Source organism: Sphingomonas plantiphila (assembly GCF_046000505.1).
Lineage (GTDB): Bacteria > Pseudomonadota > Alphaproteobacteria > Sphingomonadales > Sphingomonadaceae > Sphingomonas > Sphingomonas plantiphila.
Window position 1 is genome coordinate 55,457 of sequence record NZ_JBELQC010000003.1, and the last position, 53,321, is coordinate 108,777.

Annotated in this window: 65 protein-coding genes and 1 tRNA gene (2 of these 66 running past the window's edge); 42 read left to right on the forward strand and 24 right to left on the reverse strand. The window is 66.3% G+C overall.

Features of this window, described 5'->3' with window-relative positions:
- The 25 genes from ABS767_RS15180 to ABS767_RS15300 form a co-directional block, all read left to right on the forward strand.
- Window positions 1-905 carry the 3' portion of an NADH-quinone oxidoreductase subunit C gene (locus tag ABS767_RS15180; RefSeq protein WP_408079861.1) on the forward strand. It extends 7 nt beyond the left edge of the window, so the window shows 905 of its 912 coding nt (coding positions 8-912); its start codon lies beyond the left edge, outside the window; its stop codon occupies window positions 903-905.
- A gap of 117 nt (window positions 906-1,022) precedes the next feature.
- Window positions 1,023-2,258 carry an NADH-quinone oxidoreductase subunit D gene (locus ABS767_RS15185; RefSeq protein ID WP_408079863.1) on the forward strand — a complete coding sequence of 412 codons (1,236 nt, stop codon included), beginning with the start codon at window positions 1,023-1,025 and terminating at the stop codon, window positions 2,256-2,258.
- Window positions 2,255-2,497, forward strand: coding sequence for a hypothetical protein (locus ABS767_RS15190; protein WP_408079865.1), 243 nt, complete (start codon window positions 2,255-2,257; stop codon window positions 2,495-2,497). Before ABS767_RS15185 ends, ABS767_RS15190 begins: the two co-directional genes overlap by 4 nt.
- Window positions 2,490-2,858 carry a nuclear transport factor 2 family protein gene (locus ABS767_RS15195; protein WP_408079867.1) on the forward strand — a complete coding sequence of 123 codons (369 nt, stop codon included), beginning with the start codon at window positions 2,490-2,492 and terminating at the stop codon, window positions 2,856-2,858. Before ABS767_RS15190 ends, ABS767_RS15195 begins: the two co-directional genes overlap by 8 nt.
- A complete protein-coding gene (locus ABS767_RS15200; RefSeq protein WP_408079869.1) occupies window positions 2,858-3,526 on the forward strand; it encodes a complex I 24 kDa subunit family protein in 669 nt (222 codons plus the stop codon). Before ABS767_RS15195 ends, ABS767_RS15200 begins: the two co-directional genes overlap by 1 nt.
- Entirely contained in the window at window positions 3,526-3,708 is a 183-nt protein-coding gene (locus ABS767_RS15205; RefSeq protein ID WP_408079871.1) for a hypothetical protein, read from the forward strand. Before ABS767_RS15200 ends, ABS767_RS15205 begins: the two co-directional genes overlap by 1 nt.
- Complete coding sequence (locus ABS767_RS15210; RefSeq protein ID WP_156442874.1) at window positions 3,705-3,875, forward strand: hypothetical protein; 171 nt, start codon at window positions 3,705-3,707, stop codon at window positions 3,873-3,875. Before ABS767_RS15205 ends, ABS767_RS15210 begins: the two co-directional genes overlap by 4 nt.
- Window position 3,876: 1 nt before the next feature.
- On the forward strand, window positions 3,877-5,181 hold the full coding sequence (nuoF, locus tag ABS767_RS15215; protein ID WP_408079873.1) for an NADH-quinone oxidoreductase subunit NuoF: 1,305 nt from the start codon (window positions 3,877-3,879) through the stop codon (window positions 5,179-5,181).
- On the forward strand, window positions 5,178-5,882 hold the full coding sequence (locus ABS767_RS15220; RefSeq protein ID WP_408079875.1) for a hypothetical protein: 705 nt from the start codon (window positions 5,178-5,180) through the stop codon (window positions 5,880-5,882). Before nuoF ends, ABS767_RS15220 begins: the two co-directional genes overlap by 4 nt.
- Window positions 5,879-6,454 (forward strand): hypothetical protein, encoded by a 576-nt coding sequence (locus ABS767_RS15225; protein WP_408079877.1) that lies wholly within the window; start codon window positions 5,879-5,881, stop codon window positions 6,452-6,454. Before ABS767_RS15220 ends, ABS767_RS15225 begins: the two co-directional genes overlap by 4 nt.
- Entirely contained in the window at window positions 6,390-7,178 is a 789-nt protein-coding gene (locus ABS767_RS15230) for a hypothetical protein (RefSeq protein ID WP_408079879.1), read from the forward strand. Before ABS767_RS15225 ends, ABS767_RS15230 begins: the two co-directional genes overlap by 65 nt.
- On the forward strand, window positions 7,178-9,184 hold the full coding sequence (nuoG, locus tag ABS767_RS15235) for an NADH-quinone oxidoreductase subunit NuoG (RefSeq protein ID WP_408079881.1): 2,007 nt from the start codon (window positions 7,178-7,180) through the stop codon (window positions 9,182-9,184). Before ABS767_RS15230 ends, nuoG begins: the two co-directional genes overlap by 1 nt.
- A gap of 14 nt (window positions 9,185-9,198) precedes the next feature.
- A complete protein-coding gene (locus ABS767_RS15240) occupies window positions 9,199-9,432 on the forward strand; it encodes a hypothetical protein (protein WP_408079883.1) in 234 nt (77 codons plus the stop codon).
- Entirely contained in the window at window positions 9,429-10,475 is a 1,047-nt protein-coding gene (gene nuoH, locus ABS767_RS15245) for an NADH-quinone oxidoreductase subunit NuoH (RefSeq protein WP_408079885.1), read from the forward strand. Before ABS767_RS15240 ends, nuoH begins: the two co-directional genes overlap by 4 nt.
- A 2-nt stretch (window positions 10,476-10,477) precedes the next feature.
- On the forward strand, window positions 10,478-10,651 hold the full coding sequence (locus ABS767_RS15250; protein ID WP_408079887.1) for a hypothetical protein: 174 nt from the start codon (window positions 10,478-10,480) through the stop codon (window positions 10,649-10,651).
- Window positions 10,648-11,133 (forward strand): NADH-quinone oxidoreductase subunit NuoI, encoded by a 486-nt coding sequence (gene nuoI, locus ABS767_RS15255; RefSeq protein WP_408079889.1) that lies wholly within the window; start codon window positions 10,648-10,650, stop codon window positions 11,131-11,133. The genes ABS767_RS15250 and nuoI overlap by 4 nt, the downstream gene beginning before the upstream one ends.
- 30 nt (window positions 11,134-11,163) lie before the next feature.
- On the forward strand, window positions 11,164-11,790 hold the full coding sequence (locus ABS767_RS15260; RefSeq protein WP_408079891.1) for an NADH-quinone oxidoreductase subunit J: 627 nt from the start codon (window positions 11,164-11,166) through the stop codon (window positions 11,788-11,790).
- Window positions 11,787-12,092 carry an NADH-quinone oxidoreductase subunit NuoK gene (nuoK, locus tag ABS767_RS15265; RefSeq protein WP_408079893.1) on the forward strand — a complete coding sequence of 102 codons (306 nt, stop codon included), beginning with the start codon at window positions 11,787-11,789 and terminating at the stop codon, window positions 12,090-12,092. The genes ABS767_RS15260 and nuoK overlap by 4 nt, the downstream gene beginning before the upstream one ends.
- Entirely contained in the window at window positions 12,092-14,203 is a 2,112-nt protein-coding gene (nuoL, locus tag ABS767_RS15270; protein ID WP_408079895.1) for an NADH-quinone oxidoreductase subunit L, read from the forward strand. Before nuoK ends, nuoL begins: the two co-directional genes overlap by 1 nt.
- Window positions 14,200-15,735, forward strand: a complete 1,536-nt coding sequence (locus tag ABS767_RS15275) for an NADH-quinone oxidoreductase subunit M (protein ID WP_408079897.1) — start codon at window positions 14,200-14,202, stop codon at window positions 15,733-15,735. The genes nuoL and ABS767_RS15275 overlap by 4 nt, the downstream gene beginning before the upstream one ends.
- Window positions 15,735-17,180: an NADH-quinone oxidoreductase subunit NuoN gene (gene nuoN, locus ABS767_RS15280; RefSeq protein WP_408079899.1), complete on the forward strand. Its 1,446-nt coding sequence runs from the start codon at window positions 15,735-15,737 to the stop codon at window positions 17,178-17,180. The genes ABS767_RS15275 and nuoN overlap by 1 nt, the downstream gene beginning before the upstream one ends.
- Window positions 17,181-17,277: 97 nt before the next feature.
- Entirely contained in the window at window positions 17,278-17,979 is a 702-nt protein-coding gene (locus ABS767_RS15285) for a biotin--[acetyl-CoA-carboxylase] ligase (protein ID WP_408079901.1), read from the forward strand.
- Window positions 17,980-17,990: 11 nt separating this feature from the next.
- On the forward strand, window positions 17,991-18,770 hold the full coding sequence (locus ABS767_RS15290) for a type III pantothenate kinase (RefSeq protein WP_408079903.1): 780 nt from the start codon (window positions 17,991-17,993) through the stop codon (window positions 18,768-18,770).
- A 52-nt stretch (window positions 18,771-18,822) separates the two neighbouring features.
- Window positions 18,823-20,463: a ribonuclease J gene (locus tag ABS767_RS15295; protein WP_408079905.1), complete on the forward strand. Its 1,641-nt coding sequence runs from the start codon at window positions 18,823-18,825 to the stop codon at window positions 20,461-20,463.
- 4 nt (window positions 20,464-20,467) lie between these two features.
- Window positions 20,468-20,728, forward strand: coding sequence for a DUF1467 family protein (locus tag ABS767_RS15300; RefSeq protein WP_408079907.1), 261 nt, complete (start codon window positions 20,468-20,470; stop codon window positions 20,726-20,728).
- Between the two features lie 42 nt (window positions 20,729-20,770).
- Here ABS767_RS15300 and ABS767_RS15305 read toward each other — a convergent pair whose 3' ends face one another.
- From ABS767_RS15305 to ABS767_RS15320, 4 genes are read right to left on the reverse strand one after another with little or no spacing between them, the layout of a single operon-like run.
- Window positions 20,771-21,328 (reverse strand): TIGR00645 family protein, encoded by a 558-nt coding sequence (locus tag ABS767_RS15305; RefSeq protein WP_408079909.1) that lies wholly within the window; start codon window positions 21,326-21,328, stop codon window positions 20,771-20,773.
- A gap of 34 nt (window positions 21,329-21,362) precedes the next feature.
- Window positions 21,363-21,827, reverse strand: a complete 465-nt coding sequence (locus tag ABS767_RS15310) for a GNAT family N-acetyltransferase (RefSeq protein ID WP_408079911.1) — start codon at window positions 21,825-21,827, stop codon at window positions 21,363-21,365.
- A 3-nt stretch (window positions 21,828-21,830) separates the two neighbouring features.
- Window positions 21,831-22,949, reverse strand: coding sequence for a M14 family metallopeptidase (locus ABS767_RS15315; RefSeq protein ID WP_408079913.1), 1,119 nt, complete (start codon window positions 22,947-22,949; stop codon window positions 21,831-21,833).
- The gene (locus ABS767_RS15320) at window positions 22,946-23,545 is read right to left on the reverse strand and encodes a DUF4136 domain-containing protein (protein ID WP_408079915.1); all 600 of its coding nucleotides are present in this window, start codon (window positions 23,543-23,545) and stop codon (window positions 22,946-22,948) included. The genes ABS767_RS15315 and ABS767_RS15320 overlap by 4 nt, the downstream gene beginning before the upstream one ends.
- A gap of 165 nt (window positions 23,546-23,710) precedes the next feature.
- On the opposite strand from ABS767_RS15320, the gene ykgO reads away from it, so the two are divergent.
- On the forward strand, window positions 23,711-23,836 hold the full coding sequence (gene ykgO / locus ABS767_RS15325; RefSeq protein ID WP_066663252.1) for a type B 50S ribosomal protein L36: 126 nt from the start codon (window positions 23,711-23,713) through the stop codon (window positions 23,834-23,836).
- 10 nt (window positions 23,837-23,846) lie between these two features.
- Window positions 23,847-24,464 carry an HAD family hydrolase gene (locus ABS767_RS15330; protein ID WP_408079917.1) on the forward strand — a complete coding sequence of 206 codons (618 nt, stop codon included), beginning with the start codon at window positions 23,847-23,849 and terminating at the stop codon, window positions 24,462-24,464.
- A gap of 134 nt (window positions 24,465-24,598) precedes the next feature.
- Here the strand turns inward: ABS767_RS15330 and pyk are convergent, their stop codons facing one another.
- A complete protein-coding gene (gene pyk / locus ABS767_RS15335) occupies window positions 24,599-26,056 on the reverse strand; it encodes a pyruvate kinase (RefSeq protein ID WP_408079919.1) in 1,458 nt (485 codons plus the stop codon).
- A 75-nt stretch (window positions 26,057-26,131) separates the two neighbouring features.
- Here pyk and ABS767_RS15340 point away from each other — a divergent pair, with 75 nt between their 5' ends.
- On the forward strand, window positions 26,132-26,506 hold the full coding sequence (locus tag ABS767_RS15340) for a DUF1244 domain-containing protein (RefSeq protein ID WP_408079921.1): 375 nt from the start codon (window positions 26,132-26,134) through the stop codon (window positions 26,504-26,506).
- Between the two features lie 62 nt (window positions 26,507-26,568).
- A complete protein-coding gene (locus ABS767_RS15345) occupies window positions 26,569-27,918 on the forward strand; it encodes a metal-dependent hydrolase family protein (protein WP_408079923.1) in 1,350 nt (449 codons plus the stop codon).
- On the opposite strand, the gene ABS767_RS15350 is transcribed toward ABS767_RS15345, so the two are convergent.
- From ABS767_RS15350 to ABS767_RS15385, 8 genes are read right to left on the reverse strand one after another with little or no spacing between them, the layout of a single operon-like run.
- Window positions 27,915-28,673: a HesA/MoeB/ThiF family protein gene (locus ABS767_RS15350; protein ID WP_408079925.1), complete on the reverse strand. Its 759-nt coding sequence runs from the start codon at window positions 28,671-28,673 to the stop codon at window positions 27,915-27,917. The genes ABS767_RS15345 and ABS767_RS15350 overlap by 4 nt on opposite strands.
- Window positions 28,670-29,095 (reverse strand): hypothetical protein, encoded by a 426-nt coding sequence (locus ABS767_RS15355; protein WP_408080735.1) that lies wholly within the window; start codon window positions 29,093-29,095, stop codon window positions 28,670-28,672. The genes ABS767_RS15350 and ABS767_RS15355 overlap by 4 nt, the downstream gene beginning before the upstream one ends.
- The gene (gene dut / locus ABS767_RS15360; RefSeq protein WP_408079927.1) at window positions 29,095-29,541 is read right to left on the reverse strand and encodes a dUTP diphosphatase; all 447 of its coding nucleotides are present in this window, start codon (window positions 29,539-29,541) and stop codon (window positions 29,095-29,097) included. The genes ABS767_RS15355 and dut overlap by 1 nt, the downstream gene beginning before the upstream one ends.
- Window positions 29,538-30,332, reverse strand: a complete 795-nt coding sequence (locus ABS767_RS15365; protein ID WP_408079929.1) for an alpha/beta hydrolase family protein — start codon at window positions 30,330-30,332, stop codon at window positions 29,538-29,540. Before ABS767_RS15365 ends, dut begins: the two co-directional genes overlap by 4 nt.
- On the reverse strand, window positions 30,322-31,497 hold the full coding sequence (gene coaBC / locus ABS767_RS15370; protein WP_408079931.1) for a bifunctional phosphopantothenoylcysteine decarboxylase/phosphopantothenate--cysteine ligase CoaBC: 1,176 nt from the start codon (window positions 31,495-31,497) through the stop codon (window positions 30,322-30,324). Before coaBC ends, ABS767_RS15365 begins: the two co-directional genes overlap by 11 nt.
- On the reverse strand, window positions 31,494-32,600 hold the full coding sequence (locus ABS767_RS15375) for a hypothetical protein (protein ID WP_408079933.1): 1,107 nt from the start codon (window positions 32,598-32,600) through the stop codon (window positions 31,494-31,496). The genes coaBC and ABS767_RS15375 overlap by 4 nt, the downstream gene beginning before the upstream one ends.
- A 31-nt stretch (window positions 32,601-32,631) precedes the next feature.
- Window positions 32,632-34,164: a 2-polyprenylphenol 6-hydroxylase gene (ubiB, locus tag ABS767_RS15380; protein WP_408079935.1), complete on the reverse strand. Its 1,533-nt coding sequence runs from the start codon at window positions 34,162-34,164 to the stop codon at window positions 32,632-32,634.
- Entirely contained in the window at window positions 34,161-34,892 is a 732-nt protein-coding gene (locus ABS767_RS15385) for a class I SAM-dependent methyltransferase (protein ID WP_408079937.1), read from the reverse strand. Before ABS767_RS15385 ends, ubiB begins: the two co-directional genes overlap by 4 nt.
- Window positions 34,893-34,947: 55 nt before the next feature.
- Between ABS767_RS15385 and mutM the strand changes: the two genes are divergently transcribed.
- The 3 genes from mutM (at window position 34,948) to dnaA (ending at window position 37,977) form a co-directional block, all read left to right on the forward strand.
- Window positions 34,948-35,760, forward strand: coding sequence for a bifunctional DNA-formamidopyrimidine glycosylase/DNA-(apurinic or apyrimidinic site) lyase (gene mutM, locus ABS767_RS15390; RefSeq protein WP_408079939.1), 813 nt, complete (start codon window positions 34,948-34,950; stop codon window positions 35,758-35,760).
- A 144-nt stretch (window positions 35,761-35,904) separates the two neighbouring features.
- Entirely contained in the window at window positions 35,905-36,168 is a 264-nt protein-coding gene (gene rpsT / locus ABS767_RS15395; RefSeq protein ID WP_408079941.1) for a 30S ribosomal protein S20, read from the forward strand.
- A 447-nt stretch (window positions 36,169-36,615) separates the two neighbouring features.
- The gene (dnaA, locus tag ABS767_RS15400) at window positions 36,616-37,977 is read left to right on the forward strand and encodes a chromosomal replication initiator protein DnaA (protein ID WP_408079943.1); all 1,362 of its coding nucleotides are present in this window, start codon (window positions 36,616-36,618) and stop codon (window positions 37,975-37,977) included.
- 24 nt (window positions 37,978-38,001) lie between these two features.
- Here the strand turns inward: dnaA and aroB are convergent, their stop codons facing one another.
- Together aroB and ABS767_RS15410 are read right to left on the reverse strand one after the other, a co-directional pair.
- On the reverse strand, window positions 38,002-39,102 hold the full coding sequence (gene aroB, locus ABS767_RS15405; RefSeq protein WP_408079945.1) for a 3-dehydroquinate synthase: 1,101 nt from the start codon (window positions 39,100-39,102) through the stop codon (window positions 38,002-38,004).
- Window positions 39,099-39,638 (reverse strand): shikimate kinase, encoded by a 540-nt coding sequence (locus ABS767_RS15410; RefSeq protein ID WP_408079947.1) that lies wholly within the window; start codon window positions 39,636-39,638, stop codon window positions 39,099-39,101. Before ABS767_RS15410 ends, aroB begins: the two co-directional genes overlap by 4 nt.
- A gap of 80 nt (window positions 39,639-39,718) precedes the next feature.
- Here ABS767_RS15410 and ABS767_RS15415 point away from each other — a divergent pair, with 80 nt between their 5' ends.
- From ABS767_RS15415 to ABS767_RS15430, 4 genes are all read left to right on the forward strand, one after another.
- Entirely contained in the window at window positions 39,719-39,856 is a 138-nt protein-coding gene (locus ABS767_RS15415; RefSeq protein ID WP_408079949.1) for a hypothetical protein, read from the forward strand.
- A 280-nt stretch (window positions 39,857-40,136) separates the two neighbouring features.
- Complete coding sequence (locus tag ABS767_RS15420; RefSeq protein WP_408079951.1) at window positions 40,137-41,645, forward strand: hypothetical protein; 1,509 nt, start codon at window positions 40,137-40,139, stop codon at window positions 41,643-41,645.
- Window positions 41,642-42,571, forward strand: coding sequence for a tyrosine recombinase (locus ABS767_RS15425; RefSeq protein ID WP_408079953.1), 930 nt, complete (start codon window positions 41,642-41,644; stop codon window positions 42,569-42,571). The genes ABS767_RS15420 and ABS767_RS15425 overlap by 4 nt, the downstream gene beginning before the upstream one ends.
- 9 nt (window positions 42,572-42,580) lie before the next feature.
- Entirely contained in the window at window positions 42,581-43,528 is a 948-nt protein-coding gene (locus ABS767_RS15430; RefSeq protein WP_408079955.1) for an acetyl-CoA carboxylase carboxyltransferase subunit alpha, read from the forward strand.
- Window positions 43,529-43,637: 109 nt separating this feature from the next.
- Here the strand turns inward: ABS767_RS15430 and ABS767_RS15435 are convergent, their stop codons facing one another.
- Window positions 43,638-43,805 (reverse strand): Flp family type IVb pilin, encoded by a 168-nt coding sequence (locus ABS767_RS15435; RefSeq protein WP_066665303.1) that lies wholly within the window; start codon window positions 43,803-43,805, stop codon window positions 43,638-43,640.
- Window positions 43,806-43,929: 124 nt separating this feature from the next.
- Window positions 43,930-44,112, reverse strand: a complete 183-nt coding sequence (locus ABS767_RS15440) for a Flp family type IVb pilin (protein WP_408079957.1) — start codon at window positions 44,110-44,112, stop codon at window positions 43,930-43,932.
- A gap of 54 nt (window positions 44,113-44,166) precedes the next feature.
- Between ABS767_RS15440 and ABS767_RS15445 the strand changes: the two genes are divergently transcribed.
- The gene (locus ABS767_RS15445) at window positions 44,167-44,595 is read left to right on the forward strand and encodes a (deoxy)nucleoside triphosphate pyrophosphohydrolase (protein WP_408079959.1); all 429 of its coding nucleotides are present in this window, start codon (window positions 44,167-44,169) and stop codon (window positions 44,593-44,595) included.
- On the opposite strand, the gene ABS767_RS15450 is transcribed toward ABS767_RS15445, so the two are convergent.
- The 3 genes from ABS767_RS15450 to ABS767_RS15460 form a co-directional block, all read right to left on the reverse strand.
- Window positions 44,592-45,584 carry a TerC family protein gene (locus ABS767_RS15450; RefSeq protein WP_408079961.1) on the reverse strand — a complete coding sequence of 331 codons (993 nt, stop codon included), beginning with the start codon at window positions 45,582-45,584 and terminating at the stop codon, window positions 44,592-44,594. The genes ABS767_RS15445 and ABS767_RS15450 overlap by 4 nt on opposite strands.
- A gap of 109 nt (window positions 45,585-45,693) precedes the next feature.
- Window positions 45,694-45,873: a DUF465 domain-containing protein gene (locus ABS767_RS15455; RefSeq protein ID WP_408079963.1), complete on the reverse strand. Its 180-nt coding sequence runs from the start codon at window positions 45,871-45,873 to the stop codon at window positions 45,694-45,696.
- 182 nt (window positions 45,874-46,055) lie between these two features.
- Entirely contained in the window at window positions 46,056-46,940 is an 885-nt protein-coding gene (locus tag ABS767_RS15460; protein WP_408079965.1) for a methyltransferase domain-containing protein, read from the reverse strand.
- A gap of 7 nt (window positions 46,941-46,947) precedes the next feature.
- Here ABS767_RS15460 and ABS767_RS15465 point away from each other — a divergent pair, with 7 nt between their 5' ends.
- From ABS767_RS15465 to ABS767_RS15485, 5 genes are all read left to right on the forward strand, one after another.
- Entirely contained in the window at window positions 46,948-47,679 is a 732-nt protein-coding gene (locus ABS767_RS15465) for a ComF family protein (RefSeq protein WP_408079969.1), read from the forward strand.
- Window positions 47,680-47,710: 31 nt separating this feature from the next.
- Entirely contained in the window at window positions 47,711-47,968 is a 258-nt protein-coding gene (gene grxC / locus ABS767_RS15470) for a glutaredoxin 3 (protein ID WP_408079971.1), read from the forward strand.
- Window positions 47,965-48,786, forward strand: a complete 822-nt coding sequence (locus ABS767_RS15475) for a carbon-nitrogen hydrolase family protein (RefSeq protein ID WP_408079973.1) — start codon at window positions 47,965-47,967, stop codon at window positions 48,784-48,786. The genes grxC and ABS767_RS15475 overlap by 4 nt, the downstream gene beginning before the upstream one ends.
- A complete protein-coding gene (locus ABS767_RS15480) occupies window positions 48,783-49,217 on the forward strand; it encodes a DUF1178 family protein (protein ID WP_408079975.1) in 435 nt (144 codons plus the stop codon). The genes ABS767_RS15475 and ABS767_RS15480 overlap by 4 nt, the downstream gene beginning before the upstream one ends.
- Window positions 49,218-49,264: 47 nt before the next feature.
- A tRNA-Arg gene (locus ABS767_RS15485) sits at window positions 49,265-49,341 on the forward strand.
- Between the two features lie 26 nt (window positions 49,342-49,367).
- Here ABS767_RS15485 and ABS767_RS15490 read toward each other — a convergent pair.
- The 4 genes from ABS767_RS15490 to ABS767_RS15505 form a co-directional block, all read right to left on the reverse strand.
- A complete protein-coding gene (locus tag ABS767_RS15490; RefSeq protein WP_408079977.1) occupies window positions 49,368-50,321 on the reverse strand; it encodes a sensor histidine kinase in 954 nt (317 codons plus the stop codon).
- Window positions 50,322-50,504: 183 nt separating this feature from the next.
- The gene (locus tag ABS767_RS15495) at window positions 50,505-50,774 is read right to left on the reverse strand and encodes an SWIB/MDM2 domain-containing protein (RefSeq protein WP_408079979.1); all 270 of its coding nucleotides are present in this window, start codon (window positions 50,772-50,774) and stop codon (window positions 50,505-50,507) included.
- Window positions 50,775-50,814: 40 nt separating this feature from the next.
- Complete coding sequence (locus ABS767_RS15500; protein ID WP_408079981.1) at window positions 50,815-51,021, reverse strand: hypervirulence associated TUDOR domain-containing protein; 207 nt, start codon at window positions 51,019-51,021, stop codon at window positions 50,815-50,817.
- A gap of 108 nt (window positions 51,022-51,129) precedes the next feature.
- Window positions 51,130-53,321: the 3' portion of a TonB-dependent receptor gene (locus tag ABS767_RS15505; RefSeq protein ID WP_408079983.1), read on the reverse strand. 481 nt of this gene lie beyond the right edge of the window; the window shows 2,192 of its 2,673 coding nt (coding positions 482-2,673); its start codon lies beyond the right edge, outside the window; the stop codon is at window positions 51,130-51,132.

Here is a 53,321-nt window from a genome sequence, read left to right on the forward strand (position 1 = left end):
CGCCGGCTCCGAAATACGCCGCCAATGACGGCGTGATCGCGGCGGCGCAGGCGGCGCTGGGCGACATGCTGATCGAGGCGACCGATCTGGTCGGCGAGGTGAACCTGACCGTCGATCGCGCGCGCCTGCCGCAGGCGATGATCGCGCTGCGCGACGGCGCAATGCTGCAATATCAGGCGCTGATGGAGATCGCCGGGGTCGACTATCCCGAGCGCGCCGAGCGGTTCGACGTCTGCTACATGCTGCTCAGCTACACCCGCAACCACCGCATCCGCGTGCGCGTGACGACGGACGAGGTGCAGCCGGTGCCGTCGGTGACGTCGATCTGGCCGGTCGCCGGCTGGCTCGAGCGCGAAGTGTACGACATGTATGGCGTGCTGTTCGAGGGGAATGAGGACCTGCGCCGCATTCTCACCGACTATGGCTTTCGCGGCCACCCGCAGCGCAAGGACTTCCCGCTCTCCGGCTTCGTCGAGCTGCGCTATTCGGAAGCGGAGAAGCGCGTGGTCTATGAGCCGGTGCAGCTGGCGCAGGACTTCCGCAATTTCGACTTCATGAGCCCGTGGGAGGGCGCCGAATATATCCTGCCGGGCGACGAAAAGGCGCCCGCTCAGCCTGCACCTGCTGCTCCGGCTCCAAAGGCCGAGGAAAAGCCCGCCGCCCCCGAGGCGAAGGGCGCCCCGACGCCCGCTAGCGCGGAAGCGGTGAAGGAAGCCGATGATTCGGTGAAGCCGGTCAAGGCGCGCGTCCGCAAGCCCAAGACGACCGACAGCGTCAAGGATACCGGTATCGGCAAGGCAACGCCGGAGGCGGGCGCCGAGCCGGCCGATCCCGACGTGCCACAGGCCGATGCCAAACAGCCCCGCAAGCCGCGCGCGCCGCGCAAGCCGAAGGGGGAGGAGTGATGCGCTCCCTTCTCCCGCTCGCCCTGAGCTTGTCGAAGGGCCGTTCTTTCTTTTCCGCCGTCCAAAGTGAAGGACGGGGCTTCGACAAGCTCAGCCTGAACGGGTTGGGAGGTATGAATGTCTGAGTATCTCGAAGAAATCGCCGGTCGCACCGACGCCGCCGATCCCAGCGTCGGCGACACCGAAATCGCCAACTACACGATCAACTTCGGCCCGCAGCACCCCGCGGCGCACGGCGTGCTGCGCCTCGTCACCGAACTCGACGGCGAGATTATCGAGCGGATCGACCCGCATGTAGGCCTGCTCCACCGCGGCACCGAAAAGCTGATCGAGTACAAGACCTATACCCAGGCGCTCCCGTACATGGATCGCCTCGACTATTGCTCGCCGCTGGCGATGGAGCACAGCTTCGTGCTCGCGGTCGAAAAGCTGCTCGACCTCGAGGTACCGGTGCGCGCGCAATATCTGCGCGTGTTCTTCGCCGAGCTGACCCGCATCTGCAACCACATGCTCAACCTCGGCGCGCACGTCATGGACGTCGGCGCGATGACGCCGAACCTGTGGATGTTCGAGCTGCGCGAGGATTGCCTCAACTTCTTCGAGCGCATGTCGGGCGCGCGCATGCACCACAATTACCTGCGCCCCGGCGGCGTCCATCAGGACGTGCCGCTCAAGCTGCTGACCGATATCGCCGACTGGCTCGACACGCGCCTGCCCACGCTGTTCGGCGACGCGATCAGCCTGGTCGCGGAAAACCGCATCTTCAAACAGCGCAACGTCGACATCGCCATCGTCAACCGCGACGACGCGGTGAAATGGGGCTTTTCCGGTCCGATGATCCGCGCGGCGGGCATTCCGTGGGACCTGCGCAAGTCGCAGCCCTATGACGTGTACGACCGCATGGATTTCGAGATCCCGGTCGGCACGCGCGGCGACTGCTATGACCGCTTCATGGTCCGCGTCGAGGAGGTGTATCAGTCCGCGCGCATCATGAAGCAGTGCCTCAACGAAATGCCGTCGGGCCCGATCGCGTCGCTCGATCGCAAGGTGGTGCCGCCCAAGCGCGCCGAGATGAAACAGTCGATGGAAGCGCTGATCCATCACTTCAAGCTGTACACCGAGGGCTTCCACGTCCCCGCCGGCGAGGTGTACGTCGCGACCGAAAGCCCCAAGGGCGAGTTCGGCATCTACATGGTCAGCGACGGCAGCAACAAGCCGTACCGCTGCAAGATCCGCCCGACCGCGTTCAGCCATTTGCAGGCGATGGACTTCATGTCGCGCGGCCACATGCTGGCGGACATCACCGCGATTCTGGGCGCGATGGATATCGTGTTCGGGGAGTGCGACCGGTGAGGTTGCTTCGCGATCTTGGGCTGTCGGTCGTGCTCACACTGGCGATGCCGATCATAATCCTCGCGATCTACGCGGGTTATTCGATGTTTGGAGATCCGTGGGGCGATCTCGTGATGGGCGCCATTGCGATCATCCTCGGTGCTGCCGTTCTTTATTATCTGGTGCTGGCGACGAAGCTCGGCATTTCGGTCGCTCGTTTGCGTGGTGCGGCGAAGAGTCCGGGGGCGAACCATGGCTGACGCCCTCACCCTTCAGGACGCCCCCGTGAGCACCCGCATCGCCACCGCGCACGCAATGATCGCGCATTACAACGCGCAGGATGCCGACGCCTATGTGGCGCTGATGACCGACGATGCCTGTGAAGCGGGCTATCGCGGCGCGGTGCTGCGTGAAGGCAAGGAAGGCATCCGCACGGGGCTTAAGGCGATGTTCGCCCAGTTTCCGCACAACCGCGCCGACATCCTGACCAGCTATGAGCTGGGGGAGACGGTGCTGCTCCACGAAAATGTCTCGCGCGCGCCCGATGGCGAGCAGTTCGAGGTCATGTCCATCTACACCTTCAGCGGCGACCGAGTGAGCCGCGTGGAGTTCATCCGCTAATGGCCGACGCAAACGCAATCGAAGACACGCCGGAACTCCGCGCACGTTGGGGCAATTTCGCCTGGACGCCGGAGAACGCCGCCAAGGCCGCGACCATCCGTGCGCGCTATCCCGAGGGGCGGCAGATGAGCTGCACCATCCCCTATCTCGACCTCGCCCAGCGTCAGGTCGGGGCGGAGACGGATACGCAGGGGTGGCTGCCGATCCCGGTGATCGAATTCGTCGCGCGGGAGCTCGACATGGCGGTGATCCGCGTGCTGGAGGTCGCGACCTTCTACACGATGTTCAACATGCACCCGGTCGGCAAATATCATGTGCAGGTATGCGGCACGACGCCGTGCTGGCTGCGCGGATCGGACGAGGTGTTCGCCGCGTGCAAGAACCGCGGCATGGCCAAGGGCAAGACCACGCCCGACGGCCTGTTCACGCTGACCGAGGTCGAGTGCATGGGCAATTGCGCGTCGGCGCCGATGGTCCAGATCAACGACGATAATTTCGAAGACCTCGACTATGATCGCACCGCCGCGATCCTCGACGCGCTGGCGCGGGGCGAGAGCCCCAAGGCTGGCACGCAGGAGCCGGGCCGCCACACCGTCGAGCCGCTGGGCGGGCCGACGACGCTGACCGCGATGGTGTCCGAGAACCACGACTATCGGGGGGAATGGTGATGCCTGAACCCGTCCGCAAAGGCCTGCCGGTCATCGGCATCGTCTTCCTCCTGCTCGCGATCCTGAAGTTCGTGCAGGGCGGGAATTGGGTCGTATGGCTGATCCTCGCGATCCTGTTTGGCGCGATGCGCCTGTTGCCGTCGAGCGAGTCCACCGCCTCTGATCCGGAGCACAAGGCATGAGCAAGAACACGATCTTCACGATCCTCGCCATCATCGGTGGCATCGTCGTCGCGATCTGGGCGCTGAAACTCGCCGCGAAGCTGTTCGTCCCGCTGCTCGTCATCGGCGCGGGCGTCGCGATCTACCTCGCGGTCAAGGACAACAAGCGTATCGGGGGACCGCGCTAACATGCTTAGCGACAAGGACCGGATTTTCACCAATCTCTACGGCTACCAGCCGTGGACCCTGGACGCTGCGATCAAGCGCGGCGCGTGGGACAATACCAAGGCGCTGCTCGACCTTGGCCCCGACTCGATCATCGAGAAGATCAAGGCGTCGGGCCTGCGCGGGCGCGGCGGGGCGGGTTTCCCGACCGGCATGAAGTGGAGCTTCATGCCCAAGAATCCGACGCCCGAGCGGCCGAGCTTCCTGGTCATCAATGCCGACGAATCCGAACCCGGTTCGTGCAAGGACCGCGAGATCATTCGCCACGATCCGCACCTGCTGCTCGAAGGCGCGCTGGTCGCGGGCTTCGCGATGCGTGCACGTGCGGCCTATATCTACATTCGCGGCGAATATATCCGCGAGGCGCAGACGCTGTTCGCGGCGATCGAGGAGGCCTATGCCAAGGGCCTGCTGGGCAAGAATGCCTGCGGCTCGGGCTATGATTTCGACGTCTTCTGCCATCGCGGCGCGGGCGCCTATATCTGCGGCGAAGAAACCGCGATGATCGAGAGCCTGGAGGGCAAGAAGGGCCAGCCGCGCCTCAAGCCGCCCTTCCCGGCGGGTGCGGGCCTCTATGGCTGCCCGACTACGGTCAACAACGTCGAATCGATCGCGGTCGCGCCCACGATTCTGCGCCGCTCGCCCGAATGGTTCGCCAGCTTCGGGCGCGAGAACAACAAGGGCACCAAGCTGTTCCAGATCAGCGGCCATGTCGAGAAGCCGTGCGTGGTCGAGGAAAGCATGTCGATCCCGTTCCGCGAGCTGATCGAAAAGCATTGCGGCGGCATCCGCGGCGGGTGGGACAATCTGCTCGCGGTGATCCCGGGCGGTTCGTCGGTTCCGCTCGTCCCGGCGGCGGAGATCATGGACGCCCCGATGGACTTCGACGGGCTCAAGGCGCTCGGCTCGGGCCTCGGCACTGCGGCGGTGATCGTGATGGACAAGTCCACCGACATCGTCGCAGCGATCAGCCGGATCAGCTATTTCTACAAGCATGAGAGTTGCGGCCAGTGTACCCCGTGCCGCGAAGGCACCGGCTGGATGTGGCGCGTAATGGAGCGGATGCGCACCGGTGACGCCGACATCAGCGAGATCGACACGCTGTTCAACGTCACCAAACAGATCGAAGGCCACACCATCTGCGCGCTCGGCGACGCGGCGGCCTGGCCGATCCAGGGCCTGATCAAGCATTTCCGCCCCGAGATGGAGCGCCGCATCCTCGAGAAGCAGGGCGGCGGACTGGAACCGATGCAGGAAGCGGCCGAGTGATCCTTTCGATCGCCTTGATATCTCTGGCCGGGATGGCGCAGGAGCCGGGCGGCTTTATGCCGTCGCCTCCTCCGCTCGACAGTACGACCCTGCCAGAACTTCCGCCGCGTGGGGCTGTCGGCAAGGTCGAGGCCGCGCAACCTTTGGCGGATGATCGTGCTCAGGAGTATTTGGTCGGCGTTTTCGAATGTCTGCGTCAGAAGCGAACGGCAGATGTCGTCGCAGCTTCGCAATTCCTCAACCTGAAGCGTTCCGATCAGGCGATAGCCGCGCTGTTGAAGCATCGGTGCGAGCCACAGGGTCGAAAAGGCGCGGTTCCAATCGGTCAGACCGGCGTGCCGCCGCTGAGAGGTGCGCTGTTCGTTGCATTGTATCGGGCGCAGTTTGCGACGCGTGATCCTGGTATCGGTGACGCTCCTCCCGTATCGGTGGATGGCACTGATGCTCCATTGGCACGTCAGCAGTGGTTTGCCGCCGCATATCGGTTTGCGAACTGCGTTGCGCGCTCGGCTTCGAACGAAGCGCGTCTTGTGGTGTTGTCGCCCGCAGGGAGTAAGGCGTCGCTCGACGCATTTCAGGCTATGAATAACCGGATGGCAAACTGTCTTGGAGCCGGTCAGCAGTTCACGGTGTCGCGTCCGGTGCTGACCGGGTTGCTGGCGGAAGCGCTGTATCGATCGGCAGGGGAGACCAACTCATGATGGCGCTCATATTGTCATCGATGGCGCTCGCGGCGTCTCCGGCTGATCCCGTCGCCTGCGTGCTTGCACGTGGTGGCGATGCGGCGCGCGCGCTGATGAAGGTCGTGCCGGGTTCGTCCGAGCTTTCGCCCGCGCTCGATCGCGTCCGCCCGGTGCTGACGGCATGCGGCGCGGCGACCGACGGGGCGGGGTTAGATGTGCTGGTCGCCGACATGGCGTCGCACCTGTTGCGTACCGACTATGCCAAATACCCGTTTCGCGCGCTGCCCGCAGCGTCGTTGACCCAGGTCAAGGCGGAAGGGCTGCGGCGCGAAACCGCCGGCTGGCCCGCCGCCGATGCGATCGGTCGCTGCGTCGTCGCACGCGATCTTCAGGGCGCGGTCAAGCTGGTCCGCAGCCGCAAGGGCACGCGCAGCGAGGGCAAGGCGCTCGACGCGTTGCTGCCGCTGGTTCCCGCCTGTGTCGATGCGGGCGCGTCGCTGACCGCCAGTCGCGCGGACCTGCGCGATGGGATCGCCCGCGCGCTCTATCGCGACGTGGTCAGCAAGATCCCCGATCTCTGGCCGGCGTGAGGAAGGCGATACGATGAGTTTTCTGCGCATTGTCGGTTTGTGTTCTCTGCTCGTTGCCGCCGCTACGGCGTTTCCCGCCGTTGCCCAGGACGCGCCGACCGGATCGCGTCTCGGTAGCCGTACCCAGCCCGGACAAAAGGGCAGTGCGGACGAGGCTATTCGCGCGCAGCATAAATTTGCGAGCTGCATCGTGTTCAAACGCGATCGCACCGTGCTTCGCTGGCTGATGGCCCTCGATCTGGAAGAAGAAGCGAAGGCAGCCGAGGAAGTGTTCCGCATGGTCGATTGCGACTATGTCGGCTTTGCAGATGCCTGGGCGGACAGTTTCGCCGTCGGATCGAGCCGGGCATTGCAGCGCGGATCGCTTGCCGAAGCATCGTTGCGCAAGGGCGGCTTTCTTGCGAAAAAGGCCGAAACCCCTGTGGCTCTGCCGATCGCGGAGGGCTATGACCGGCCGTGGTACGCGATGACCGGGCGGCCGGTATCGGTCGACACAATGGCGACGTGTCTCGTCGAAACACAGCCCGGGTTGGTGCTCGATCTTTTGCGTACCAAGCCGACGTCGAGCGAGGAGCAGGCGGCCGTTCAGGCGATCGCCCAGGTGCTCGGCTCCTGCCTGATCAACGGCGCCACGGTTCGCGCCAATCTCGTGGTTCTTCGTGCGAGTTTCGCCGAAGCCTATTTTCACCGGATCAATGGTCCGAGCGACAAGGTTGCGTCGTAATGCCCAAACTGACCGTAGACGGGATCGAAGTCGAAGTCCCCGCAGGCGCCACCGTGCTGCAGGCGTGCGAGGCTGCCGGCAAGGAAATCCCGCGCTTCTGCTATCATGAGCGGCTGAGCATCGCCGGCAATTGCCGGATGTGCCTGGTCGAGGTGAAGCCCGGGCCGCCCAAGCCGCAGGCGTCGTGCGCGCTGCCCGCAGGCGATGGGCAGGAAGTCCGCACCGACAGCGCGATGGTCAAGGCCGCGCGCGAAGGCGTGATGGAGTTTCTGCTGATCAACCACCCGCTCGATTGCCCGATCTGCGATCAGGGCGGCGAGTGCGACCTGCAGGACCAGTCTATCGCCTATGGCCGCGGCCATTCGCGCTATACCGAGAACAAGCGCGCGGTGACCGAGAAGTACATGGGTCCCATCGTCAAGACGGTGATGACCCGTTGCATCCAGTGCACCCGCTGCGTCCGCTTTGCCGAAGAGGTTGCGGGCGTCGAGGAAATCGGCGCGATCTATCGCGGCGAGAACATGCAGATCACCTCCTATCTCGAGCAGGCGGTGACGAGCGAGCTGAGCGGCAATGTCGTCGACCTGTGTCCGGTCGGCGCGCTCACGTCGAAGCCCTATGCGTTCGAGGCGCGCCCGTGGGAGCTGCGCAAGACGCTGGCGATCGACGTGATGGATGCGGTCGGCACCAATATCCGCATCGACAGCCGCGGGCGCGGCGTGCTGCGCGTCCTGCCGCGCATCAACGAAGACGTGAACGAGGAATGGGCGCACGACAAGACGCGCCACCATGTCGACGGGCTCAGCTATCGTCGCCTCGACAAGCCCTATGTCCGCAAGGACGGCAAGCTGGTCGAAGCGAGCTGGGACGAGGCGTTCGCCGCCATCGCCGTTGCGGCGAAGGGCGCGGGCGACAAGGTCGCCGCGATCCATGGCGACCTGCTCGATTGCGAGACGATCTTCGCCGCCAAGAAGCTGGTCCAGTCGTTCGGATCGGACCTGCTGGAGGGGCGCCAGACCGGCATGGCCTATGATGCCACGTCGATGAGCGCGGTGAACTTCAACACCACGATCGCGGGCGTCGAGAGCGCCGACGCGATCCTGCTCGTTGGCACCAATCTGCGCTGGGAAGCGCCGCTTGTGAACACCCGCGTGCGCAAGGCGATCAAGAAGGGCGCCAAGGTCTTCGCGATCGGGCCGGAAACCGACCTGACCTACAAGACGAGCTGGCTCGGCAATGACCTGTCGCTGCTCGGCAAGCTGCCCAAGGCGGCGGCGGATGCGTTCAAGGATGCGGCGCGCCCGATGGTGATCGTCGGCGGCGCGGCGCTCAAGAACGGGCATGGCGCGGCGCTCGCGCTGGCGAAGAAGCTGAACCTGGTGCGTGAAGGCTGGAACGGCTTCAACGTCCTGCACATGGCGGCCAGCCGCATGGGCGGCCTGATGCTCGGCTTCGCGTCGCAGGGCGGCATCGCCGACATCGTCGCGGCGCAGCCCAAGCTGACCTTCTTCCTCGGCGCGGACGAGGTGGATTTCTCGGCCTTCGCCAATAGCTTCAACGTCTATATCGGCCATCATGGCGACAAGGGCGCGCATGCGGCGGACGTGATCCTGCCGGGCGCGAGCTATGCCGAAAAGCACGGCACCTATGTCAACCTCGAAGGCCGGGTCCAGCGCAGCGAGAAGGCGGTTTCGGCCCCCGGCGACGCGCGTGAGGACTGGACGATCCTGCGCGCGCTGTCCGAAGTGCTGGGCAAGACGCTGCCGTTCGACAGCTTCGGCGAACTGCGCGCGGCGATGGCCGCCGAAGTGCCGGCGCTGGGCAGCGAAGGGCTCGCCAGCTTCGACTGGAACCCGCCGGCGCTCGACGCCAAGGGGGAAGGGGAGGTCGCTTATCCGATCGCCGACTTCTATCTGACCAACGCCATCTGCCGCGCATCGCCGACGATGCAGCGCTGCTCGGCGGAGCTGGTGCACGGGCAGGATTTCGCGGAGGCGGCGGAATGAGCTTGTACCAGAACATGATGCGCGGCGCGGCGGTTATTCTGTTCGCACTCGCAATCCTCACGGTGATCGCGAGCTTGATCCTCGTCCTGTCCCGGCCGCACGCCTTCTCCGTGTTGCCCGGCCTCGGCGGTTTTCTGGCACAAGTTGCGACGGCGCTTACCAGTGCAACGCTGCCATTTTTCGGCGCCGCGCTGCTGTGGCGGATCGATCGCTATCTCGACCTTAGCAAGGGCGGAAAGTCCGCATGACCGCTTTCTTCCAATCCCTCGGCATATCCTTCGAATGGGCGTGGTTCGTCGCGACGATCGCCGGTATCCTGCTGATCGCGCTGCCGCTGATGCTGGCCGTCGCCATGATCATCTATGCCGATCGCAAGATCTGGGCGGCGATGGCGCTGCGCCGCGGTCCGAACGTCGTCGGCCCGCTCGGCCTGCTTCAGTCGTTCGCGGACGGTCTCAAGGTCTTCCTTCAGGAAACCATCATCCCGTCGAGCGCGAACAAGGGACTGTTCCTGCTCGCGCCGATCATCACCTTCACCGTCGCGCTGATCGTGTGGGCGGTGATCCCGTTCCAGGCGGGCGTGGTGCTGTCGAACATCAATGTCGGCCTGCTCTACATCCTCGCGGCGTCGTCGCTGGGCGTGTATGGCGTGATCCTCGCCGGCTGGGCGTCGAACTCCAAATATCCCTTCTACTCGGCGATCCGCGCGGCGGCGCAGATGGTCAGTTACGAAGTCTCGATCGGCTTCGTGCTGATCGCGGTGGTGCTGTGGGCGGGGACGTTCAACCTGTCGGGCATCGTCAATGCGCAGCAGGGGCATGTGCTCGGCATCTTCAACGGCTTCGGCTTCAACCCGCTGCTGTTCCCGATGGCGGTGGTGTTCCTGATCTCCGCCCTCGCCGAAACCGCGCGCGCGCCGTTCGACTTGACCGAGGCGGAGAGCGAGCTGGTCGCGGGCTACCAGACCGAATATTCGTCGATGGCGTTCGCGCTCTACTGGCTGGGCGAATATGCCAACGTGATCCTGATGTGCACGCTCAACGCGGTGCTGTTCTGGGGCGGCTACCTGCCCCCGATCGACTGGGCGCCGCTCTATGCGGTGCCGGGCATCATCTGGCTGTTCATCAAGATCCTCGTCTTCTTCTTCATCTTCTCGTGGATCAAGGCGACCGTCCCGCGCTACCGCTATGACCAGCTGATGCGCCTGGGCTGGAAGATCTTCCTGCCGCTGTCGCTGTTCTTCGTGTTCGCGGTGTCGGGCTGGCTGATGATCCAGCGGGTGGGCCTGTGATGATGGCGACGTGGTCCGCAGCTGACTTCATCCACCAGCGTGCCGCCAACAAGCGTGCCGCCGAGCAGCTTCCATATCAGTGGAAGTGGATGCGTTACTCGCTGTATTTCTACCTCGCTTCGCTGATCGTGTTTCCGGTCCTGACCTATCTCATTCTTGCGGTGTTGATCCCATGAGCGTCGCCCAACTCGTCCGTTCGTTCACCCTGTGGGAATTCGTGAAGGCGCATGCCCTCACGCTGAAGTATTTCTTCAAGCCCAAGGCGACGATCAACTATCCCTACGAGAAGAACCCGATCTCGCCCCGCTTCCGCGGCGAGCACGCGCTGCGTCGCTATCCCAATGGCGAAGAGCGCTGCATCGCGTGCAAGCTGTGCGAGGCGATCTGCCCGGCGCTGGCGATCACGATCGAGGCCGAGCCGCGCGACGACGGCAGCCGCCGCACCACGCGCTACGACATCGACATGACCAAGTGCATCTATTGCGGCCTGTGCGCCGAGGCTTGCCCGGTCGATGCGATCGTCGAGGGGCCGAACTTCGAATTCGCGACCGAAACGCGTGAGGAGCTGATCTACAGCAAGGAAAAGCTGCTCGCGAACGGCGACCGCTGGGAGCGCGCGATCGCCGCGAACCTTGCCGCCGATGCACCCTATCGTTAAGCGCGCGGCACCAAAGGGGCACATGATTCCGTGATTCAAGCAATCGCCTTCTATCTCTTCGCCGGGGTGGTGATCCTCTCCGCCGCGATGACGATTACCGCCCGCAACCCGGTGCATTCGGTGCTGTGGCTGATCCTGGCGTTCTTCAACGCCGCGGGGCTGATGGTGCTGGCCGGGGCCGAGTTCATCGCGCTGCTGCTGGTGATCGTCTATGTCGGCGCGGTCGCGGTGTTGTTCCTGTTCGTCGTGATGATGCTCGACATCGACTTCGCCGAGCTGCGCGCGGGCTTCGTCCGCTATGCCGTGTTCGGCCTCGCCATCGCCATCGCGCTCGCGGCGGAGATCGTCATCGGCACCTTCGCGTGGAGCGCGGGCAAGATCGACCTCGCCAAGCGCGTGGCGCCGATCGATGCCGACACCGCGCTGGGCCAGGTCCCCAATGTCGAGGCGATCGGGCTGCTGCTCTACAGCCGCTATCTCTATCTGTTCGAGGCGGCGGGCTTCATCCTGCTCGTCGCCATGGTCGGCGCGATCGTGCTGACGCACCGCAAGCGCGGCGGCGTCCAGAACCAGAATGTCTGGCGCCAGATCAACCGGCGTCAGAAGGACGCCATCCGCAACGTCAACCAGCCTGTCGGGCAGGGGGTGGAGCTGTGATCGGAATCACCCACTATCTCGTCGTCAGCGCGATCCTGTTCACCATGGGCGTGCTCGGCATCTTCATGAACCGCAAGAACATCATCGTCATCCTGATGGCGATCGAGCTGATCCTGCTGAGCGTGAACCTCAACCTCGTCGCCTTCTCGTCCTATCTCGGCGATCTGGTGGGGCAGGTGTTCGCGATGTTCGTGCTGACCGTCGCTGCGGGTGAGGCCGCGATCGGCCTTGCCATCCTCGTCATCTATTTCCGCGGCCGCGGCACGATCTCGGTCGACGACGTCAATCGGATGAAGGGCTGATGTCTTCGATCCATTTCATCGTATTCCTGCCGCTGCTGGCAGCGATCGTCGCGGGGTTCAGCAACCGTGCGTTCGGGACCGCATTCCCGAAGATCGTCACCACCGGCGGCCTGTTCGTCGCGGCGATCCTCAGCTGGATGACCTTCATTCCGTACCTCACCGGAACGGCTGAGCCCCAGGTGATCCAGGTCCTGACGTGGATGCGCTCGGGCGACCTCAACGTCGACTGGGCGCTGCGCGTCGACGCGCTGACCGCGGTGATGCTGGTGGTGGTGACGAGCGTTTCGGCGCTCGTCCACCTCTACAGCTGGTCGTACATGGAAGAGGATCCGGATCAGCCGCGCTTCTTCGCGTACCTCTCGCTGTTCACCTTCGCGATGCTGATGCTGGTGACCGCCGACAATCTGCTCCAGATGTTCTTCGGCTGGGAAGGCGTGGGCCTCGCGAGCTACCTGCTGATCGGCTTCTGGTTCAAGAAGCCGTCGGCCAACGCCGCCGCGATCAAGGCGTTTGTGGTCAACCGCGTCGGCGACCTTGGCTTCATGCTCGGCATCTTCGGCGTGTTCCTGGTGTTCGGAACGATCTCGATCCCCGAGATCCTCGAGGCCGCGCCCGGCATGGCCGGCAGCACGATCGGCTTCCTCGGCTGGCGCTTCGACACGCTGACGGTGCTCTGCCTGCTGCTGTTCGTCGGCGCGATGGGCAAGTCGGCGCAGCTCGGTCTGCACACCTGGTTGCCCGACGCGATGGAGGGTCCGACCCCGGTGTCGGCGCTGATCCACGCGGCGACGATGGTCACCGCGGGCGTATTCATGGTGTGCCGCCTGTCGCCGCTGTTCGAACAGTCGCCGGTGGCGCTGGGCTTCATCACCTTCATCGGCGCCGCGACCTGCCTGTTCGCCGCGACGGTCGGCACGACGCAGACCGACATCAAGCGCGTCATCGCCTATTCGACCTGTTCACAGCTCGGCTACATGTTCTTCGCCGCCGGCGTCGGCATGTATGGCGCGGCGATGTTCCACCTGTTCACCCATGCCTTCTTCAAGGCGCTGCTGTTCCTGGGTGCCGGCTCGGTCATCCACGCGATGCACCATGAGCAGGACATGCGCTATTATGGCGGCCTGCGGAAACACATCCCGGTCACCTTCTGGACGATGATGGCGGGCACGCTCGCGATCACCGGCGTCGGCGTCTACTGGCTGCACGCAGGGTTTGCCGGCTTCCACTCGAAGGACGCAATCCTCGAGGCGGCCTATGCCGCCGGCGGTGGCGGTCAGGCGGCCTTCTGGGTCGGCGTGTTCGCCGCGCTGCTGACCAGCTTCTACAGCTGGCGCCTGATGTTCCTGACCTTCTGGGGCAAGCCGCGCTGGACGCAGTCGGAGCATATCCAGCACGCCTTGCACGATTCGCATGGGCACGACGCGCATCACCATGACGACGCGCACGGCCACGCGACCGCGCATGCGGAGAACCCGCCCGCACAGGAAGATGCCGGCCACGAGCCGCACGCCCACGGCCCGAGCGCGCATGAGACCGCAGACGGCACGGGCGGCTATCATCCGCATGAAAGCCCGCTGCCGATGATGATCCCGCTGCTGGTGCTCAGCCTCGGCGCGGTGTTCGCGGGCTTCGCCTTCAACCATTATTTCATCCAGCCCGAGAGCGGCGAGATCTTCTGGAAGGGCGCCGTCGCGTTCGACGAGCACCTTGCCCATGCGATGCACGCAGTGCCGACATGGGTGAAGCTGTCGGCGAGCGTTGTGATGCTGCTCGGACTGTTGGGCGCGTTCGTCGCCTATATCTGGAAACCGACCATCCCGGCGCGCTTCACCGCGACCTTCGGGCTTCTCTACAAGTTCCTGCTGAACAAGTGGTATTTCGACGAGCTGTATAATGCGCTGTTCGTGAAGCCCGCCTTCTGGTTCGGCCGCATCTTCTGGAAGAAGGGCGACGAGGGGACGATCGATCGCTTCGGCCCGAACGGGTCGGCCGCGCTGGTCAAGTTCGCGGGCGTGTGGAGCGGCCGGCTCCAGTCCGGATATGTCTATAGCTATGCGTTCGTCATGCTGATCGGCCTGACCGCAGCCGTTACCTGGGTGATCACGCGATGAGCGGCATTCTCTCCATCATGCTGATCGTGCCGCTGGTTGCGGCGCTGGCCTGTCTGTTTGTCGGCGCCAATCAGGCGCGCTGGATCGCGCTCGGCGCAACGCTGGTCGACCTGGTGCTCGGCGGCGTGCTGTGGGCGAATTTCGAGATCGGCGGGCCGCAATGGCAGTTCGTCGAATACACGCCGATCTTCGGGCGTTTCGCCTGGGCGCTGGGCATCGACGGTTTCGCGCTGCTGCTGATCCTGCTCAGCGTGTTCCTGATGCCGATCTGTATCGGCGCCAGCTGGGAAGCGATCGAGAAGCGCGTCCAGGAATATATGGCCGCGTTCCTGATCACCGAAGTGCTGATGATCGGCACCTTCGCGGCGCAGGACATCTTCCTGTTCTACGTGTTCTTCGAAGCCGGACTGATCCCGATGTTCCTGATCATCGGCATCTGGGGCGGCGCGAACCGCATCTACGCGTCGTATAAATTCTTCCTCTACACGCTGCTCGGCTCGGTGCTGATGCTGATCGCGATGATGTACATGACCATCACTGCGGGGACGACGTCGATCCCGGAGCTGATGGCCTATGACTTCCCCGGCGGGGTCCAGACTTGGCTGTGGCTCGCCTTTTTCGCGTCGTTCGCGGTCAAGATGCCGATGTGGCCGGTCCACACCTGGCTTCCCGACGCGCACGTGCAGGCGCCGACCGCGGGGTCGGTGATCCTGGCCGGCGTGTTGCTGAAACTCGGCGGCTACGGCTTCCTGCGCTTCAGCCTGCCGATGTTCCCGGAAGCGTCGGCGCAGCTGATCTGGCTGGTGTTCGGCCTGTCGTGCATCGCCGTCGTGGTCACATCGCTGATCGCGCTGGTGCAGAGCGACATGAAGAAGCTGATCGCCTATTCGTCGGTCGCGCACATGGCGATCGTGACGCTCGGCCTGTTCACCTTCAACCGTCAGGGGATCGAGGGTGCGATGATGGTGATGCTGGGCCACGGCCTGGTGTCGGGCGCGCTGTTCCTGTGCGTCGGCGTCATCTATGACCGCCTGCATACGCGTGAAATCGACCGGTACGGCGGCCTCGCGATCAACATGCCGAAATACGCGATCCTGTTCATGCTGTTCACGATGGCGTCGGTCGGCCTGCCGGGCACCAGCAACTTCGTCGGCGAGCTGCTGGCGCTGATGGGCACCTATCAGGTGTCGACGCTGGCGACGCTGATCGCGACCACCGGCATCATCCTGGGCGCGGCGTACATGCTCTACCTCTATCGTCGCGTCGTGTTCGGCGATCTCGTCAAGGACGACGTCAAGGCGATGCCGGACCTCAGCAAGCGCGAGCTGGCACTGCTCGCCCCGATCGCTGCGGCGGTGCTGTGGATGGGCGTCTATCCCGAAAGCTTCCTGGCACCGATGCGCGGCGATGTTGCGACGTTGCTCGCCCGGATCGAACGCGCGCGTCCTGCGGGCGACAGTCAGCCCACGCCCGGCAACCCTGCTGCAGCCGCAAAAGCTGAACCCAAGGCCGAACACGGAGCGGCACACTGATGGACTACGCCGCACAACTTTCGATGGTCCTTCCCGAGATCGTCCTGTCGCTGGGCGGTCTGGCGCTGCTGATGGTCGCCGCATGGGGTGGCCAGTCGGTATCGCGCGCAATCAGCTGGGTCTCGGTCGCCGTGCTGATCGGCGGCGGTATCGCGCTGACCGGCAATGCGTCGGCAGGCGGAACGGCGTTCAACGGCCTCTACCGCGCCGATCTGTTCTCCGCCTATGCCAAGGCGCTGATCTTCTTCGCCGCGGCGGTTTCGATCGTCATCGCCCCGCGCTTCTTCGCGCGCACCTCAGGTGAGGATCTGCGCCCCGAATATCCCATCCTGATCCTGTTCGCGACCGCGGGCATGGGCATGATGGTGTCGGCGAACGACCTGCTGACGCTCTATATCGGGCTCGAACTCAACAGCCTCGCCTCCTACGTCCTCGCCAGCTTCATGCGCCGCAACGTGCGTTCGGCCGAAGCGGGTCTCAAGTATTTCATCCTCGGCTCGCTCGCGAGCGGGATCCTGCTCTACGGCATCAGCCTGGTGTACGGCTTCAGCGGCACCACGGTGTTCGGCGACATCGCCGCGGCTTATGCGGCGGGCAGCAATACCGGCCTGCTGTTCGGATTGGTGTTCGTGTTCGCGGGGCTGGCGTTCAAGATGTCGGCGGTGCCGTTCCACATGTGGACCCCCGACGTGTACGAAGGCGCGCCGACCCCGGTGACCACCTTCTTCGCCAGCGCGCCAAAGGTCGCGGCGATGGCGCTGTCGGTCCGCGTCGCGGTCGAGGCGATGGGGCCGGTGACCAGCGACTGGCGCCAGATCGTGGTCTTCGCCGCGCTCGCCTCGATCGTGCTCGGCGCGGTCGCCGCGATCGGGCAGCAGAATATCAAGCGCCTGCTCGCTTACTCCTCGATCAACAATGTCGGTTTCGCGCTGATCGGCCTTGCCGCCGGCACTGCCGAGGGCGTGGCGGGCGTGCTGACCTATCTCACCATCTATGTGGTGATGACGCTCGGCAGCTTCCTCGTCGTGCTCCAGATGCGCGATGCCGACGGCCAGCCGGTCGAGACGATCGCCAGCCTGTCGGGCCTGTCGCGCACGCGCCCTGCGCTTGCCGCCGCGCTCGCGATTTTCATGTTCAGCCTCGCGGGCATCCCGCCGCTGTTCGGCTTCTGGGCCAAGTTCGCGGTGTTCGAGGCGGCGGTGAAGGCGGGGCTGTTCCCGCTTGCAGCGATCGGCATCGCCGCGTCGGTGATCGGCGCCTTCTATTACCTCAAGATCGTCAAGACGATGTACTTCGACGATCCGGCACCGGCCTATGCCAAGGGTGACAGCGCGCTCGAGGGCGGGCTGATCGCCGCGGCGGCGGTGTTCGTCTCGCCGCTCGGCTATCTGCTGATCCCGGTGCTCGGCGCATGGTCGATGGCGGCGGCGCGGACGCTTTTTTGAACAGGCTTTCGGCGCCGGCCCGCTCCCCCACCCGACCACCCAAGGCCTATCCTGAATGGGTGGCCGGGTGGGGGAGCGGGCCGGCACCGCGTCCGTCATGACGATCCGCGCCGTAGCCGAGACCGGTTCTACCAACGCCGACATGCTGGCGCTCGCAGCGGCGGGCGTTGCCGAGGGAGGCTGGCTGCGCGCCGACCGGCAAAGCGCGGGCAAGGGGCGTCAGGGCAGGGCGTGGGACTCGCCCGTCGGCAATTTCTACGGCAGCACCCTGGTCCGCCTGCGCCCGACCGATCCGCCCGCGCCGACATTGGCGCTGGTGACGGTCGTCGCGCTCGAAGACGCCGTCCGCACTTTCCTGCCGACCGGCGCGACGATCAAATGGCCCAACGACCTGCTGATCGGCGGTGCCAAGCTGTCGGGCGTGCTGCTCGAACGCGCGGGCGATGCGGTCGTCATCGGGATTGGCGTCAATCTGGCGCACCACCCGGAGCTTCCGGGCCGTCCGGCGACGAGCCTTGCCGCGCAGGGAGCCACCGTCGACGCCGCCGTCTTTGCCAATGTGCTGGCCGACAGCTTCGCCCGCTGGCTGTCGCGCTGGCGCGGTGAGGGGCTGGATGCGATCCTGCGCCGCTGGGTCGAGCGCGCGCACCCCGTGGGGACCGCGCTGACCGCCCGCCTACCCGATGGCACCAGCCATGACGGGCTGTTCGATGGGCTCACCTCCGACGGCGCGCTGATCCTGCGCTTGGCCGACGGGTCGCGGCATGCCATTCATGCCGGTGACGTCTTCCTGATCTGAAGGAACCCGCAATGCTGCTCGCGATCGACGCCGGCAACACCAATATCGTTTTCGCGCTGGTCGAGGGGCGCGAGGTGCGGGCGCGCTGGCGCATCGCCACCGATCCGCGCCGCACCGCCGACGAATATGCCGTGTGGCTGAGCCAACTGCTGGCGCTGGAGGGCTTCGATCGCGGCGTCGTCAGCGGCGTGATCATTGGCACCGTCGTCCCGCGCGCGCTCCACAATCTCGAGGTGCTGTCGCAGAAATATTTCGGCTGCACCCCGCTCGTCGCCGGGCGCGACGGCTGGCCGCTGGCGCTGGACGTCGAGGAGCCGCAAAGCGTAGGCGCCGACCGCGCGCTCAACATCATCGCCGCGCATGAAAATCACCCGGGCGACCTGATCATCATCGATTTCGGCACCGCCGCGACCTTCGACGTCGCCGACTATACCGGCGCGTACAAGGGCGGGATCATCGCGCCGGGAATCAACCTCTCGCTCGACGCGCTGGTCACCGCCGCCGCCAAGCTGCCGCGCATCGCGATCGAGGCGCCGGCGGACACGTCGGTGATCGGGCGCAATACGGTCGACCAGATGCATATCGGCATCTATTGGGGCTATATCGCGATGATGGAGGGGCTGGTCGCCCGCATGAAGGCGGAGATCGGTCGCCCGGTAAAGGTGATCGCGACCGGCGGCCTGGCGGTGCTGTTCGAGAAGCAGACCGACATCTTCGACGTGATCGAGCCGGACCTGACGATTCAGGGGCTGGCGATGCTGTGGGAGCGGAGCAACCGCGCCACCAACTAGATTTCGACGCCGTGGGCCAGCTGGCGCGCGACGATCAATGTGAAGGACGAATGTGACCCCCGGTAAAGAACTCCTCTTCCTCGCGCTCGGCGGTTCGGGCGAGATCGGCATGAACGTCAATCTCTATGGCTGTCAGGGCAAGTGGATCATGGTCGATTGCGGCGTGATCTTTGGCACGCCCGACTATCCCGGAATCGACCTGATCCTGCCCGACCTGCAGTTCATCGAGGAGCGGCTGGACGACCTGCTCGGCATCGTGCTGACACATGGGCATGAGGATCATATCGGCGCGCTCCCCTATCTTGCGGGCGAGCTGGGCGTGCCGCTCTACGCGACGCCGTTCACCGCCGGCCTGATCCACGGCAAGCTGGACGAGGAGGGCATCGCCGACCGCGTCGAACTCAACGTGGTGCGCGAGGAGGAGCCGTTCGAGCTCGGCCCGTTCGGCATCCGCTATCTCCCGCTCGCGCACTCGATCCCCGAGGGGAACGCGGTGCTGATCGACACGCCCTATGGCCGCGTGTTCCACACCGGCGACTGGAAGATCGACGACACGCCGGTGATGGGATCGGCCTCGACCGCCGAAGAGCTGACCGCGATCGGCGACGAAGGCGTGCTCGCGCTGGTGTGCGATTCGACCAACGTCTTCAATCCCGAGGCATCGGGATCGGAAACCGCCGTGCGCGAGGGGCTCGACGCGGTCGTCGCGGGTATCAAGGGCCGGGTGCTCGTCACCACCTTCGCCTCCAACGCCGCGCGTCTCCAGACGCTGGGCGAGGTTGCGAAGGATACCGGGCGCGCGATGTGCGTCGCGGGCCGGTCGCTCGACCGCATCCTGCGCGTCGCCAAGGCAACCGGCTATCTGCGCGATTTCCCCGAGACGGTCGATTTCGAGACCGCCATGAAGCTGCCGCGTGACAAGGTGATGATCATCGCCACCGGCGGTCAGGGCGAGCCGCGCGCCGCGCTCGCCCGCATTGCCGACGAAACCCATCAGCTGAAGCTCGAATCGGGCGACACGGTGGTGTTCTCGTCGAAGCAGATCCCCGGCAACGAGATGGCGATCGGCCGGATCATGAACGTGCTCGCCGCCAAGGGGGTCGAGATGATCACCGACCGGCAAGCGTTCGTTCACGTCTCGGGCCATCCGGGCCGTCCCGAACTCGCCGCGATGTACGGCTGGATCCGACCGGACATCCTCGTCCCCGTCCATGGCGAGATGCGCCATATCGCCGAACAGGCGCGCTTCGGGCGCGAACAGGGCATCCCGCATGCGGTGGTGCAGAATAATGGCGAGATCGTCCGGCTCGCGCCCGGCAAGCCGACCAAGTTGGGCCATGCCCCGGCCGGAAGGCTCGTCCTCGACGGCGACGTCATCCTGCCTGCCGACGGCACCACGATCAACGAGCGGCGCAAGCTTGGCCTCTATGGCCAGATGTCGGTCGCGGTGGCGCTCAATTCCAAGGGACGTCTCGCCGGGCAGCCGGAGGTCCGCATCCAGGGCGTACCGGCCGAGGAGGATCGCGACGCGCTGATCGCGGATGCCAGCGAGGCCGCCGCCAAGGTGGTCAACGACGCCCGTGGCAGCGACCGCGAGAAATTGCGCGAGGCGATCCGGCTGGCGACGCGGCGGGTGGCGGTGCGCTATACCGGCAAGAAGCCGGTCATGGACGTGATGCTGATCGAGGTCTGAGGCAATGAACTGGTACAGCGCGCTCGCGATCTATTTCCTCTTCTGGTTTCTCTCGCTGTTCCTGGTGCTGCCCTTCTTCGCGCGCACCAGCGTCGAGGCGGGCGAGACGCTGGTGAAGGGGCAGGCGGACAGCGCCCCGCAAAGCTTCCAGGCGGGGCGGATCGCGCTGTGGACCACGGTGGTGGGGACGGGCCTGTTCGTGCTCTTCTACCTCAACTATGTCTTCGGCTGGGTCACCGCCGACATGCTGGATTACTGGAACTAGGTGCCGCTCCCTGTTCAGCTCGGCTGAAACAACGCTAAGCCCTCAGTGCCGCGTCTGGGTCATGCGATCGACCCAGGCGATGCCGATCGCCGATGCGATGAAGGTCATGTGGATGATCGTCTGCCACATGACGCCGCTCTCGGTGACGCGGCCGGTCGGGGTGCCCAGCGCCCCGGCCTCGATGAAGGTGCGCAGCAGGTGGATCGACGAGATGCCGATGATCGCCATCGCCAGCTTCACCTTCAGCACGCCCGCGTTGACGTGGCTCAGCCATTCGGGCTGGTCCGGGTGGCCCTTCAATCCCAGCCGCGACACGAAGGTCTCGTAGCCGCCGACGATGACCATCACGAGCAGGTTGGAGATCATCACCACATCGATCAGGCCGAGCACGACCAGCATGATCTGCTGCTCGCTGAACTCCCAGGCGTGCTGGACGAGGTGAAGCAGCTCCTTGACGAACAGGAACACATAGACGCCCTGCGCGACGATCAGCCCGACATAGAGCGGCAGCTGGAGCCAGCGCGAACTGAAGATCAGCAGCGGCAGCGGCTTCAGGCGGACGGGGTCGCCGGTGGGCGAGGGAATCAGCGGATCGCTCATGATGCGCTGCAATAAGTGAGCCTGTGGCAGACGATCAAGCGTCGATCAGATCGAGCGCATAGAAACGGTTGAAGTCGGTTTCGATATAGTCGGCAAAGGGCGGGCAGGGGGCGAAACCATAGCGGCGATACAGCGCGTGCGCCGCCTCGAACAACGGCCCCGTTCCGGTCTCGAGCCTGAGCGCGCGATAGCCCCGCTCGCGCGCAATCACCACGATATGGTCGAGGATCGCAAAGCCCGCGCCGCGGCCGCGTGCAGCCGGGGCCGTCCGCATCGATTTGACCTCGCCGCTCTGCGCATCCAGCGCCTTGAGCGCGCCGACCGCCAGCAATGTGTCTCCCTCCCATGCCGACAGGAAGGTGATGTCGGGCGTCTTTAGCCCCGCCAGGTCGAGGAAATGGCAGGTGCCGGGCGGCGAATGATCGGACATCTCGCGCGCATGCAGCTCAAGCAGCGCGACGACCTGGGGGTCGTCTAGATCGCCCGCGCGAACCAGCATCGCCTAGATCTCGTCGATCATGCCCGCCAGCGTGTCGAGACACGCATGGGCCAGCGCCTTGCAGCGGTCGGGCGACCAGCCGAATTCGGCATCGGGGCTGGGATCGTGGTCCTTGAACGGCATTTCCAGCGTCATCGATACCGCGCCGAACCGCTCGGCGAGCTGGTTGGTCGACATCGACAGGTTCGCCTGGCCCGGGGCCGACTTGTCATACCCCTTTTCCAGCTGGAACAGCGGCGTCGCGGCGGCGAGGTTGCGGCCGAAGGCATAGTATTTTTCGCCCAGTTCGTCGGTCCAGCTCGGGATGCCTTCGAACCCGGCAAGGAAATTGGCCGGGATCGCCTCGTCGCCATGCACGTCCATCGCGAAATCGCAGCCGGTTTCGTCCATCGCCGCGCGGACGAGGTACACCTCCGGGCTCTTCTCCATCGTGGGCGCGTGCCATTCGCGGTTGAGGTTCACCCCCGCCGCATTGGTGCGCAGATGGCCGCGGAAGCTGCCGTCGGGGTTCATGTTGGGGACGATGTGAAACGTCGCTTTTTCGCGGAGCGCCCTGGCGCTCGCATCATCGGGATCGGTCAGCTTTTCCAGCGCGCCCTCGGCCCACCATTCGGCCATCGATTCGCCCGGATGCTGGCGGGCATAGATCCACACCTGCTTCGGCCCAGTGCCCAGCGTCAGTAGGTCCATCGCCCGCCCGTCAAGCGTCTGGCCCAGTTCGCGATGCGATACGCCCGGCTGCGCCGCCATCCGTGCGATCAGGTCGGCGTGCCGCTCCATCGAATAGGGCGCGAAATAGGCGAACCACGCCACGTCGCTGTCGAAGCTGTGGCTGAAGCTGAACACGCCATCGGCATAGCTGCCATCGGTCGTCCGCCATGCTTCGCGATCGGTGCTGACGCGCGCGTGATAGCCGGGCCAGCCGAATGCATAGGCAGCCTTGCCCGCATTGACGATCCGAAAGGTCAGCGTGCGACCCTTGGCCCCCGCGACGCGGAAGTGGAACCACTGGAAGAAATCGGACTGGTGATCGGCGACGATCTCGACATCGACGGTGTCGCCGTCGATGTCGATCAGGCGGATATTGCCGCTGTCGAACGCGGCGTTCAGTTGGATGCTCATTTCACCGTGATAGTGATGCCCGACTGGCCGGGAAAGCCCTTGAACAATGCATTTGCGAGGCGGGTGGCGGTATCGGTCGGCTGGGTGCCGTCGGCCGCCCCCAGCGCCTCGGTGGTGGCCTTGCCTTCCCAGATCACCGTGTCATCGCCGCGGCGACGGAGCTGGACCGCGAGTTCGGACGCATAGACGGTGCGCGTCTTGCTTCCGATCCCGACGCTGGCGCCGCCCCCAACCCCGACATTGCCGCCGAAGCTGCCGCCGCCCAGTCCGATCGTGACCGGCGGGCGCGTGCGGACCTGGCCGCGATCGGTCCGGCGGAAATCGACGGTCGCGAGATAATCGGCGGTGGCTGCATTCTCGACCGGGCTGAATCCCATGCCGCGCAGCGTTTCCGCGACGGCATCCATGTACAATTGCGCCTCCGGACCGGAAGCGCCCGACGGTGCCGGCTGAAGCGCCAGCGTCCCTGCGGGAATCGGCTGGGACAGATGATATCGCGTGACGTCGACCGGCGCCGTACGTCCGCCCATGGTGGTGGAACAGCCCGCCAGCGCGGCGGCGGAAAGGGTGAGAGCTAGCAACGCGCGGGTCTTCATCGACACATCCTCCTGCCGTGCAGACGCCACGACATAACGCTTCAACATCGTTACGCGGATGTCGGTTCCGTCGCCAAGCTTTCCTTGACTTCGCGGCCCTTCCCCTCTAGGCGACCCGCTCTTTCCGGCACCCGCCACACAATTCGAGATAGTAGAGAATCGGTCATGAAGATCGTGAACAGCCTGAAGTCGCTCAAGGATCGCCATCGCGACAACCGCGTGATCCGCCGTCGCGGCCGCGTGTACGTCATCAACAAGACCCAGCGCCGCTTCAAGGCCCGCCAGGGCTGATTCGGCCGCCGTGGGAGCCGTTCGGGCCGTTATCTTCGATATCGGCAACGTCCTGTTCCACTGGCATCCGCGGTTTCTCTACGAGCGCCTGATCGGAGACGATCGGGCGCTCGCGGCGTTTCTGGACGAAGTCGTCACGCTCGACTGGCATTTCCAGCATGATGCCGGACGCGACTTCGCCGACACCTCGGCCGAGCTGATCGCGCGGTTTCCGCAGCATGCCGAGCTGATCGCGGCCTGGGGACCGCGCTTCAACGAAAGCGTCGGCGACCCGGTGGCGGGGATGCACGAACTGGTCGCGGAGCTCGACGCTGCGCGCGTCCCGCTGTTCGCGATCACCAATTTCAGCCATGAATTCTGGCCGCCGTTCCGCGCCGAATGGCCGCGGCTGTTTGACCGCTTTCGCGACGTCGTCGTCTCGGGCGACGAAAAGCTGGTGAAGCCCGATCCTGCACTCTACCGCCTCGCGCTCGCCCGGTTCGGGCTGGAGCCGCATGAGGCGGTGTTCATCGATGACAATGCGGCGAATGTGACCGGCGCGCAGGCGCTCGGCATCCGCTCGGTGCTGTTCGCCGACGCGCAGCACACCCGGCGCGAACTGGCCGACGCCGGGCTGCTCGTGGCCTAGAGTTTGTTTCAGCAGAGCTGAAACGGTTGCGGTACCAGCCCGCTCCCCCACCCGGCCACCCAGCGCCAGTATCCTATGGGTGGCCGGGTGGGGGAGCGGGCTGGTACCGCAATTCAGCGGAGCTGAATCCGACTCTAGTTTCGCCCCTTCAGCTCGTCGCCGACGATCGTCACGACGTGGAGCACGTTGGTCGATCCCGGCGTGCCGAACGGCACACCGGCGCAGACCACCACGCGATCACCGCCCTTGGCGATGCCGTGGCGCATCGCCATCCGCTTGGCCTTGGCCACCATCTCCTCGAACGAATCGACGTCCTTGGTCTGGACGGCGTGCGTCCCCCACAACAGGCCGAGCCGCCGTGCGGTTTCGATCTTGGGCGTCAGCACCAGAATCGGCACCGACGGCCGCTCGCGCGCGATGCGGCGCGCGGTCGATCCGGACATGGTGAAGCAGATGATCGCGCTGGCCGACACGTTCGCCGCGATCGACTTCGCCGCTTCCGCCAGTGCGTCGGCGGTGGTCGGATCGGGGCGCAGGACGGTGAAGTGCACGCGGTCGCCATGCGCCGGATCGCGCTCGACCGAATCGGCGATGGCGTCCATCATCGACACCGATTCGACCGGCCACTGGCCCGCCGCGCTTTCCGCCGACAACATGATCGCATCGGCGCCGTCATAAACGGCGGTGGCGACGTCGGACACTTCGGCGCGGGTGGGGGAGGGCGAGGTGATCATCGATTCGAGCATTTGCGTCGCGACGATCACGGGGCGACCCATCCGGCGCGCGGTCTCGACGATGCGCTTCTGCATCGGGGGCAGGTTCTGCGGCGGCAATTCGACGCCCAGATCGCCGCGCGCGACCATCACGCCGTCGCAGGCCTCGACGATCTCGTCGAGCCGCGCCACCGCGCTCGGCTTTTCGATCTTGGCGAGCAGCGCAGGGCCGCCCTGGCCGATCAGCCGCCGCGCCTCGGCCAGATCCTCGGGCCGCTGGACGAAGGACAGCGCGATCCAGTCGACCTTCTGTGCCACCGCGAAGGCCAGGTCGCTGCGATCCTTCTCGGTCAGCGCGGCGAGCGGCAGGATCATGTCGGGGACGTTGAGCCCCTTGGAATTGGACAGTGCGCCGCCGACCTCGACCCGCGTGTCGATATAGCCATCACCATAGCCGGTGACCCGCAGCACCATCTTGCCGTCGTCGAGCAGCAGGCGCGCGCCTTCGGTCACCGCCTCGAAGATCTCGCGGTGCGGCAGTTCGACGCGGGTGGCGTCGCCCGGCGTCTTGTCGCGGTCCAGCCGGAAGCTCGCTCCGGTTTCCAGATTGACCCGACCCTCGGCGAACTTGCCGACGCGCAGCTTCGGCCCCTGCAGGTCGGCAAGGATGGTGATCGGACGACCGGTCGATTTCTCGAGCGCACGGATCGCCTCGATTACCGGGACCTTCGAGTCCTGGTCGCCATGGCTCATGTTGATCCGGAACGCATCCGCGCCGGCAGCGTGCAATGCAGCGATCATGTCGGGCGCATTGCTCGCCGGCCCGAGCGTGGCGAGCACACGCACCTTACGCGATCGCGGTGCCATTGCCTTCGTCATCGCGGAAATCTCCATGCCTTGTGCGTGCCGGTCACTAACGCCAAATGCTGGCTATTCAACCGTGGAGGCGCAATCGTGACAACGTTAGACAAACTTGACGACCGCGTCGCGGCTCAGGCGTTTCGCCGACTGGTGCGCCATTTGCGCCATCGCACCGATGCCGAGAATATCGATCTTATGGGCCTTGCCGGCTTTTGCCGCAATTGCCTAGCCGATTGGGTCAGCGAGGCGAGCGACGGATCGCTCGACCGCGATGCCGCGCGCGAGACGGTCTATGGCATGCCCTATGCGGAGTGGAAGGCGAAGCATCAGGGGGAGGCGACGCCCGAGCAGATTGCGCGGATGAACGCCAGCGTTGCGCGGAACCGGCAGGAGGCGGAACTGGACGCGGAACTCGACGACAGCTTCCCGGCAAGCGATCCGCCGTCGATTACCCAGCCCGGGGGATAACGGGTCGCGGCTGGCGTCGCCCGGATTTGCCGCATAGGCTGTGGCAAACAGGGGAGACTTCCATGCGCCAAATCGCCGCGATCACCATCGCCTTGCTCGCCGCCACGCCGCTCGCGGCACAGGAGCCGACGTCCGCGCCCCCAGCCGCCGCGACGATCAAATATATCCATGCCGGCACGCTGCTCGCCACGCCGGGCGAGGCGCCGCGCGGCGCGAGCACGATCATCGTGCGCGACGGCAAGATCGTCGAGATCCGCGACGGCTTCGTTGCGCCAGAGGGCGGGGCGGGCCTGATCGACCTCAAGGACCGGTTCGTGATGCCGGGGCTGATCGACATGCATGTGCATCTGTGGGGCATCGGGGGCGATCCGCTGCGCGCGCGGCTGACGGCGCTGAACACCGACGACGCGGACGATATGATGCATGCGGTGGGCAATGCACGTGTGACGCTGGAGGCGGGCTTCACCACCGTGCGCGACCTGGGCGGCAGCGCGCGCGGCATGCGGGCGTTGCGCGAAGGCGTCGAGCGCGGGGTGATTGCCGGGCCGACCATCGTCAATGCGGGCAACGCGATCTCGGTCTCAGGCGGGCATGCCGATGGCAGCAACGGCGTGGCGGAGGTCTTTGCCGACGCGATTCACAAGCACCAGATCAACACCTGCGACGGCCCGGATGACTGCCGCCGCGCGGTGCGTCAGCAGATCGCGCTCGGCGCGCAGGTCATCAAATACATGTCCACCGGCGGCGTGCTCTCCAACGTCTCGGGCGGCCTCGGCCGCGCGATGACCGACGACGAGATGAAGGCGATTATCGAGACTGCACACGGCCTCGGCCGCAAGGTCGCGACGCACAGCCACGCGGCGGCGGGGACCAAGGCGGCGATTGTGGCGGGTGTCGACACGATCGACCATGGCTCGTTCCTCGACGACGAGGCGATCGCGATGATGAAGAAGAACGGCACCTGGCTGGTTCCGACGATGATGGCCCCCGCCGCCGCGCTGGAGCAGGCGCGCAAGGGGCTGCTGCCGCCCGCCGTGATTCCCAAGGCGGAGGAAGCCGCCGCCGCCGCCTTCGCAAGCCACAGCAAGGCCTATGCCGCGGGCGTCAAGGTCGCGTTCGGAACCGACAGCGGAGTCTCGCGCCACGGCGACAATGCGCAGGAATTCGCGCTGATGGTGAAGGCGGGGATGACCCCGGCGATGGCGCTCAAGACTGCAACGGTGAATGCCGCCGAAGCGCTGGGCCGGTCATCGACCATCGGTTCGATCGCACCTGGCAAGGATGCCGATATCATCGCGGTCGCGGGCAGCCCGCTCGAGGATGTGAAGAGGATGGAGCAGGTCGAGTTCGTGATGCGCCATGGCGTCGTCCACAAGACTGCAGGCAAGCGCCAGGCGTTCCCCGTGGACTAGGCGTCAGATCCGCAGGCTAAGCAGCCGGGGTCCTTGGGCAGGGCTAGCGTGCGGAAGCGCAGCGCCAGCGTGTCGACCAGCAGCAGCTTGCCCGCGCTGTCCTCCCCGAACGGATGGACCGCGCGGATCACTTCGAGCGCGGCGAGGCTGCCCATGATCCCGGTCAACGCGCCGAGCACGCCCTGTTCCGCGCAGTTGATCCCCGCGGTTTCCGGGTCGCCCCCCACGAAGCAGCGATAGCAGGGCTTGTCCGCTTCCCAGCCGCGAAACACGCCGAGCTGCCCCTCGAACCGTCCGACCGCCGCGCTGACGAGCGGGACGCGGTGGCGCAGCGCAGCGTCGGCGACCAGCAGGCGCGTCTCGAAACTGTCGGTGCCGTCGAGGATGACGCCGCTGCCTTGAACGTACTCGTCCACATTGCCGCCATCCAGGCGTATCTGACGCGCGTCCACTTCGATGTGCGGGTTGATCGCTTCGGCTCGGCTTGCCGCAGCGTCCGCCTTGAAGCGACCCGCATCCGGCGTCGCGAAGATCGTCTGCCGCTGCAGATTCGACAGATCGACCCGATCGTCGTCCACGACCGTGATGCGTCCCACGCCCGCCGCCGCGAGATACTGCAACGCCGGCGATCCGATTCCTCCCGCGCCCACTACCAGCACCCGCGCCGCCTTGAGCGCCGCCTGCCCCGCGCCGCCGATCTCGGGCAGGACGATGTGGCGGGCATAGCGTTCGAGTTCGGCGTCGGAAAAGCTCATTGCCGCCAGGCGAAGGTCACCGTCGCGCGATACCAGACGGCACCGGGAGCGGCGGTACGCGGCACGAGGTTGTTGCGCGAAAAGCCCGCCACCAGACCGGCGGCATATTGCTCCACCGTCGGGCAGCCGATCGCGCGCGGGATGGTAGTACGCACGCCGGTCTCCGGATCGATCAGCGCCGCAACCTCGACGCGGACTGCCGGGCGGCCGTCGACCAGCCGACCCGCGCGGCACTTGCGCGCTCGCACCTGTCCACGGGCCCAGTCGTGCATCGCCGGCGTCATCTGCGGCGTCTCGCGATAGGGCAGGTCGGGCAGGCGCGACCAATCGATCGCGGCGGCCGGATTCTGCCCTGCCGGCTCTTGCGGAACCGCCGGCGCCTGCCAGGCAAGCAGCATCAGCGAGAGCGACGCGCCCTGCATCACCGACCCGTCGATCCGAAACCGCCGGTACCGCGCGCGGTGTCGTCCAGCGTCGCGACCTCGTCGAAGACCGCACGCTGCACCGGCGCGGGGACCAGTTGGGCTATGCGGTCGCCGCGCGCGATGGGAAACGGCGTGTCGCCCAGATTGGCGAGGATCACCTTCACTTCACCGCGATAGTCCTCGTCGATCGTGCCGGGCGTGTTGAGACAGGTGATCCCGTGCTTGAGCGCAAGACCGGAGCGCGGGCGCACCTGGACTTCGTAGCCGGGCGGTATCGCGATGGCGAAGCCGGTGGCGACGGCATGGCGCGCGCCGGGCGCCAGCATCAGATCTTCCGCCGCGACCACGTCCATCCCCGCCGCGCCTGCGGTTGCATAAGCGGGGAGCGGCAGGCCTTCGCCATGGGGCAGGCGCTGCAGGCGGATCGTGATCGGAGCGGTCACGAGCGCGTCTTCGGCAAAGCGGCCGCCAGACGCCGTGCCGCTTCGATCACCTGGGGATCGTCCAGCACGGGAGCGGTCCGGTCAGGCAGGATACGGAAATCGGTGGCGATGCCGCGCAGGCTCAACGCCTCGGCATAGCTGCGCGAGAAGCGCGCGGGAATGCGGGTGTCGGCACCGCCGATCAGGATCGCGGCGCGCAGCCCGGGCTGGATGCCGCCGGCCGTCTGCAGCGGATCGAGACTGACCAGCTTCTCGCGCCAGCGCGGTTCGTTCGGCTCGCGCCCCGCAATATATTTTCGCCATTCGGGCAGGGCGCAGGGGCAGGACACGAGCACGATGCCGTCCAGCAGCCGCGGGCGCAGACCGGCCAGGTTGGCGATGACGATCGCCCCCCCGGCCTCCCCGATCGCGACGACTCGTGCCCGGCGATAGCGCTGGCGCAACGCGGCGATCGCGTCGCCCACCGCGGCGACCCGCTCGGGCGTATAGTCGTCGGTGCTGCTCGTCCCGCGTACACCGGGCGACTGGCCACCCTTTCCGTCGGAATAGCCCGGACGGAGCAGGCGCACGACGGCACTGTCCGGCTCGGCCGCGGCGAGCGATTCGACGAAGGCACTGGTATCGATCGACGTGCGCACGCCGTCGCCATGTACGACGACATAAAGCGTCGAGGCCGATCGCGGCGACTTGCCATAGCTCTGGGTGAACAGGTTCGGCGCGGGGACCTTCGACGTTGTCGCCGCGCAGCCGGCGAGCAGCAGCGGCGCGAGGAGCAGCAGGCTAGAGCGCATCGGCGATCCGCTCCGCAAGGCGACGCGCGACATCGGGCTTGGCCAGCTTTTCCCAGCTCTCGACCCCCGTCGCGGTGACAAGATGTATCGTATTGGCATCGCCCCCCATCACATCGCCCGAAACATCGTTCGCGACAATCCAGTCTGCGCCCTTGCGAGTCCGTTTCGCGATGGCGTGTTCGATCACCTGTTCGGTTTCCGCGGCGAATCCGACCACGAGGCGGGGGCGCTGCGCGCTTCCCGCAAGGCCGGCAAGAATGTCGGGATTTTCGACCAAGGCCAGCGCCGGAGAGTTCTCCTCCTTCTTGATCTTCTGCCCTGCCGCATCGCTCACGCGCCAGTCTGCGACGGCCGCGACCATCACGGCCGCGTCGGCGGGCAGGGCGGAATCGACTGCCGCCGCCATCGCGCGAGCGGTCTCGACGTCGACGCGGTCCACCCCTGCAGGCGTCGGCAGGGTCACGGGTCCCGCCACGAGCGTCACACGCGCGCCCAGTGCGGCAAGGGCGCCGGCGATGGCAAAGCCCTGCTTCCCCGACGAGCGGTTGGCGATGTAGCGAACCGGATCGATCGGCTCGTGCGTCGGCCCGGCGGTTACCAGGACATGCTTGCCCCTGAGCCGCCCTGCGGAGGGCGCCAGCGCATGCTCGATCGCGCGCAAAATCGCCTCGGGCTCGGGGAGGCGGCCGGGGCCGAACTCGCCGCACGCCATCGGCCCTTCGTCGGGTTCGATCACCATAACACCGTCGGCGCGCAGCGTGGCGACGTTGCGGCGGGTCGCTGCATGCTGCCACATCCGCACGTTCATCGCCGGAGCGGCGAGCACGGGCTTGTCGGTCGCGAGCAGCAGCGTGGTGGCCAGATCGTCGGCGATGCCTGCCGCCATCTTCGCCATCAGGTCCGCGGTGGCGGGGGCGACAACCACTAGATCGGCCGCCCGGCTGAGCTGGATGTGCCCCATTTCCGCCTCATCCTTCAGATCCCACAAGGTCGTATAGACCTGGTTCTCGGACAGGGCAGCGAGCGTCATCGGAGTCACGAAGTGCTGCCCACCTGCGGTGAGCACGCAGGTGACCGAATGGCCAGCCTTGCGGATCAGCCGGATCAGCTCGCACGCCTTGTAGGCAGCGATGCCGCCGCCGACGATCAGGAGGATGCGTTTCATTGCTCGATCCTCTGCACCCTGACCCGCCGCCTGTCGAGGGCGCGGACCCACAGGTCGCGCAGCCCATCCGGGGCAAAGGCCAGCCCGACGAGGAATGCAGGGGCGACGATCAGCCCCCAGTAAAAGGTGTCGAGCCGCGCGAACAGGCTGATTACCAGCGCGTAGGTGCAGAATAGGGCGAGCGCGCGCACCGCCAGCGGATCGCGCCAGCTTGCCCAGCCCAGCAGTGCCAGCGCGACGAGGATCGCGGCCACCGCCGGGGGCAGCAACTGGAGCCCCGTCGCCAGCGTCATTGCGCGCACGAACAGGCCAAAGCCGTTCATCCCCACCCATCCCGGCGATGCGGCGTCGAGCGGACCGGTCACGCCCTGAACCGCCACGGCGTGCGCGGTCAGAGCGAGGGCGAAAAGTCCCAGCCCCGCCACCCATCCCGCCGCCTCGCGCCGATAGCCTTCGGCCATGGCGATCGCGGCCATGACCATGACATAAAGCGCGGCGGTCTCGCGGATCAGCATCGCGATGCATCCGATCGCGGCGGCTTCGACCCAGCGGCCGGGACGCCGTAGCGCGAGGCTGGTCGCGACGAGAAGGCCGGCCCAGATTTCGTGAAAGGCGACCAGCGCGGGCTGGACGAATGCCAGCATTCCCGCCGCCAGGAGGATCAGCGCGGCGATCCGCGCCGGCCAGCGCGGCAGGGCCTCGGCAATGCGGCGATACCATAGCCATGCGGCGATTGCTGCGGTCGCATAGAGCAATGCCAGCATCACCGCAGGCGGCACGGTCCCCTGAACCATCGCGAGCCCGGGAAGGCGAAAGGTGAGGAACGGGCGAAGCGGATAGCCGCCCAGGCGGAGCGCGTCGGCGGTCGCTCGGTAATAGTCCTCGCCATGCGCGACGGCGGCAACGATCGATTCGTACAGCGCGATATCGGTCTGGCGGTCTGCGCCCGCGCCGACCGCGTCGGGGTCGGGCAGCGGCACGAACAGGACGGTCAGCGCCCCCAATATCAGCATCGCGACGCCCGCCAGCACCGATCGCGCGCGCGACGTCGGCAGGGCGGCGAAACGACTGGGGGTGGACAGCCAGAGCGGCGTGCGCGTCATGCCGTGTCTCTAGCGTGCCGAGCGCTGCTTGTCAGGCAAGCAGGAAGGTGACGGCTGCACCCGCGCCCGCGGCGAGCAGTGCGACCACAAAATAGCGCCAGCCGCCGCCCACGCGTACCACCTCGATCTCGCGCAGCGGCGGGGCGGGGGGCGCGCCGCCGGGGTCTGGGAAATGGCGCTCGATATTGCGCAGCAGCTTGGGCAGGCGGGCGAGAGTCTTCAGATCCTCGGAAATCCGGTCCGCCAGAAACGCCTCGGGGCCCAATTCGGTGCGAATCCATTCGCGCACGAACGGGGCCGCGCTGTCCCACAGATTGATGTCGGGGTGCAGCCGCGTCGCCACGCCCTCGACCATCACCATCGTCTTTTGCAGCAACAGCAAATGCGGCTGGGTCTGCATATCGAAATCGCGGGTGATGTTGAACAGGCTGTCGAGCATCATGCCGACGCTCATGTCCTTGACCGGCAGGCCGCGCATCGGCTCGCCCACCGCACGCAGCGCGGTCGCGAATTCGGCGACATTGTGGTGCGGGGGGACGTATCCCGCCTCGAAATGGATCTCTGCCACGCGGCGGTAATTGCCCGTGATGAGGCCGTAGAGGATTTCCGCCAGCCACACGCGCGCGCGCCGGTCGATCCGGCCCATGATGCCGAAATCGATCGCCGCGATCCGGTCGCCGGGCAGGGCGAACAGATTGCCCTGATGCATGTCGGCGTGGAAAAATCCTTCGGAGATCGCCTGGCGCAGGAATGCGCGCACCAGCAGATGCGCCAGCTTCTCGGTATCATGCCCGGCGGCGATCAGTGCGTCGCGGTTCGACAGCTTGATGCCGTCGATCCACTCCAGCGTCATCACCCGACCCGTGGTCCGCTGCCAGTCGATCGCAGGGACGGTGAAATCGGGCTCCGCCTCCATCGATTCGCTCAGTTCGGACGCGGATGCCGCCTCGCGCCGCAGATCGAGTTCGCGCGCGGTCCAGCGCTTGAACGTCTCGATGACGAGGCGAGGGCGCAGGCGAGCCGCCTCGCCGCCCATCCCCTCGACCTGCGCGGCCGCCCATTCATAGGTGTCGATGGCGCGCGCGAACTCGGCTTCGATCCCCGGGCGCAGGACTTTCACAGCGACGCGCTTGCCGTCGAGCGTGGTGGCACGGTGCACCTGTGCGATCGACGCGGCGCCGATCGGCACCTCCTCGATCTCGCTGAACAATGTCTCCAGGGGGCGGCCGAAACTCGCCTCCATCGCATCGCGGATGATGGCGAACGGCACGGGCGGCAGCGCGTCCTGCAACCGCATCAGGTCGTGCGTCGCCTCTTCGCCGATCAGATCGGGTCGCGTTGCCAGGGTCTGGCCGAGCTTGATCGCGGCGGGGCCGATCGCTTGCAGGGCATCGGCATAGCGCGGCACGGTCGGCACGCGCGCGCCGAAGCGGGCGATCCGCGCGAGCCGGCGAACAGGGGCCGGCGTGTTGCGGTCGCGCTCGATGCCGCGCAGCGCGCCGTGGCGCGCCAGCGTCCGGCCCCATTTGAGCAGGCGCCACAGATGGACGGCGGGAGCGGTCAAATCTTCCAGCCGCTATGAATGGCGACAAGGCCGCCCAGCATCGGTTCGACGCGCGTCTGCACAAAGCCCGCGTCTTTGATCATCGCCTCGAAGGTCGGCATGTCGGGGAAGCGCCGGATCGATTCGACGAGGTAGCGATAGCTGTCGGCATCGCCCGCCAGTGCCTGCCCCAGCTTGGGCACCAGATGGTGCGAATAGGCGTCGTACACGTCCGCAAATCCCGGCCACAGCGTGGTCGAGAATTCGAGGACGAAGAACCGCCCGCCGCGCCTCAGCACGCGATGCGCCTCGCGCAAGGCTGCAGGGATGTCGGTGACGTTCCGGATGCCGAACGCGATCGTGTACGCGTCGAAAAAGCGGTCGGGCCATTGCAGCGTCTCGGCATTCGCCTCGCTCCAGACCAAGCCATCAATGCCGCGCTTGGCCGCGCGGTCGATCCCCACCGCAAGCATGTCGGGGTTGATATCGGCCACGGTTACCGCCGCGCCATGTTCGGCCATGCGGAACGCGATGTCGCCGGTGCCGCCGGCCATGTCGAGGATTGCCTCGCCCTCGCGCGGCTTGACCCGGCGAACGAAGACGTCCTTCCAGATGCGGTGCAGCCCCCCCGACATCGCATCGTTCATGATGTCGTAGCGCGCGGCCACGCTGGAAAAGACGCCGCCAACCCGGCGCGTCTTTTCGTCGGGGGCAACCTCTTCATAGCCAAAGGAAACGGTGTCGGTCATGCGCGCTCTCCTAGCGGGCCTTGTGGACGCGGCAAAGCCCGCTTAGCGGGACAAAATGCCCGAGCTACCCGAAGTCGAGACGACCGTCCGTGGCCTAACCCCCGCGCTGATCGGCCAGCGAATTGCGCGGGTCCAGTTGCGGCGCCCCGATCTGCGGCGTCCGATGCCGGCCGATCTGGGCCAGCGGCTGACCGGCGCCACCGTGACCGCGCTGGGGCGACGCGCGAAGTACGGCCTGATCGACACCGATCGCGGCGACACGATGATCTTTCATCTGGGCATGTCCGGACGCTGGCGAATCGATCCGGCGGAAGTGCTGCCGCATGACCATCTGCTGATCGAGACCGAAGCCGGGCGGCGGCTGGTGCTCAATGACGCCCGACGATTCGGATCGCTCGATCTCGTCGCGACCGACGCGATCGGGGAATGGCCGCCCTTCGTGGCGCTCGGGCCCGAGCCGCTCGGGCCGCACTTTACCGCCGACCATCTGCGCAGTGCGCTTGCCGGTCGGGTCGCGTCGATCAAGCTGTTGTTGCTCGATCAGCGGATCGTCGCCGGACTCGGCAACATCTATGTGTGCGAAGCGCTGTACGAATCGCGGATTTCACCGCGGCGCAGCGGCGGATCGCTTACCCGGCCCCGGCTCCAGCGACTCGTCGCGGCGGTCCATACCGTGCTCGAATCGGCGATCGAGGCGGGCGGGTCGACCTTGCGGGACTATGCCCAGCCCGATGGCGAGCTCGGCTATTTCTCGAAGCAGTTCAAGGTCTATGGCCGCGAAGGCGAGCCGTGCGAATGCGGCGGCACGGTTGCCCGCTATGCCGAGGGCGGACGCTCCACCTTCTGGTGTCCGCGCTGCCAGAAGTAAGCCTGATCGCCTGGTCCCGCAGGCGCATCAACTGCGCCGCAAAAGGTTGACCGAATCGTCCGCTCTCGCTAAGGGGCGCGCTTTCCCGAGGCGTCGGACGGAAATCCGCGCCTCTTTTCGCATTGAAAACAGGAACGAAGATTCATGGCGAACACGCCGCAAGCCAAGAAGCGCATCCGCCGCAACGACCGCCGCGCCGAAGTGAACGGAGCGCGCGTCGGCCGTATCCGTACCTTCGTCAAGAAGGTCGAGAGCGCGCTCGCGTCGGGCGACAAGGCGGCTGCCGAGACCGCGCTGAAGGCGATGCAGCCGGAAATGGCGCGCGGCGTGGCCAAGGGCGTGCTGCACAAGAACACCGCCGCGCGGAAATTTTCGCGTCTTACCAAGCGCGTGACCGCGCTCGGCTGATCGTCGAAACAGGCTGTTTGAACGGCCCCGTCGGACGCGTCCGGCGGGGTTTTTCTTTGTGCTCAATGGGTTGGAATAAGCCGAATCGGCAAAGCGGCAGATTCGCACGAGTCGTGAACTTCTCCGCTCGCTATAAGGCGGAATTTTTGTTCTAATTCAGCGCGATAGCAGCGAATTAACGGAAAACCGTGGCTGGTGTGAGTCAAGCCTACTTATTTCAGATTCTTTACATCCGGCCCTCTTGATCGACTCGAAAATTCGTCCCTAAAACAGACCTCCGCCACGGCGTTTCTGTCGGGCGGGAATCAGCGAAGGTACCGTTGTGACGCGGATGCGATTCCGCCGACGGGTATCTTTTGCCTGAGCGAAATTCGCGTGCGGAAGGAGTCGCTTTCCGCGCCGGGGGATGTTGCGCGCGGACGGCGCGAACCGAGGGGGCTAAGACGGATGGATCAAGCGACGGCCTGGACACGAGTGCGCGGCAATCTGCGGCTCTCTGCGGGCCAGCGCCTGTTCGATCAGTGGTTGAAGCCGATCGTTCTCATCCCCGGCGAGGATGCGGACACCGTCCGCCTCGGGCTTCCGTCCGCGTTCATGACCAACTGGGTCAAGAATCACTATGCCGACCGGCTGGTGATGGAATTCCGTTCGCAGCTGCCGGGTATCCGGACCGTCTCGATCGAGACGGTCGATGCCCGCGCAACCCGCGAGCTTGCTGCCGACGCCGTCGCGGTGCCGGCGGCAGCGCCCGTCGCGCCCTCGGCCCAGGCCGGAGCGGGCGAGCGTCCGCGGTTCGATTCGCGCTTCACCTTCGATCGTTTCGTGGTGGACACCAGCAACCGCGTCGCCTTCAACGCGGCGCGCGGGCTGGCCGAGCCGGGCAAGCCGCGCTTCAGCCCGCTTTACCTCCACAGCACCACCGGGCAGGGCAAGACTCACCTGATGCATGCGATCGGCCACGCCTTTCTCGATGCATGCCCGGACGCGACCGCGATCTACATGCCGGCCGAGCGCTTCATGTTCGAATTCGTCCGCGCGGTGCGCGAGAAGGATACCTTCAGCTTCAAGGCGCGGCTGCGCGGGGTCGATCTGCTGATGATCGACGATCTCCAGTTCATCGCCGGCAAGGAATCGACCCAGGAGGAGTTCTTCCACACGGTCGACGAATTCATGCGCGAAGGAAAGCGCCTGGTCATCGCCGCCGACCGCAGCCCCCTCGCGCTCGAAGGCATCGAGGCGCGGCTCGCCTCGCGGCTGGGATCGGGCCTTGCCGCCGATATCAAGCCTGCCGAGCTCGGCCTGCGCCGCACGATCCTCGACCGCAAGCTCGAGGACATGCCGGGCGCGGTCGTGCCGGGCGCGGTGCTCGACCTCCTCGCCACGCGGATCAGCTCGTCGGTGCGCGAGCTCGAAGGCGCGCTCAACCGCCTCGTCGCCTATGCGCAGCTCAACAACGCCGAAGCGGTGACGATCGAGTTCGCCGAGAGCGTGCTGGGCGAAGCGCTGCGCGGCGGTCAGCGGCGAATCACGATCGACGAGATCCAGAAGGCGGTTTCGTCGCATTTCGACGTGAAGCAGCTCGATCTGGTATCGCAGCGCCGCGCCGTCGCGATCGCCCGTCCGCGCCAGATCGCCATGTATCTCGCCAAGCGCCTGACCACGCGTTCGCTGCCCGAGATCGGCCGCAAGTTCGGCAATCGCGATCATTCGACCGTGATCCACGCCGTCCGCCGGATCGAGGAACTGCGCGGCACTGACAGCGAGATCGATGGCGCCGTGCGCAGCCTGATGCGCCAGCTCGAGGCCTGAAAGGGCACGGCGCGAGACGGCCCCCTAGCGCGGCAGCTCGTCCAGGAACGCCGCTACGTCCGTCAGGTCGACCTGCTTGTCGAGAAAGGTCCGCCCGATCCCGTGCGCGAGCAGGAAGGGGAGGGTCCCGGCGTCCATCTTCTTGTCGTGCAGCATATGCTCCACCAGCCGCGCGCCGCTCGCGGTGATGCCCGCGCTGGCGAGATCGTGCGGCAGCCCGCTCGCGCGCAGATGCGCCGCGACGCGCTCGGCATCCTGCCCCGGGCACAGGCCGCGCCGCGCCGAATAGGCAAAGGCAAGCGCCATGCCGGCCGCGACGCCTTCGCCATGCAGCAGCCGATCGGAAAACCCCGTCTCGGCCTCCAGCGCGTGGCCGAAGGTGTGGCCGAGGTTGAGCAGCGCACGCTTGCCCGTGGTCTCGCGCTCGTCCTCCGCCACGATCCGCGCCTTGGCGCCGACCGAATGGGCAATCGCGAGCGCGCGTGCCGCAGAATCGCCCGCCAGCAATGCGGCGCCATTGCCTTCGCACCATTCGAAGAACGCGACATCGTCGATCAGCCCATATTTGACGACTTCGGCATAGCCCGCGCGCTGCTCGCGCAGCGGGAGCGTGTCGAGCAGGTCGGGGTCGATCAGCACGAGCGACGGCTGGTGGAACGCGCCGATCAGGTTCTTGCCCGCGCGGCTATTGATCGCGGTCTTGCCGCCGACCGAGCTGTCGACCTGGGCGAGCAAGGTCGTCGGGATCTGCACGAACTTGCATCCGCGCTTCAGGATCGACGTCGCGAATCCGACCAGGTCGCCGATCACCCCGCCGCCGAGCGCGATGACATGGTCGCCCCGCTCGATCCCGCGCTCCAGCAGCGCGTCGGTCAGCGATTCGAGCTGCGCCCAGCTCTTAGTGGATTCGCCGGCGGGCAGCACGATCGTCTCGCTGGCCAGCCCCGCAGCCTCCAGTGTTGCACCGAGCCGCTGCGCATGCGGCGCGACATTGGCATCGGTGACGATGACGAAGGGGCGGTTGCGCGCCAGTGGGGCGAGATGCGCGGCGGCATCCTCCAGCAGCCCTGCCGCAATCCGAACCTCATAGCTGCGCGCGCCCAGCGCGACCGGAACGATCTTCATCGGCCGATCGCCGTCAGGATCGCGTTCACCGTCGCCTCGTGCGGCGCCACCTTGCTGGTGATCTGGATCGGCGCGAGCGCGTAAACGGGATTGCGCAGGGCGGCGAGTTCGGTGAGCACCTTCAACGGGTCCTTTCCACGCAACAGCGGCCGATGGTCGCGCTTGGCGACCCGCTCGGCCAGGACTTCGGGGGGGGCGTCCAGCCAGATCGCGGTAGACTGGTCAAGGATCAGCGCGCGGGTCGCTTCGTTGAGGAATGCGCCGCCTCCCGTCGCGATCACCTTGGGTGCGCCGTCGATCAGGCGGGCGATCACGCGCCGCTCGCCGTCGCGGAAATGCGGCTCGCCGAACCGGTCGAAGATTTCGGCGATCGTCATTCCCGCCGCTGCCTCGATCTCGACATCCGCGTCGACGAAGGGCAGGCGAAGTCGCTGGGCGAGCCGTCGCCCTACGGTCGTCTTGCCGACACCCATCAACCCGATCAACACGATCGGGCGGGTAATCGGCACAGGATCGGCGGGACGGGTTTGCAGCATGGTCGCGGGCGCTATACAGCGAGCATCGCGCGCGGGCAAAAGGCCCGTCGCCTGTGCAGCAATTGGTTTTGAGGGGGTCGATGTCCCGTTCGCTCGTCATCGTCGTGATTGTCGCTATCCTGTTGATCGGAGGGCTGTTCTTCCTCGCGGGCCGCGATACCGAGAAGCAGCCGGTGCGCGTCGAGAAGGTCGTCCCGCTTGAAAATCTCTCGAACTAGAACCGCTCTCGCTGCCGTTCTTGCGGTCGCGGCCGGCGTTGGGATTCCCGCGCTGGGGCAGGATCGTCCCGAATCGCTCCTGCCGCCGGGCTTCGATGATCCAGTGCCGGCACCTGCGCCTGCGCCCGCTCCCGCTCCCGCCGCGAGACCGACCACTGCTCCCGGAGCTCCGGCACCTGCGCCTTCTGGCGCTGCGACCTCTGCTCCGACCGCTTCCGACGGTACTCCCGCTGCGGCGGCTGACGAGGCCGGAGCCGAACCCGGTGAGATCGATTATGCGGTGATCGCGCGGTACGAACTGCCCGATTTCGCCAAGCGTTCACTGGCGCAGGTCGGTCCGTCTTCGCCGACCAGCGACGGGCTGCCGGTTACGGCGTTCGGAAGCGCGGATGGCGGTTTCCTTCAGACGCTCATGCGCCGTTTGGACGTGCCGATCGCGTCGCGCTGGTTGTCGATCGCGTTGCGCCGTGCGCTCCTGTCGCGAGTAAACACGCCGCGGGGCCTGAACGGCGCCGATTTCGCCGCCGAGCGCGCGTGGCTGCTGATCCGCATGGGCGAGGCCGATGCCGCCCGCGCGATGGTGCAGTCGGTCGACATCGCGAACTATACGCCCAAGATGTTCCAGGTGGCGATGCAGGCGATGCTCGCCACCGCCGATCCGGGCGGCTTGTGTCCGATGGTCGTTCCCGCGCTCGAAACCGCCCCGGATCGCAACTGGCGGCTCGCAGAGGCGATCTGCGCCGGTCTCGACGGCAACCCCAGCAAGGCGGGGCCCCTGATCGACGCGAGCAGGCGTCGGATGGGCAACGACATCGACGTGCTGCTTGCAGAAAAGCTCGTCGGCATGGGGGTCTCCGGGCGACGCGCCGTCACGATCGAATGGGACGCGGTCGACCGCATCAGCGCGTGGCGCTGGGGTCTTGCGGTAGCCTCGTCGACGGACATTCCCTCGCGCCTCGACGGCACGGCTGGGCCGCAGCTGCGCTATTGGCGCGCGACGTCGCCCGCTCTGGGCTTGCGCGACCGCGCCGCCGCGGCGGAAGCGGCCGCCAGCCAGGGCGTGTTCTCGAGCCAGGCGCTGACCGATCTCTATGGCGAGATCGAGGCGCAGGAGGATACGTCGATCGCCGAGGTCGCGGTGGCGCGCGATCTGCGCGCCGCGTTCACCGCGGCCACCGCCGAAGAGCGCATCGAGCGGATGCGACAGTTGTGGGACGAGGCACAGGGGCCGCGCGCCACCTATAGCCGCCTGATTCTCACCGCGCGCGCCGCTGCCCGCGTGACGCCATCGGAGGCGCATCGCGAGGATGCCGATCGTCTGATCGCTTCGATGCTGAGCGCCGGACTGGACCGCGCCGCACTGCGCTGGAAGCAGGTCGCCGCGCGCGGCAGCGATGGCTGGGGCATGCTGCTGCTCGCCGAGCCGGCCCGGGCGGTCGCGGTCGGCGATGTCGAGGCGTATCGCAACGATGCCGACGGCACCAATGGCGCGATGCTGGTCGCGGCTATGGCGGGGATGGGACGCATTCCTGCCGGCGACGGTGAGCGGCTGATGCGCGCGTCGGGCGTGGAATTCGGGACGCAGAACGCGTGGACCCGCGCCATCGCGCGCGCGGCCGACGCGGGCCAGCCTGGCACGGTCGTGCTGCTCGCCGCAGTCGGGATGCAGAGCCGCGTGTGGGACGGGGTGTCACCCGAGGCGCTCTACCATATCACGCGCGCGCTCACCCAGGTCGGGCTGGACGGCTACGCCCGGATGATCGCCGTCGAGGCGATCACCCGGCTTTGACCGGGAATCGTCGCGGCGACGACCCGGCGCTGATCGAGCGCTTTCTGGAGATGTTGGCGGCCGAGGCGGGGGCTTCGGCCAACACGCTCGCCGCCTATGGCACCGACCTGCGGCTCGCTTCGCAAGTCCTGGAGGGCGGGCTTGCGCTGGCGGATCGTGCCGCGATCGAACGGCTGGCGGAGGAATGGCGCGACCTTGCCCGGACGACCGTCGCGCGCAAGTCAGCGGCGTTGCGCCGCTTCTTCGCCTTTCTGCTCGGCGAAGGGTTTCGGTCCGACGATCCGGGTGGAGCACTGCCCCGCCCCGGAAGCGCGCGCAGCTTGCCGAAGACCTTGTCGAACGCAGATGTCGAGGCGATCTTCGAGGCGATTCAGCGGCGCATCGAGCGCGTTCCGCCCGATCCACGCGATCTGCGGCTGCTAGCGCTGATCGAACTGCTCTATGGCTCCGGCCTGCGCGCCAGCGAGCTTGTCTCGCTGCCGCGCGCCGCGATCCAGCCCGACAAGCCCTATCTGATCCTGCGCGGCAAGGGGGGCAAGGAACGTCTGGTCCCGCTGTCCGATCGTGCACGCGCCGCCGTCGCCGCGTGGCGCGGGCATGTCGATGCGGCGCGGCCGTGGCTGTTCCCCTCGGGCAAGGGCCATCTCAGCCGCATCCGCCTCTATCAGATGGTGCGGGCGATCGCGGCGGAGGCGGGCATCCCGCCCGACCGCATCAGCCCGCACGTGCTGCGCCACGCCTTTGCGACGCACCTGCTTGCTGGCGGGGCCGACCTGCGCGCACTCCAGGCGATGCTGGGTCACGCCGACATCGCGACGACCGAGATCTATACGCACGTCGACAGCGCCCGGCTGGTGCAGCTCGTCAACGAACGCCACCCGCTCACCGATGCGCCCCGCGTTGACGCGACGCGCGACCGGGCATAGGGCCGCGCGATGGCTAGCTTTCTTGAATTCGAGAAACCGATCGCGGAGCTTCAGGCGCGGATCGACGAATTGCGCGACACCGCGGCGGGCGGCGAAGTCGATATCGAGGCCGAGGTCGCCAAGCTTCAGGCCAAGTCCGATCGCTTCCTCAAGGATGCCTATGGCCGCCTGACGCCGTGGCAAAAGACACAGGTCGCGCGTCATCCGGAGCGCCCGCATTTCAAACATTATGTCGCGCGGCTGATCACCGATTTCATGCCGCTTGGCGGCGACCGCGCCTTTGCCGACGATCAGGCGATCCAGGGCGGCCTGGGCCGTTTTCGCGGGCAGCGCGTGATGGTGATCGGCCACGAAAAGGGCGACGACACCGCCAGCCGCCTTCGCCACAACTTCGGCATGGGAAAGCCCGAGGGCTATCGCAAGGCGATCCGCCTGGTCGAGCTCGCCGACAAGTTCGGCATCCCGGTGGTGACGTTGGTCGACACCTCGGGCGCCTTTCCGGGCATGGAGGCCGAGGAGCGCGGCCAGGCGGAGGCGATCGCCCGCTCGACCGAGGCGTGCCTCAACCTCGGCGTGCCGATGGTCGCGTCGATCCTGGGCGAGGGCGGTTCGGGCGGCGCGGTCGCACTTGCCGCCGGCAACCGCGTGCTGATGATGGAGCACGCCGTCTATTCGGTGATTTCGCCCGAGGGCTGCGCGTCGATCCTGTGGCGCACGGCCGACAAGGCTGCGGACGCGGCAGAGGCGATGAAGGTAACCGCGCAGCATCTGAAGGAACTGGGCGTGATCGACACGATCGTCGCCGAGCCGCTCGGCGGCGCGCATCGCGACCACGCCGCTGCGATCGATTCGCTTGGCGATGCGATCGAATCTTCACTCGCCGACCTGTCGGGCCAGAGTGCCGAATCGCTCCGCCAGAGCCGCCGTGCGAAATTCCTCGCGATGGGCCGGGCGTAGGCATTTCTGGCAGCGGCCTTGCTGGCGTAGTTAGCCCAAGCAGATAACGAAAAAGGGCGGCAGACCGATGGTCCGCCGCCCCCCTGTTCAGTTGTCGGTGGAAGAGGTCTTACGACGCCTTCATGTTCGACGAAACGTTGGTGAAGGTGGTCTTGAGCTGGTTGCCCAGGCCCTGCATCGCGGCGATGGCGGCGACGGCGATCAGAGCGGCGATCAGGCCGTACTCGATGGCGGTCGCGCCCTTCTTGTTGCCAAAAATCTTGCGGATCGTGTTCATACCGGTCTCCATGGAATTAGACGCTTCATTTCCCGGCTGCCCCCGGGAGGCCCGGTTCCAGCAGTTCGAAATTAAGATGCGGAGGTTAATAAAGGCCTTAGCGCGGGCGCCGTGCGCGCAAAAATTAGCGCGCGCTCTGGACCTTGTTGCTGACGTTGTTCCACATGCCGGTGGTACCGCTGGCGAGTTCGCTCAGCGCAGCGATCATGACCAGGACGATGAGCGCGAGGATGAAGCCATATTCGACCGCCGTCGCGCCGCGCGAGCAGCGTAGCAGGCGTCCCGGCAATGACTTCAGCGGTCGCACGTCGCGGCCCCTCCAACAGGTGCCGTTTGGATTTAGGGAAACAAGATTAACGAAATGCTGAAACCGCCCCCCGCAAGATTGGAGAATGGACTTCTGCTGGTTGTCGCCGCGGCGCTGATCGACGGCGACAGGCGCGTACTCGTCCAGCAACGTCCCCCCGGGAAGCCGATGGCGGGATTATGGGAATTTCCGGGCGGCAAGGTCGATCCGGGGGAACTGCCGGAAGCGGCCCTGTGCCGCGAGTTGCACGAGGAACTGGGCATCGCAGTCGAGGCGGCTTGCCTTGCCCCTGCGACCTTCGCCAGCGAAGCGCTGGGCGAGCGGCACCTGGTCCTTTTGCTGTACGCCGTGCGCGAATGGAGCGGGGTTCCGCGGGCGCAGCACGCGACGGCGCTGCGCTGGGTGCGCCCGATCGAGCTGCACGGGCTCGATATGCCGCCTGCCGACCAGCCGTTGATCGCATTGCTCGATGCACTGATCTAGCTGGCCGGATGCCCGTGCTCGGCCGTGCCCTCGCGCGTGCGCCACAGCGAATAGCTGACCCCTGCGGTAAGGATCGCGACGGTGATGCCCAGCGACACGAGCGGCGGGATCTTCGCCAGCCCCAGTGCGTCGGCGACGAAGATCTTCGATCCGATGAAGACGAGCAGCACGGCCAGCGCGTACTTAAGGTAGTGGAACCGCTCGACCAGCGCCGACAGCGCGAAATACAGCGCGCGCAGGCCCAGGATCGCAAAGATGTTCGACGTATAGACGATGAACGGGTCGGTGGTGATCGCGAAGATCGCGGGCACCGAATCGACCGCGAACACCAGGTCGGCGAACTCGATCATCACCAGCGCCAGGAACAGCGGGGTCGCATGGCGCACGACCGCACCGGTCCGTGCGTCCGTTTCGCTTACGAAGAATGCCGATCCACGCACCCCATCGGTCACACGCATATGCGTCCGCAGCCAACGCAGCAGCGGCGACCCCGACACATCATAGGGTGTGTCGACCATCCGCCACATCTTGATGCCCGTGAAGATCAGGAAGGCGGCGAGGAGGTAGAGCACCCAGCCAAATTCCGAGACGATCGTCGCGCCGATGCCGATCATCACCGCGCGCAGCACGATGACGCCCAGAATGCCCCAGAACAGCACCCGGTGCTGATACTGACGCGGGACGGCGAAATAGGTGAAGATCATGGCAATGACGAAGACGTTGTCCATTGCCAGGCTCTTCTCGACGACGAAGCCGGTGACATAGTTGACCGCCGCGGTCTGGCCGAGCTGCCACCACACGAAGCCACTGAAGGCGAGCCCGAGCACGATGTAGAAGGCGGAAAGCAACAGGCTCTCGCGTACGCCGATCGCACGCGCCTTGCGGTGCAGGACGCCGAGGTCGAGCGCGAGCAGCACGGCGACGAGCGCCATGAAGGCGAGCCACATCCACACCGGCTTGCCCAGCCAGAGTAACGTCAGAAATTCCATCGAAGTCAGCCCCTGTCGGGTGCGGCGCGCTGAACGCCCTCAGGGCGGCCCGACATCATGCGCGGTCTGCGCATCAGAGGGGCCCGGGCCGCCGGTGGTGTTGGTCGGGTCAGCGGCCAGCCGTTGCGGCACGCTTCCAATGTCCGGCGAGGCGATCCTTGACCGCGAGCTTCAGCTTCTTGAGCCTCAGCAACCGGAACCCGTCAGGATTGCGCCGCCGTGCCTCCCGACGAATTTCCTCGTCCAGCTTCCGGTGAACGACGCTCAACCGGTACAACATGCCACTCATCATAATGCCTCCTTTCGATCTGCAATCGATCGGATGGCCGTCAGAGGTGGGAAGCGGTCACACATATAGCCCAGCCTGCATCGGGTCATCCGATGCGGTCCGACATCACGATCGCCTGGATCGCCAGAGGGGCCCGGTCCGCACGCACAACATCGGTTGCGGTGGGGGCTTCGTCAAGGGGGCTAGTCGCGCGGGCGCAGCGCGTCGGCGAGCGAGGCGGTTCCCGACCCGCGCCGTGCAGGCTTGGGCTGCGAGGGATCGGGCGCCCAGCCAGTGAGGAAGATTGCGTCGAATCGCTCGGCGGTGCGTCCTTCGGCGTCGGCGCGCGCGGCGAACCCCGCCGCGGCGCGTGCCACCGTGTCGCGGCGCAGCGGCGCAGGATCGGGCAGCAGGCTGGTCGCGCCCATGCCGCGCAGATCGCCGATCAGGTCGAACAGGCTGGCGTAGCGGACGTTCAGCGTCTCGACGTCGGCCACCGGCAGCGCGAATCCCGCGCGCATCAGCAGGTCGCCCGCGGATCGCACATCGACCTGAGGGTGTACGCGCGCGGCAGGGCGGTCCGCCTCCGCCTCGAGCAGGACGGCACGCAGCGTCGACAGTGTCGATCCGCCCAGGAATGCGCCCATGAATAGCCCGTCGGGACGCAGGGAGCGACGAATCAGCGCCAGGGCGCCGGGCAGGTCGTTGACGCTGTCGAGCACGCCGGCCGAGACGACAAGGTCATAGCTGGCCTCGGGCGAGTGCGGCCGATCCTCCTCGGCCTGGACCCCGCCCGCCTGCGCCGCGAACCGCGCGCCCGCATCGATCCGGGTGACGATCGCACCCGGCGGCGCGACGAACCCGCCGTCGAAACAGCCGAGTTCAAGGACGTCGGTGAATTCCCGCGTGACCCCGTCGAGACGCTCGGCGATCCCGTCGAGCATCCAGGCGCGAATGAAGTCGAATCGCCCGAACTCGGACGCGATACGATCGCGGCGCAGTCGCCGGCGGTTGCGGTCGAAGATATCGGGCGGGGGCGCATCGGAAGGCACGCGGCGGCTTGTGCCGTGTCGGCGCGCGCGCGACAAGCGTCGCGTGGGCCTGCGTGAACCTTTGCTGCAACTGATCGGTCTGGCGCTCCCGCCGCGTTGCCCTGCATGTAGCGCGGTTGTGGATGCCGACCATCGCTTCTGCGCGCCGTGCTGGGGTGGGCTGACGATGATCGCGCCGCCGTGGTGCGCTGCGTGCAACCTGCCCTTCGATCATGACCGGGGAGAGGGCGCGTTGTGCGGTCCATGCCTGGTCGCCCCGCCGGCGCACGATGGCGTGCGCGCCGCGGTCGCCTACGGCCCGGCGGCAAGCGCGCTGGCGCTGCGGCTCAAATATGGTGGCCGCACCGCGCATGCGGAGACGGCGGCGCGGTTGATGGCGCGGCTGATGCCCGATGATGCCCAGCTGCTCCTCCCCGTGCCGCTGCATCGCTGGCGCCTGTGGGGGCGGGGCTATAATCAGGCGCTGCTGATCGCGCGGGCGCTGGGACGCGCCACACAGGTCGCGGTGGCGCCCGATCTGCTGCGCCGGGTGAAACCGACGCCGGTCCTGCGCGGGCTTGGCGTGCGAGGCCGGGCCAAGGCCGTCGCGGGCGCATTCGGGCTGGCGCCCGAAGGCGCCGCGCAGGTGCGCGGCAGGCGGATCGTGCTGGTCGACGATGTCTTTACCAGCGGGGCCACCGCGAATGCCTGCGTCCGCGTGCTGAAGCGTGCCGGTGCGGACAAAGTCACAATCCTGTGCTGGGCGCGGGTGATCGCTGGGGACGACGCCGATTGACAAGCGGGGTTTGGATACTCACCTCGGGGACATGGCTAAGATCGAAATCTATACCAAGGCGTTCTGCGGCTATTGCGCGCGGGCGAAGGCGCTGCTCGACAGCAAGGGCGCCGATTACGAGGAATTCGACCTGACGATGGGCGGGCCGAAGCGGGAAGAAATGCTTCAGCGCGCGAACGGGCGCACTACCGTGCCGCAGATCTTTATCGACGGCACGCATATCGGCGGCTCGGACGATCTCATGGCGCTTGAGCGCGACGGCAAGCTGGACCCGCTGCTGGGTCAATGAAGGCCGCGATCCTTCAGATGACCAGCGGGATCGACCCGCGCGCCAACGCCGCAACGCTGGTCGAGGGAATCGCGGAGGCAGCCGGACAGGGCGCGGCGATGCTGTTCACGCCCGAGATGTCCGGGTTGCTCGACCGCCACCGCAAGCGCGGGTCGGCGTCCATCGTCGCCGAGGATGACGATGGCGTGCTGGCCGCCGTGCGTGAGGCGGCGGCGGCGAACGGCATCTGGGTGCATCTCGGGTCGCTTGCACTGCGGGGGGCGGACGAACGCTTCGTCAACCGCGGCTTCGTGATCGACGACCGCGGCGCGATCCGCGCGCGCTACGACAAGATCCATCTGTTCGATGTCGACCTGGCCAGCGGCGAGCGCTGGCGCGAATCCGACGCCTATGCACCGGGCGACTGCGCGGTGGTGGTCGACACCCCGCTGGGCAAGCTCGGCCTGTCGATCTGCTACGATCTGCGCTTTCCCGACCTGTACCGCGCGCTGACCGACGCGGGCGCGAGCGTGCTAGCAGTGCCGGCGGCCTTCACCCGCCCGACCGGAGCAGCGCACTGGCACGTCCTGCTCCGCGCCCGCGCGATCGAGGCGGGGGTGCATGTCATCGCGGCCGCGCAGACCGGTACGCATGCCGATGGCCGCTCCACCTATGGCCACAGCCTCGCGATCGATCCGTGGGGCGAAGTGCTGCTCGACATGGGGGAGGATGCCGGCCTCGGCGTTTTCGAGATCGATCCGGCACGAGTCGCGGATGTTCGCTCCCGCGTCCCAGCGCTCGCCCACCGCCGCACGATCCCGCCGGTGGAAGCGGCATGATCGTCTTCGACCTCAAATGTGGCGCTGACCATGTGTTCGAGGCATGGTTCGGTTCGAGCGCGGATTATGAGGACCAGCGCACAGGCGGGTTGCTTGCGTGCCCGATGTGCGGCGATGCGCAGATCGGCAAGGCCGTGATGGCCCCCAATGTCGCCGCCAAGGGCAATCGCGACACGCCGCCCGCAGCGACGAAACCCGATCCCAAGCAGATGCTCGCCGCACTCGCCACCGCGCAGGCGAGGATGCTCGAAGGATCGCAATGGGTCGGCACGACCTTCGCCGACAAGGCACGCGCAATGCACTTAGGGGAGGTGGCGCACGCGCCGATCCACGGCCAGGCAAGTATCGCGGAGGCAAAGGCGCTGGTCGAGGAAGGCGTGCCGGTCGCTCCGCTCCCGCTGCCGGTGGTGCCGCCCGATCAGTGCAATTGATCGCCCGATTGACCGCGCCGCCGCCGCCGCTTAACCGTCGCGGCCGTGTCCCGGTAGCTCAGCAGGATAGAGCAACGGTTTCCTAAACCGCAGGTCGGAGGTTCGAATCCTCTCCGGGACACCAACGTTCCGGGATCGATCTATACGGCTTCACGCCGTGGCCGACTGGACCGGGATGCGCAGCGTCGCCATCGCGCCGCCGTCCGGGCCGGCGGTCAGGGAGAAGTCGCCGCTTAGTTGCTCGGCGAGCGTACGGGCAATGCGCAGGCCCAGACTGTTTGACGTGGTTGCGTCGAATCCCTCTGGTGGGCCCGCGCCGTCATCCGAGACGCTCAGGATCAGCATCGATCCCTGCTGCGCCATCGCGACGAGGATCTGACCCTCTTCGCGCCCGGCAAAACCGTGTTCGATCGCGTTTGCGACGCTTTCCGCCAGCACCAGCGCCAACGGGATCGCCGATCCGGTCGGCAACTCGATCCCGGGCGGTACATCGACTTCCCAGTCGATCCCCGGTCGCCCGGCGGTCTCGATCAGGTCGCGCGTCAGGTCGGGCAGCAGCCGGTCCGGCGCAAGCGGGGCACCGCTGGTGTCATAGAGCTGGCGCTGGATTCGCCCGATCGTCTGCAGCTTGGCCGCCGCCTCCGACAGTGCCTGACGCGCAGTCGGATCGGTCACGCCGCGCCGCTGCAGCGAGAGGACGGCGCCGACCATCTGGAGGTTGTTCGACACGCGATGCTGCAATTCGCTGAACAGCAACTGGCTGTGGGCCACGAGCTGTTCGCTGCGCTCGCGTTCGCGCATCAACTGCTCGTTGCCGCGCTGCATCCAGTCGATCAGCAGGATATCGACCGTGACGACGCCCAGATAGAAAGCGAGCGTGATCGACGTTCCGCGAGTGACCGAAAAGCTGTGCACTGGCGGAACGAAGGAATACCACGCCAGCACGCCGCACAGGACAGCCGAAAAGATGCCCGGCCCCCGCCCGAACAGGAAGGCCGTAAGAATGACCGCCGGGAAAAAGGTGAGATAGGGGAAACCCTGCGGAAATGCCGGATCGAGCGCCCAGCGCGCCCACCAGGCAAATCCGGCGAGGAGCAGCGCCATGCCATAGCCAAGCCACCATCGGTCGCGCGCAAGCGGAAGTCGCTGTAGAAATGGTCGCTCCCGCATCTGCCGTCCCCTCGCTGGCCACACAGGGCCCGCCCGATGATGGAATAGGAAAGCCCCCGAAACCAGTGGCTTCGGGGGCTCCCGCTGTCCAGTCCGGCATGGTGCCGAACGGTGGACTTACTTGACGTGCTTGGCGATGTGCTTGTTCAGTTCGAACATCGTCGCCTTGTCACCGCCGAAAATGGGCTTCAGCTTGTCGTCGGCCAGAATCTCGCGCTTGTTGGCGGGGTTCTGCAGATTGTTCTTCTTGATGTGTTCCCACATCTTGCTGACGATCTCGCTGCGCGGCAGCGGGCCCGGGCCGACGACCGCGGCCAGCTCGGGGGAGGGGGTGACGGGCTTCGCGATGCCGCCACGGGCACCGCCGGATGCCTTCTTTTCCGCCATTCTTTTCTTCTCCTCTGCGAACCGACAACCTGATGTCGGCTCAGATCTTGGTCAGCGCCGACGGCTTGTGCGATGCCTTGCCACCGTTATCGCTTTTGACGATGTACTGCGGTTCTTCGCGCGATGCACGCACTTGATGCCCCTTGATGGAGGTATCTGACGTTTGTTTGTGGAGAACTTCGCCTTTTGCGGTTCCACCGGGCGCATTCCACTTGACCCGATCACCCTTGTGCAACGCCTTTGCCATGTCGATTCTCCTTCACCGGGATAAACGACAAGGGCGCGTCGAGTTTCCCCGACGCGCCCCTTTGTCGCGATGGGGGACCGGCTGGTCCCCCGGTTTCCCGCGAACGGCTTAGAAGCCGACCTTCGCCCGCACGCCGAAGAAGCGCGGCAGGCCGGGATAGGCCGCATAGTTGCCGGTCTGCTCCGGCACGGCGAACCCGGTGACGTGATAATATTGGTTGGTCAGGTTCTCGACGAAGAATTCGAGGCTCTTCTTGCGATCCTCGGTCTGGATGCCGATGCGCGCCGCGATGAGCGGATATCCCGGATTGTAGAGCGCGGTCCGCCCGGTGGCCGGGTTCGGGTTGCTCGACGGGATATTGACCTCGCTGTTGTAGCGCATGTCGATATGGAACAGGCCGCGGATGTCGCTGGTGACCGCGGGGGTCCAGGTGAGTGCGGCAGTTATCGTGTGCTTGGGCTGGTTGTTGAGCTGGCGCCCTTCCTGGCCCTGCAACGGCGTCCCGGCGAAGTTGTTGTCGGCGTCGTACCTGGCGTCGATGAAGCTGTAGCCCAGCCGCACCGTGAAATCGCGAACCGGCTGGATGATCGAGTCGATCTCGACGCCCTTGCTGGTCGTGCTGTCGACATTCTGGACGACGAAGTTGTTGCCGCTGAACACCAGCGACTGCAGGTTGCTGAACTTCTGGTAGAAACCGGCAATGTTGAAGGTGAAGGCGCGGCCCCACTGGGTCTTCAGGCCGATCTCATAGGCGTCGACCGATTCCGATCCGAATGCCAGATCGCTGCCCTGCGCGCCGTTGCCGCCCAGCAGGACGCTGTCGAACGTCGCCTGATCGAGATTGTACCCGCCCGACTTGTAGCCGCGATCATAGCCGCCATACAGCAGGATATCCGGGGTGATCTTGTACGCCAGCTTGGCGGTACCGGTGACCTTGGTCTCGTCCTGATCATGCGCGTAGCTGCCGTTGAACTCGCTGTTCACCGCCGGGTTGCAGCTCAGCAGGAACAGGTTGTTGAACAGGCCGATCTGGCGCAGCACATTGGCATAGGCGGTCGCCGCGGGATCGCCATTGCGCACCTGGTTGAAGAAGGTGCAGCTGCCCGTGTTGCTGTTGATCGTCGCGGTCAGATCCTTCTTCTCGTAGTTCAGGCGCGCACCAAGCGTCAGCGTCAGCTTGTCGCTGATGTTGATGATGTTGTGCGTGAACAGCGCGAAGGCATTGGTCTTGACGCGGAAATCGTCGTTGTTGTTGCCCTGGCCCGCGGCCGCGCCCGGCAGCGGGCTGGCGGCGAGCGCGGCGAGGCCCGGGATCGGCGCCGACGGGAAGCCTGGGATTACGCACAGGCCGGCAGGTGCGGTACCGGCCTGGGCCCGGAAACAGCCGACCAGCGGCGCGAGCTGCGCGCCATACACGGCCTGCAGCGCGGGGAGCGAGTTCGGAACCGCCGGGTTCAGGAACACCGCGCCCGGCGTCGGCACCGTCGGGCCGAGCGAGCCGTAGAATTGCACCGAACCGCCGAATGACGGGCCGGCCAGCGCGTTGAAGATCGAATCGACATAGCGGTTGGCGTCATTGCCGACGCGTACCGTGTCGCGCAGGTCGTTGGTTTCGTTGAGGTAGAAGCCGCCCACCAGCCAGTCGAGCGCACCGCCGAAAGCCGAGCCCTGGAAGCGCACTTCCTGGGTGAAATCGACCAGGCGATTGCGATATCCGTCGCGATAGGCGCGATCGATGCCCGAGAAATCGATGTCCTGGTTACGCAGCGCGCGCCAGTTGCGATAGGCGGTGATCGAGGTGAACTTGATGTCGCCCAGTTCGGCGTTCAACTCGCCCGAAATGCCCCAGTCGCGCACCTTCTCGGAAAAATCGCGGCCGGGCGTGATCGCCATGCGGCGCTCGGACGGGTCGCCGGTGTACAGGCCGTCGCGGCCCTGCGCCGCGGCAATGCCCTCGATGATCGGCGCGAACGGGCCGCGCACGACGCTCAATGCGCCGCAGCACTGTTCGTCGGTCTCGTAATAATCGCCGATCAGGCGGAACGAGAAGGTCGAGGTGTCGTACAATGCCTGCGCGCGGGCGTACCAGCGATTGACGTCGTTGATCGCGCGATCGCTGTTCACGTCCTCGATATAGCCGTCGCGCTTGCGATAGCCGCCGTCGAGACGCAGCGCGAGCTGCTCGGTCACCGGCCCGGTCACCGCGCCCTTCAGTTCGAACGCGTTGTAGTTGCCGTAGCTGCCCTCGACATAGCCGCCCAGGTCGAATGCGGGCTGCGCAGTGAAGATCGACAGCGCAC

Coding starts and splice junctions, on each gene's coding strand:
- ABS767_RS15185 (WP_408079863.1), top strand. CDS start 1,023: ATGTCTGAGTATCTCGAAGAAATCGCCGGTCGCACCGACGCCGCCGAT.
- ABS767_RS15195 (WP_408079867.1), top strand. CDS start 2,490: ATGGCTGACGCCCTCACCCTTCAGGACGCCCCCGTGAGCACCCGCATC.
- ABS767_RS15200 (WP_408079869.1), top strand. CDS start 2,858: ATGGCCGACGCAAACGCAATCGAAGACACGCCGGAACTCCGCGCACGT.
- ABS767_RS15205 (WP_408079871.1), top strand. CDS start 3,526: ATGCCTGAACCCGTCCGCAAAGGCCTGCCGGTCATCGGCATCGTCTTC.
- ABS767_RS15210 (WP_156442874.1), top strand. CDS start 3,705: ATGAGCAAGAACACGATCTTCACGATCCTCGCCATCATCGGTGGCATC.
- nuoF (WP_408079873.1), top strand. CDS start 3,877: ATGCTTAGCGACAAGGACCGGATTTTCACCAATCTCTACGGCTACCAG.
- ABS767_RS15225 (WP_408079877.1), top strand. CDS start 5,879: ATGATGGCGCTCATATTGTCATCGATGGCGCTCGCGGCGTCTCCGGCT.
- ABS767_RS15230 (WP_408079879.1), top strand. CDS start 6,390: ATGGGATCGCCCGCGCGCTCTATCGCGACGTGGTCAGCAAGATCCCCG.
- nuoG (WP_408079881.1), top strand. CDS start 7,178: ATGCCCAAACTGACCGTAGACGGGATCGAAGTCGAAGTCCCCGCAGGC.
- ABS767_RS15240 (WP_408079883.1), top strand. CDS start 9,199: ATGATGCGCGGCGCGGCGGTTATTCTGTTCGCACTCGCAATCCTCACG.
- nuoH (WP_408079885.1), top strand. CDS start 9,429: ATGACCGCTTTCTTCCAATCCCTCGGCATATCCTTCGAATGGGCGTGG.
- ABS767_RS15250 (WP_408079887.1), top strand. CDS start 10,478: ATGGCGACGTGGTCCGCAGCTGACTTCATCCACCAGCGTGCCGCCAAC.
- nuoI (WP_408079889.1), top strand. CDS start 10,648: ATGAGCGTCGCCCAACTCGTCCGTTCGTTCACCCTGTGGGAATTCGTG.
- nuoL (WP_408079895.1), top strand. CDS start 12,092: ATGTCTTCGATCCATTTCATCGTATTCCTGCCGCTGCTGGCAGCGATC.
- ABS767_RS15275 (WP_408079897.1), top strand. CDS start 14,200: ATGAGCGGCATTCTCTCCATCATGCTGATCGTGCCGCTGGTTGCGGCG.
- nuoN (WP_408079899.1), top strand. CDS start 15,735: ATGGACTACGCCGCACAACTTTCGATGGTCCTTCCCGAGATCGTCCTG.
- ABS767_RS15285 (WP_408079901.1), top strand. CDS start 17,278: ATGACGATCCGCGCCGTAGCCGAGACCGGTTCTACCAACGCCGACATG.
- ABS767_RS15290 (WP_408079903.1), top strand. CDS start 17,991: ATGCTGCTCGCGATCGACGCCGGCAACACCAATATCGTTTTCGCGCTG.
- ABS767_RS15300 (WP_408079907.1), top strand. CDS start 20,468: ATGAACTGGTACAGCGCGCTCGCGATCTATTTCCTCTTCTGGTTTCTC.
- ABS767_RS15305 (WP_408079909.1), bottom strand. CDS start 21,328: ATGAGCGATCCGCTGATTCCCTCGCCCACCGGCGACCCCGTCCGCCTG.
- ABS767_RS15310 (WP_408079911.1), bottom strand. CDS start 21,827: ATGCTGGTTCGCGCGGGCGATCTAGACGACCCCCAGGTCGTCGCGCTG.
- ABS767_RS15315 (WP_408079913.1), bottom strand. CDS start 22,949: ATGAGCATCCAACTGAACGCCGCGTTCGACAGCGGCAATATCCGCCTG.
- ABS767_RS15320 (WP_408079915.1), bottom strand. CDS start 23,545: ATGAAGACCCGCGCGTTGCTAGCTCTCACCCTTTCCGCCGCCGCGCTG.
- ykgO (WP_066663252.1), top strand. CDS start 23,711: ATGAAGATCGTGAACAGCCTGAAGTCGCTCAAGGATCGCCATCGCGAC.
- pyk (WP_408079919.1), bottom strand. CDS start 26,056: ATGACGAAGGCAATGGCACCGCGATCGCGTAAGGTGCGTGTGCTCGCC.
- ABS767_RS15345 (WP_408079923.1), top strand. CDS start 26,569: ATGCGCCAAATCGCCGCGATCACCATCGCCTTGCTCGCCGCCACGCCG.
- ABS767_RS15350 (WP_408079925.1), bottom strand. CDS start 28,673: ATGAGCTTTTCCGACGCCGAACTCGAACGCTATGCCCGCCACATCGTC.
- ABS767_RS15355 (WP_408080735.1), bottom strand. CDS start 29,095: ATGCAGGGCGCGTCGCTCTCGCTGATGCTGCTTGCCTGGCAGGCGCCG.
- ABS767_RS15365 (WP_408079929.1), bottom strand. CDS start 30,332: ATGCGCTCTAGCCTGCTGCTCCTCGCGCCGCTGCTGCTCGCCGGCTGC.
- coaBC (WP_408079931.1), bottom strand. CDS start 31,497: ATGAAACGCATCCTCCTGATCGTCGGCGGCGGCATCGCTGCCTACAAG.
- ABS767_RS15375 (WP_408079933.1), bottom strand. CDS start 32,600: ATGACGCGCACGCCGCTCTGGCTGTCCACCCCCAGTCGTTTCGCCGCC.
- ABS767_RS15385 (WP_408079937.1), bottom strand. CDS start 34,892: ATGACCGACACCGTTTCCTTTGGCTATGAAGAGGTTGCCCCCGACGAA.
- mutM (WP_408079939.1), top strand. CDS start 34,948: ATGCCCGAGCTACCCGAAGTCGAGACGACCGTCCGTGGCCTAACCCCC.
- rpsT (WP_408079941.1), top strand. CDS start 35,905: ATGGCGAACACGCCGCAAGCCAAGAAGCGCATCCGCCGCAACGACCGC.
- dnaA (WP_408079943.1), top strand. CDS start 36,616: ATGGATCAAGCGACGGCCTGGACACGAGTGCGCGGCAATCTGCGGCTC.
- aroB (WP_408079945.1), bottom strand. CDS start 39,102: ATGAAGATCGTTCCGGTCGCGCTGGGCGCGCGCAGCTATGAGGTTCGG.
- ABS767_RS15410 (WP_408079947.1), bottom strand. CDS start 39,638: ATGCTGCAAACCCGTCCCGCCGATCCTGTGCCGATTACCCGCCCGATC.
- ABS767_RS15415 (WP_408079949.1), top strand. CDS start 39,719: ATGTCCCGTTCGCTCGTCATCGTCGTGATTGTCGCTATCCTGTTGATC.
- ABS767_RS15430 (WP_408079955.1), top strand. CDS start 42,581: ATGGCTAGCTTTCTTGAATTCGAGAAACCGATCGCGGAGCTTCAGGCG.
- ABS767_RS15435 (WP_066665303.1), bottom strand. CDS start 43,805: ATGAACACGATCCGCAAGATTTTTGGCAACAAGAAGGGCGCGACCGCC.
- ABS767_RS15445 (WP_408079959.1), top strand. CDS start 44,167: ATGCTGAAACCGCCCCCCGCAAGATTGGAGAATGGACTTCTGCTGGTT.
- ABS767_RS15450 (WP_408079961.1), bottom strand. CDS start 45,584: ATGGAATTTCTGACGTTACTCTGGCTGGGCAAGCCGGTGTGGATGTGG.
- ABS767_RS15455 (WP_408079963.1), bottom strand. CDS start 45,873: ATGAGTGGCATGTTGTACCGGTTGAGCGTCGTTCACCGGAAGCTGGAC.
- grxC (WP_408079971.1), top strand. CDS start 47,711: ATGGCTAAGATCGAAATCTATACCAAGGCGTTCTGCGGCTATTGCGCG.
- ABS767_RS15475 (WP_408079973.1), top strand. CDS start 47,965: ATGAAGGCCGCGATCCTTCAGATGACCAGCGGGATCGACCCGCGCGCC.
- ABS767_RS15480 (WP_408079975.1), top strand. CDS start 48,783: ATGATCGTCTTCGACCTCAAATGTGGCGCTGACCATGTGTTCGAGGCA.
- ABS767_RS15490 (WP_408079977.1), bottom strand. CDS start 50,321: ATGGCGCTGCTCCTCGCCGGATTTGCCTGGTGGGCGCGCTGGGCGCTC.
- ABS767_RS15495 (WP_408079979.1), bottom strand. CDS start 50,774: ATGGCGGAAAAGAAGGCATCCGGCGGTGCCCGTGGCGGCATCGCGAAG.
- ABS767_RS15500 (WP_408079981.1), bottom strand. CDS start 51,021: ATGGCAAAGGCGTTGCACAAGGGTGATCGGGTCAAGTGGAATGCGCCC.